Source organism: Sphingobium estronivorans (assembly GCF_008692605.1).
Taxonomy (GTDB): domain Bacteria; phylum Pseudomonadota; class Alphaproteobacteria; order Sphingomonadales; family Sphingomonadaceae; genus Sphingobium; species Sphingobium estronivorans.
This window is the reverse complement of the sequence record NZ_LFCT01000003.1, coordinates 112,366-167,157: the sequence shown is the minus strand read 5'-3', so window position 1 is coordinate 167,157 and position 54,792 is coordinate 112,366. Positions and strand designations below refer to the sequence as shown.

Genomic DNA, 54,792 nt, shown 5'->3' with positions numbered 1-54,792 from the left:
GAAACTCGGCATTTTCCTCGATCCCATCGCCGACAAGATCATGGTCGGCGCGGTGATCCTGATGCTGGCGGCGACGCGGGACATTTCGGGCCTGCACATCGTCGCGGCGATGATCATCCTGCTGCGTGAGATCGCCGTATCGGGCCTGCGCGAATTTCTTGCCGGGTTGCAGGTGTCGGTGCCGGTATCGCGCCTCGCGAAATGGAAGACGACGTTCCAGCTTATCGCGCTTGGCGCGCTGATTCTGGCCGGCGCGGTGCCGCAATTCCCCTTCGTGCAGCTTGTCGGCATCGTCACGCTTTGGGCGGCGGCGATCCTGACGCTGATTACCGGCTGGGATTATCTGCGCGTCGGCATCAAGCATATGGATTGAGCGATGGCCGACCTCAAACTCGTCTATTTCGCCTGGGTTCGGGAAGCCATCGGCCGGGACGAGGAGCAGGTCGAACGGCCCGCTCCGGACGTTACCATCCGTGCCCTGATCGCCGTGCTGGCGGAGCAGGGCGGCGGCCATGCCGAAGCCTTTGCCCAGCCCGAAAAGCTGCGGGCGGCGCTGGACCAGCGCTTCGTGCCGCTCGACAGTCCCATAGGAGACGCCACGGAATTGGCGATCTTCCCGCCGGTGACGGGCGGATGACTCGCATTTCCATCCAGGCGGAGGATTTCGATCCCGCGGCCGAACTTATGGCGCTGGAAGCCTCTGGCGGTGGTGGCGTTGCGAGCTTTACCGGGATCGTCCGGGGAGAGGGCGGGTTGGTCGCGCTCGAACTGGAACATTATCCGGCGATGACGAGCGCGCAGGTCGAGCGCATTGTCGAGGAAGCGCTGGAGCGCTGGCCGCTGCTGGGCGTACGGGTGATCCATCGCTATGGACGGCTGGAGCCGGGCGAGCGGATCGTCTTCGTGGGCACGGCCTCCCGCCATCGCGCGGCGGCGCTGGAGGCCTGCGCCTTCCTCATCGACTGGCTGAAATCGCACGCGCCCTTCTGGAAGAGGGAGCATTTCGCGGATCGCACCGCCTGGGTCGAAGCCCGTGCGGAGGACGACGCGAAGGCTGAAGGCTGGCTCAAGCCGCCGCGCTGACCTCGGGCTGCTCCGCTGCCTCCCGCAACAGTTCCGCCAGCAGCCGGAATTCCTTCTCGCGCGGGCTGTTCTTGCGCCACACCAGCGCAATGTCGCGATGCGACCGGTCGGACCGCAATGGCCGGGCCGTGATCTGGGTATGGTTCAATATGCCGCCCGCAATCGCCATTTCCGGCATGATCGTCATGCCCAGCCCATTATCCACCATCTGCACCAGCGTGTGGAGCGAGGTGCCCATCATCATCGCGCTCGCCCGGATTTCCGGCCGATTGCAGGCCGCCAGCGCATGATCCTTCAGGCAATGCCCGTCCTCCAGCAGCAGCAGCTTGGTCTCGTCGATCATTTCCGGCGCGATCCATTCGGGCGGATCGCGCGGATCGTCGCGCGGGAAGGCGACATAGAGCCGATCCTGGAACAGAAATTCGCTGTCCAGTTCTCCGGTGGGGAAGGGCAGCGCCAGCAGCACGCAATCGACGCTGCCATGCCGCAGCGATTCAATCGCCGCCTGCGTGGTCTCCTCCCGCAGATAGAGCTTCAGTTCCGGCCGCTCGGCCCGCAATTTGGGCAGCAGACGGGGCAGCAGGAAGGGCGCGATGGTGGGGATCACGCTCATCCGAAGTTCGCCGGTCAGCGGCTTGCCCGATGCTTCGGCAATGGCGGCCAGTTCCTCCGCCTCGCGCAATACCCGGTGCGCCTTCTCGACGATGCGGTCGCCCAGCGCCGTGAAGCGCACCACCCGGCGCGTCCGCTCGACCAGGGTGATGCCGATCAGCGACTCCAGTTCGCGAATGCCCGCCGACAAGGTCGACTGGGTGACGAAACAGCTATCCGCCGCCTTGCCGAAATGGCCGTGTTCCTTCAGCGCCACCAGATATTGGAGTTGCTTGAGGGTGGGCATGTAACTCGACATTGATCGCCTTCCTCGATTGGAAAGCTCAATATAAGTGTCCTAGCCGATATATCCAAGCCATTTGGCGATGCCGAACAGGGATGTCAGCGTCAGGATCGTCCCCACCGCGATGAACAGGGCGCGCGGCGCCACATGGCGGGCCAGCATCGCGCCGAAGGGGGCGGCGACCACGCCGCCGATCAGCAGGCCGACCGTGTAGACGGTGAAGGTTTCCCAGCCCAGATGCAGCAGGAAGGTGATGCTGATCGACAGCGTCAGGATGAATTCGACGCTGTTGACGGTGCCGATGGTATGGCGCGGGCTGGACCCCTGGATCAGCAGGTTCGACGTCACCACCGGCCCCCAGCCGCCGCCGCCCGTCGCGTCCATGAAACCGCCGACCAGCCCCAGCGGGGCAACCCATTTGGGATCGCGCGCCTGCGGCGGGAAATGAAAGCCGCGCCAGACCAGATAGACGCCGATGCCCGTCAGATAGAATTGCACGAACGGCTTGATGATCGCGCCATCGACATGGGACAGCAGATAGGCGCCGGTGACCCCGCCGATCACGCCGGGAATGATGAGCCGCGCAAACAGCCGCCAGTCGACATTGCGATGCGCGATATGGCTGATCGCGGACACGCCGGTGGTGAAGGTTTCCGCTGCGTGGACGCTGGCCGAAGCCTTGCTGGGCGGCAGGCCGAGCGCCAGCAGCAACGTGCTGGAGATCACGCCATAGGCCATGCCCAGCGCGCCATCGATCATCTGCGCCCCGAAGCCCACGAGGATGAATGGCAGTATTTCAGCGAAATATGCGATAAAACTGTCCGACATCCACAAGCCCCTGTCCTGATTTGTCTACCGCATTGATAGGTATATCATCAAGCACCAAGAAACTTTCTATTTTATCGGACGAAGCCGAAATAGCCGACCATCTGGAAAATTCATCCTTTTGCGCTTATGTACCGATTGGTCGGTTTCCAAAGGGGCGCTGAATGGTGCGCAATCTTGTTGCTTATCTGGACTCGGTCAAATCGCGCGACCCCGCGCCGCGCTCGCGTGCCGAGATTCTGCTATATCCCGGCGTCTGGTCGCTGGCCTTTCATCGCGTGGCCCATCGGCTTTACGGCGCGCGGCTGTTTTTCCTCGCCCGGGCGGTGAATCATTTCTCGCGATTCCTGACCGGCAATGATATTCATCCCGGCGCCCGCATCGGGAAGCGTTTCTTCATCGACCATGGCTTCACCGTGATCGGAGAGACGGCGGAGATCGGGGATGACGTCACCCTCTATCAGAATGTGACGCTGGGCGGCACCGATCCGGCGAACGGCATCGCGGGCAAGCGCCACCCCACGCTGGAAAACGGCGTGATCGTCGGATCGGGCGCGCAGGTGCTGGGGCCGGTGCGCGTCGGTGCCCGTGCCCGCGTCGGCGCCAATGCCGTCGTCACCAAGGATGTGAAGGAAGGCGCCACCATGGTCGGCATTCCGGCGCGTCCCATGCTGGTCGACGTCACTGCCTATCAGCGCGATTTCCTCCCCTATGGCACGCCCTGTTCGGACTGCTTCGACCCGGAAAAGCAGAAGCTGGAATTGCTCCAGTGCGAAGTCGAGCAATTGCAGAAGCGCCTTGCCGAACTGCTGGTGGAACGGAGTCGCACGCCGGATGACGATGCGCCGCCGTTCAAGGAGCGTGGCCGCGCCTGATGAGCAATGTGACGCCGTTTCCGTCGCACACGGCCCAGGATGCAAGGGCTGCGGCCGTCCAGACCGGTTTCGAGCGCCTCGAACTCCAACGGATCATGGATTTGTACGGCCGCATGGTCGCGGCCGGGCACTGGCGGGATTATGCCATCGACATGGGGCGCGAAGCCGCGATCTTCTCTGCCTTCCGCCGCGCCGCCGAACGTCCCGAGTTCCGCATTGAAAAGCGGCCCGCGCTGCGCCATCGGCAGGGCATGTGGGCGCTGATCGGCGAGGCGGGTAATGTGTTGAAGCGGGGCGCCGAGCTTCAGGGCGTGCTCGCCCCGGTCGAGCGGCGGCTGCTCAAGATCGTCGGCGAATAATTTTCCACGGCTCGCGCCGCTACGGCACTGGGCAAATCTCCATCATCGCCATCCACCGGCATGAATTTCGTCTTTTGCTGCGATTGCGCTGATGATAGCGCCTTTCCGAAGACCATTAAGGAGAGGCCTGTTCATGAGCTTGCCGAAATTGCTGGAAGGCCGTTTGTCCCTGCCGCTGATCGGTTCGCCGATGTTCATCGTGTCGCAGCCGGCGCTGGTGATCGCCCAGTGTCGCGCGGGAATCGTGGGTTCCTTCCCCTCGCTCAACGCCCGCCCGTCGGGCATGTTCGAACAATGGCTCCAGCATCTGCACGAAGCCCTGACCGACAGGGACGCGCCCTTCGCCGTCAACCTGATCGTGCACAAGACCAACGATCGGCTGGAGGAGGACCTTGACCTCTGCGTCAAATATCGGGTGCCGATCGTCATCACCTCGCTGGGCGCGCGGGAGGATGTGAATCGGGCCGTGCACAGCTATGGCGGGATCGTCCTGCATGACGTCATCAACAACGTCTTCGCGCGCAAGGCCGTCGAAAAGGGCGCCGACGGCCTGATCGCCGTCGCGGCGGGCGCGGGCGGCCATGCCGGTACCCTGTCGCCCTTTGCGCTGGTGGAGGAAATCCGCGCCTGGTTCGACGGGCCGCTGGTGCTTTCGGGAGCCATTGCCACGGGCCGTTCGATCGCGGCGGCGCGGATGATGGGCGCCGACTTCGCCTATATGGGCTCCTCCTTCATCGCGACGGAGGAAGCCAATGCCGAAGCCGGTTACAAGCAGATGATCGTCGACAGTGGCGCTGGCGACATCGTTTATTCCGATTTCTTCACCGGCGTTCTTGGCAATTATCTGCGGCCCAGCATCACGGCTGCGGGCCTCGATCCCGACAGGCTGCCCCAGGCGTCCGATATGGACTTCGCCAAAATGGCGGGCGGCGAGAAAAAGGCCTGGCGCGATGTTTGGGGCGCGGGGCAGGGAATCGGCGCGATCCGTCAGGTTCAGTCCGCCACCGCCTTCATCGCGCAGCTCAAACGGGAATATGAGACCGCCGTCGCGGCCTTCAATTCATAGAAAATCCCGCAATTCCGCCATGAAGCGGTCGAACTGGTCATGGTGCAGCCAGTGGCCGGCCTCCGCGAATTCCACCAGCCGGGCGTCCTGAAAATGCGCTGCGCGTCCGTCCTTCACCGGATTGGACGCCCAGCTATCCAGCCCCAGGCAGAGCAGCGTGGGACAGGCGATGCGGCTCCAGAACTGGGGCAGTTCGGTATCGTCCCCCACCTGCGACGACAGGTCGTTCAGATAGGGATCGAATTTCCAGCGATAGCTGCCATCTTCATTGCGGTTGACGCCATGAATGGTGAGGTGCATCGCCTGCTCGACCGACAGATGGTCGTTACGCTCCCGCATCCGGGCGACCGCCGCCTCGATGGTCGGATAATGCCGCCTTGTCTGGCGCGCACGCTTGCGCCGCTTCCCGATCCAGTCCAGCCATTGGTCGGTCGCGGGTTTGTGGGCTTTTTCCGCGATGCTGTTGGGCGACAGGCCCAGGCCTTCGACCGCGACGATCTTCGCGACCTTCTCGGGGAACAGCCCGGCATAGCGCAGCGCGATCGATCCCCCCAGCGAATGGCCGACCAGAATCACCGGTTCCCGCCCGAGTTGCTCGATCAGTTGAGCCAGATCATAAACGAAATTGATCATCGGATAGGACCCCTCGGCCGACCAGGCGCTGTCGCCATGGCCGCGCAGGTCTGGCGCGATGACATGATAATCCTTCGCCAGCGCCCGCGCCGTCCAGTCCCAGCTCCGCGCATGATCGCATCCGCCATGCACCAGAATCAGCGTGGGCGCCGCGCTATTGCCCCAATCCAGATAGTGCAGGCGCATCCGCAGCGATGTGTAGAAATGCGACGTCGGCGCTGGCGTGCTCATGCGATCCTGTGGGGAGGGAGGAAAGGGGCGGGCGATGTTCATGTCTCTTTGGCGAACTTCCCGTAGGTTGCAAGGGGCGGCAAGGCGAAAGCCCAGCAGTACGCCATGTTTTTCAAACTTCGGTTAAGATCGCGAAGGGTCAGAGATCGTCCGAATGCGCGGCCAGCCGAACGATGCGCTGGCTGTCTTGTGCGACGCTAGCGACCATCCGCGCCAGTTCCGCCTGCTTGAACGGCTTGTTCAGCCTCGGCCGGTGCGTCATGTCCGGCGGGAGTTCGGCATAGCCTGTGATGATGATCACGGGCAGGCCCGGCAGCCTTTCCTCAATGGCTTCGGCCAGTTGCGCGCCGGTCATGGCCGGCATCGCATAATCGGTGATGACCATGTCGACATTGCCTTCCTCCAGCATCCGCAGCGCGTCCGCGCCGGACGCCGCCTGGAAGACCGTATGGCCCAACTCCTCCAGCATTCCCGCCGTGTTGGTCAGCACCAGATCGTCGTCGTCCACCGCCAATATGACCAGCGGCTCTCCCATATCGAAGGCCGGGTTGTCGAGCGGTCCGGTGCCCTCCTGCGCCGGGGCTTCGACAGACGCGACCGGAAGCCACAGGGACACCGTGGTTCCCCGTCCGACCTCACTGCTGATGGTCAGCGATCCGCCGCACTGCTCGGCAAAGCCATGGACCATCGACAGGCCCAGCCCCGTCCCCTTGCCAATCCCCTTGGTGGTGAAGAAAGGCTCGCGCGCCCGCTCCAGCGTCGCTTCGTCCATGCCTTCGCCTTCGTCGATGATCGACAGCCGGATATAGCGGCGGCTTTCCAGGTCGGACGGCTGGTTCTGGAGGCGCGCCGTCTCGCTGCCTTCGATGATGATGCGTCCGCCCTGCGGCATGGCGTCGCGCGCGTTGACCGCGAGGTTGAGCAGCGCCAGTTCCAGTTGCGCCGGATCGGCATAGGCCGGGGGCAAATGAAGGGGAAAGCGCGTTTCGATCAAGGCCCCGCTGCCCAGCGTGGTCTTGAGCAGGTCGGCCATATCACGCACTAGCGCCATGCAGTCGACATTTTGCAGCTTCAGTTCCTGCTTGCGTGCGAAGGCCAGCATCCGCTGCGTCAGGGTCGCGCCGCGTTCGGCCGCCGTCATGGCATTGTCGATATAGCGCGACACGTCCGCGCCCGCCGCCAAGCGGTGGCGGGCCAGGTCCAGGCTGCCGACGATCACCGCCAGCAGATTGTTGAAATCATGGGCGACGCCGCCTGTCAGCTTGCCGATTGCGTCCATTTTCTGGGACTGGAAAACCGTCTCGCGCGCTTCCTCCAGCGCCAATTGCGTCTCCCGCCTTTCGGTGAGGTCGCGGGTGACCTTGGCGAAGCCGATCAACTCGCCGTTACCGTCACGGATCGCCTCGATGGTGACATGCGCCCAGAATTGCGATCCATCCTTGCGGATTCGCCATCCCTCGGCCTCGAACCGCCCCTCCCGCGCCGCCGTTTCCAGCGCCCGGGAAGGGATGCCCGCCATCCGATCCTCTTCCGAATAGAAGCGGGAAAAATTCTGGCCCAGAATCTCGTCCGCAGTATAGCCTTTGAACCGCTCCGCTCCCGGATTCCAGCTCGTGATCGTTCCCACCGGATCGAGCATGTAGATGGCATAATCCTTGACCCCCTGCACCAGCAGGCGGAAGCGTTCCTCACTGCGGCGCAGTTCTTCCTGCGCGGCGCGACGCTCGGTCAGGTCCCGCGTCACTTTCGCAAAGCCGATCAGCGTGCCGTTCGGATCGTGGATAGGATCGATGACGACGTTCGCCCAGAAACGCGTGCCGTCCTTGCGCAGGCGCCAGCCTTCCGCCTCGAACCGGCCTTCATCCCTGGCGGTGGCCAGCGCCAGGGCGGGGATGCCCGCGGCCTGATCCTCCGGCGTGTAGAAGATCGAAAAGTGCCGGCCGATGACCTCCTCAGCCTCATAGCCCTTGAAACGGCGCGCGCCGGCATTCCAGCTGGCGACAATGCCGTCGGTCGACAGCATGAAGATCGCATAATCGGTGACGCTCTGGACCAGCAATTCAAAGCGGTTTCCAGACCATTCCGGTTCCACCGCGCTCATGGGACGGTCCCTGTCGGATTTTTGTGGCATGCCCTCTGACAACGCAGGCCCTTCGTGAACGTTCCGCTTCCGAAAGCGATAGTTGTTCGTTCAGCGCTACTGTCGACATTGACGCCGCAATGCCTGAAAGCTAATGGCGGCTCAGCGACGTAGAGGGAAAGGTTGGAATTCCACTATTCCCCATGTTGGAACAAATCGCCGGAAACGCGATAAAACCCAGCAAATACAGCGCATTGCGGGTGTAGCTCAATGGTAGAGCAGAAGCTTCCCAAGCTTACGACGAGGGTTCGATTCCCTTCACCCGCTCCATTTTCCTGAAATCTCCGCTCACCCCACCTGTCTTTTGGCGAGCTTTCTCGCCAATGTCCGCCGGTGCATGCCCAGTCGGCGGGCCGCTTCGGAAATGTTGAAGTCGCTGTCCTTGAGCACTTCATGGATATGCTCCCATTCCAGCGTCTTGATGGAGGTCGGGCGCGGCGCCAGCGGGGTCGAGGGGTCGCCCGACGATCGCGAAAAGGCCGCTTCGATATCGTCGGTATTGGACGGCTTGGCGAGATAGTTGGAAGCGCCGAGCTTGATTGCCTCCACTGCCGTCGCAATGCTGGCAAAGCCGGTCAGCACCACGATCAGCATCCCCGGATCATGGGCATGCAGCGTTTGCACGCACACCAGTCCGGATTCCGCGCCCAGCTTCAGGTCCACTACCGCATGGGTCGGCCTGTGATCCGCCAGCAGCGTCACCAGCGAGGCATGATTGTCCGCCGTCAGCACGGTATAGCCGCGCCGCTCGAACGACCGCTTCAGCGTCCTGGCGAAGGCCTCGTCATCCTCGACCAGCATCAAAAGGCGTTCAGGGCTCACCCAATGTCTCCTCTTCCAGCCCGACCGTGCCCAGCGGCAGGCGCAGCAGGATCAGCGCCCCGCCGTCCGCGCCATTGCTCGCGCTCACGCTGCCGCCCAGCTTGCGCACCACATTGACGACAAGGAAAAGGCCAAGGCCATGGCCTTCCTTGCCCTTGCTCGACCGATAGGGCTTGCCGAAATCTTCCAGCATCTCGCCGGTGAAGCCGCTGCCATTGTCGCGCACCGCGATGTTGAGCGACGTGCTGTCGCGCCCGACGAGCAGGTCGATATAGCTCGCCCCGGCCTCCCGCGCATTGTCCAGCAGATTGCCGATGGCCTGCCGGATCACCGGATCGGCGATGATGCGCGGATAGTCGTGCGGGCCGAAGTCGCAGCGCAGCGGCATCCCCGGATTCGCCTTGCGCCAGTCGCTGGCGATGCCGTCGATGAATTCCCGCACATTGGTGATTGCGGGCGCCTCGCCCCGCGCTTCGCCGGATGAGAGGAGGATGCCCGTCACGATGGCCTTGCAGCGCCCGACCGCCGCCTGCATCTCCTGCACTTCCTCGACCAGGGCGGGGTGGTCCGTGATCTCTGTCATGTGTCGCCAGTCGCCCAGCACCACCGCGAGTTGGGACAGGGGGGTGCCCAGTTCATGCGCGGCGCCCGAAGCCAGCAGGCCCATGCGCACGATATGCTCCTCTTCCGCCGCCTGTTGCCGCAGCTTCGCCAGATAGGCGTCCCGCACCTGGAGATTGCGCGTCACCGGCAGCACGAACAGCACCAGCAGCACCGCGATCATGGTGAGGCAGATCCAGGTGCCGACGATATGCAGGTCGAACAAATGCCCTTGCAGCGCGCCGCTCAGGTCCAGCGGCCGGTAGTGCAGCGCCAGCAACCCCGCGCAGAGCGCCGAAACGAACACGATCCCCCAGATGCTCCAGCGGTCGAGCAGCACCGCGCCCAGCGCGACCTGCACCAGATAGAGCGAGATGAAGGGATTGGTCGCGCCGCCGGACAGGTAAAGCTGTGCCGTCAGCAGCAGCACGTCGAACAGCAACGACAGGAACAATTCGGCATGGGACACGTCGATCCGCTTGCGCAGCGCGCCGAAGCTGAGGCCGTTCATCAGGATCGCCATGCCCGCCACCAGCAGCATCGGTGCGATCGGCAGGCGGATGCCCATGCCGAAATGCACCGCCAATATGGTGACCAGTTGTCCCGCGATCGCCAGCCAGCGCAATTGTACCAACAGCGCCAGATTCTTGCGACCCGCGGCATCGGCCGGCCACTGGCTGGGTTGCCAGAGGGTACTGATAGGGAGGTTGCGGCTCATCCCCGGCGCTCTTTCCACTCCTGACGCATGACATAGATGTAAGCGCCCGCGACCATCGCGGCCAGAACGAACCATGTGAGCGCATATTGCAGATGGTGGTTGGGAAAGGTGACGACGGTCAGGCCGCCGACGGGCAGGCTGTCGGGACCGCAGGCGGCGTCGGCATCGATGAAATAGCCGGCGAGCGGTCCCTTGACCCCGCGCGCGGCGCCGATAGCCGTCACATCGCGGGAATACCAGCGGTCCGCCGCCGGATCGTTGGACCGCAGGAAGCCGCCGCCCGGCTCGTTCAGGCGCAGCAGGCCCGCCAGATGCACTTCGCCCGGTGGCCGGCCATAATCCTTGCGGCGTTCAGGCGGCACGAAGCCGCGATTGACGATCACGGTAAAGCCCCGGTCGGTGGCGAGCGGCGTCAGCACCCAGAAACCCGGGCCGCGCACGGTCACGGCCTGCACCAGCGCGGCCTTGTCATGCAGGAAATGGCCCGAAATGCGCACGCGGCGATATTCATCGGCCTTTAGGGCGATGCGGGGAGCGGAAACGGGAAGGGCATGAATCCGCGCATCGACGCGGGCGATCAGGTCGCGCTTCCAGCCCAGTCGCTGGATTTGCCAGGCGCCGAGCGCGCAAAATCCGGCGAAAAAGAAAAGGGCGATCAGCGTCAGGCCGATCGGGAAGGCCGGGGAACGCCGGCGGCGCTCCCCGGACTCGGGCGATGTCACGGCATCTCGCTCATCTGCTGCATCGCGGACATGTCCGCGTGCGGCATCATGTTGTTGTTGAGGTGGTACATGACCCACAGCGATCCCGACAGCACGATGACGACCAGAACGATGGTCAGCATCAGCGCCATGAAGGACCAGCCGCCCTCCAGACGGGTGTTCATGTGCAGGAAGTAGATCATGTGGACGACCATCTGCACCGCGGCAAAGCCCATGATGACCACGCCGGTCAGTTGCGGGTCGTTCAGCACGCCGGTCATGACCAGCCAGAAGGGAATGGCCGTCAGGATGACCGACAGGCCGAAACCGATCATGTAGCTGCCGAAGCTGCCGTGCGAATGGTCATCATGATGATCGTCGTGGTGACCGTGGCTATGGACTGCATCGCTCACCGCAGCACTCCCAACAGATAGACAAAGGTGAAGACGCCGATCCAGATGACGTCCAGGAAGTGCCAGAACATCGACAGGCACATCAGGCGGCGCTTGTTGGCGGGGATCAGGCCCTTCCTGGCGACCTGCACCATCAGCGTGATCAGCCAGATCGAACCGAAGGTGACGTGCAGGCCGTGCGTGCCGACCAGCGTGAAGAAGGACGACAGGAAGGCCGAACGCTGCGGACCCGCGCCCTCATGGATGAGGTGCGAGAATTCGTAGAGTTCGATGAACAGGAACGCGCCGCCGAACAGCAGCGTGACGAACAGCCAGCCCTGGGTGGCGCTGATCCGGTTCTTCTCCATCGCCAGCATGGCGAAGCCGTAGGTGATCGACGAGAACAGCAGCATCGCGGTGTTGAGCGCGATCAGCGGCAGGTCGAACAGGTCCTTCGGTCCCGGCCCGCCGGCATAGCTGCCGCCGAGCACGGCATAGGTGGCGAAGAGGATGGCGAAGATGAGACAGTCGCTCATCAGGTACATCCAGAAGCCCAGATTGGTGCTGTGGCCTTCGTGGAGGTGCGGCTCCTCGGGCAAATGATATGCCCGAGGTTCCATCGTTGCAGTTGCGCTGCTCATGAGTGTCACACTCCCGCCGCGAGGATGCGCGTGCGCTCTTCCTCGGTGCGCGTCACCACATCCGCGGGGATGTAGAAGTCGCGCTTGTAGTTGAAGGTATGGCCGATGGCGACCGCGATCATCCCGACGAAGCTGAGGCCGGCAAGCCACCAGATGTACCAGATGAGCGAGAAGCCGCAGAGCGTCGCCAGAGCGGCGAGGATGACGCCCGCGCCCGTGCTGCTCGGCATGTGGATCGCCTGATAACCCGACAGCGGACGCTGGTAGTTGTTCCGCTTCATGTCGGCCCAGGTGTCGGTGTCATAGACCACCGGCGTGAAGGCGAAATTATACTCCGGCGGGGGCGAGCTGGTCGCCCATTCCAGGGTACGGCCATCCCAGGGATCGCCTTCCACCTTCAGTTCGTCGCGCTTCCAGATGGAAACGGCGAACTGCACCAGCATCGCACCGATGCCCGCCGCGATGATGGCGGCGCCGACGGCGGCGATGATGAACCAGATGTGCAGCGACGGATCGTCGAACACCCGCATGCGGCGGGTCACGCCCATGAAGCCCAATATGTAGAGCGGGGTGAAAGCCAGCCAGAACCCGACCTGCCAGCACCAGAAGCTCACCTTGCCCCAGAACTGGTTCAGCCGGAAGCCGAACGCCTTGGGCCACCAGTAGTTGATCGCCGCGAAGATGCCGAACAGCACGCCGCCGATGATCACGTTATGGAAGTGCGCGATCAGGAACAGCGAGTTGTGCAGCACGAAGTCCGCGGGCGGAACGGCGAGCATGACGCCGGTCATGCCGCCGATGGTGAAGGTCAGCATGAACGCGACGGCCCACATCATCGGCAGTTCGAAACGGATCTTGCCGCGATACATGGTGAAGAGCCAGTTGAAGAGCTTCGCACCCGTCGGGATCGAGATGATCATCGTCGTGATGCCGAAGAAGCTGTTGACGCTGGCGCCCGAACCCATGGTGAAGAAGTGGTGCAGCCACACCAGGTAGGACAGCACCATGATGCAGCAGGTCGCATAGACCATCGACGTGTAGCCGAACAGCCGCTTGCCCGAGAAGGTCGAGACGACTTCGGAAAAGACGCCGAACAGCGGCAGGATGAGGATGTAGACTTCCGGGTGGCCCCAGATCCAGATGAGGTTGACGTACATCATCGGGTTGCCGCCGAAATCATTGGTGAAGAAGGCGGTGCCCGCATAGCGGTCGAGCGACAGCAGCACGAGCGTCGCGGTCAGGATGGGGAAGGAAGCGACGATCAGGATGTTCGCGCAGAGCGAGGTCCAGGTGAACACTGGCATCTTCATGAGCGACATGCCCGGCGCGCGCATCTTCACGATGGTCGCGATCAGGTTGATGCCCGACAGGGTCGTGCCGACGCCGGCCACCTGGAGCGCCCAGATATAATAATCCACACCCGTGGCCGGGCTGTAGGCCAGTCCCGACAGCGGCGGGTAGGCGAGCCAGCCGGTCTGGGCGAACTCGCCCAGGAACAGCGAGATCATCACCAGCACCGCGCCGCCCGTGGTCATCCAGAACGAGAAATTGTTCAGGAAGGGGAAGGACACGTCGCGCGCGCCGATCTGGAGCGGAACGATATAGTTCATGAGGCCGGTGATGAACGGCATCGCCACGAAGAAGATCATGATGACGCCGTGGGCGGTGAACACCTGATCATAATGGTGGGCGTTCAGATAGCCTTCCGACCCGTTGAAGGCGAGCGCCTGCTGCAACCGCATCATGATCGCGTCGGCAAAGCCGCGCAGGAACATGATCAGGCCCAGCACCATGTACATGATGCCGATCTTCTTGTGGTCGACGCTGGTGAACCATTCCTTCCAGAGATAGCCCCAGAGCTTGAAATAGGTGAGCGCCGCGACCATCGCCGCGCCGCCCAGCACCACCGCGACGAATGTCGCCACGACGATGGGTTCATGCCATGGGAATGCATCCCATGTCAGACGACCGAAGATCATCTGCGTTGTTGTGAGTGTGCCAGACATGGACCTTACCGATTCTGCGCGTGCGCGTCAGCGCCGCTGTGAGAAGAGTGATCGGCCGCAGGCGTTGCGGTTGCGCCGGGAGCGTCGGGGGCGGTTTCCTGCCCCCTGTTCACGTCGGCCTGATCGATCACATGGCCATTGGGATAGTCATATTTCAGACCCTGGGTGTCCCTGGCCGATTCCTTGCCAGCTCCGCCCATCATGTTGACGTGCATCAGCTCGCCCATGCAGCGTTGGCCGGCCTTGGGACAGAGGTTGACGATCGCGTCGAACAGCTTGGGATCGGCGGCGGCATAATAGGCGACCGGCGCCTTTTCGCTGGGCTTGGCAAGCGTCAGATAGGCGTTGCGGTCGAGACGCGCGCTGCTGGCCTTCGCCTTGGCGACCCAGGCGTCGAAACCGGCCCGGTCCAGCGCCTTGTAGGCAAAGCGCATATGGCTGAAGCCCGCGCCCGAATAGTTGGCGGAGAAGCCGACGCTGCCGACCGGCTTGTTGGCGACGGCGTGCAATTGCGTCTTCATCCCCGGCATGGCGTAGATCTGCCCGGCCAGTTCGGGAATGTAGAAGCTGTTCATCACCGTCGACGCGGTGATGTCGAACCGCACCGGCACATTGGTCGGCAACGCCAGTTCGTTGACGGTGGCGATGCCCAGTTCCGGATAGATGAACAGCCATTTCCAGTCGAGCGCGACGACTTCGACCGTCAGCGGCTTCACCTTGGGATCGATGGCGGTCTTCGCGTCGATCCGGTCCAGCGGCCGATAGGGATCGAGCTTGTGCGTGCTCACCCAGGTGAGGGCGCCCAGCGCGATGATGATCAGCAGCGGCGCGGACCAGATCAGCAGTTCCAGCTTGGTGGAATGATCCCAATCCGGATCGTAATCCTTTGCAACCGCCTCGTTCGCCGCGCGATAGCGCCATGCGAACCAGACGATCAACGCCATGACGGGGACGACGATGAGGAGCATCAGCGCGACCGAAATCAGGATCAGGTCGCGTTGTTGCACCGCAATATCGCCCGACGGGTTCATCACGACCCAGTTGCAGCCCGCCAGCGGCGCCGCAAGGATCGGAGCGGACCAACGGAAAAGCCGGGTCCAGTTGGGTGAAAGAGGGTGTGACATGGCGCGCGCCTACCCCTTCTGCACAGAGTCGGATAGTGGGCAATTTGTCCCATTGTACGCAGATGCAAAAAATGCTTGAGGCATGGGATACTGCTTAGACTCTGCGGGTTTTCTGTTATGTTGCCTTTTCGTGGCCGCCGGCAGAGCATAAAATCGTTCCGGTGGCTTAGCCAAGGAGCGGATGCCTATGAGTTCACAGGCCATGACCTTCACCTCGCGATCGCTGGAGGATGATGCACGCCTGATCAATGCGCGGGATCACAGGATCGCGCCGGGTGATATTTCCATCGGAGTCATCATCGGTCGAACCTCCGAATTTTTTGACTTCTTCGTCTATGCCATCGCGTCGGTTATCGTTTTTCCGAGCCTGGTCTTCCCTTATGTCGATGCGCTGACGGGAACCCTCTATTCCTTCGCGATCTTCTCCGTGGCCTTCATCACGCGCCCCATCGGGTCGCTGATCTTCATGGCGATCGACCGGCATTATGGCCGGGGCACGAAGCTGACCATCGCCCTGTTCCTGCTGGGCGGCTCCACCGCGTCGATCGCCTTTATGCCCGGATATGCGACGATCGGCAATTACGCGGCGGTCGTTTTGATCATTTTGCGCGCCGCACAAGGCATTGCGCTGGGCGGAACATGGGATGGCCTCGCTTCGCTGCTGTCGCTTAATGCGCCGCAGCATCAGCGCGGATGGTATGCCATGGTGCCGCAACTCGGCGCGCCGCTGGCGTTGCTGGTGGCGAGCGGGCTGTTCGCCTTCTTCCTGCTGTCGCTCTCCCGCGCCGATTTCCTCGACTGGGGCTGGCGCTATCCCTTCTTCGTTGCCTTTGCGATCAACGTCGTGGCGCTGTTCGCCCGGCTGCGAATCGTGGTGACGCATGAATTCGAGCGCTTGTTCGAACAGCGTGACCTCCAGCCGTCCGAAGTGTTGCCGACCGTCCGCGCGGAGGGGCGCAACATCGTCATCGGCGCTTTTGCCCCGCTGGCCAGCTTCGCGTTGTTCCATATGGTGACGGTGTTCCCGCTGAGCTGGGTTGCGCTTTTCACGCAGCAGCCACTCGAACGCTTCCTCATCATCGAGATGATCGGGGCCTCGGTCGGCTTGCTCGCCATCGTCGTGTCGGGCTTTGTCGCGGATCAGATCGGCCGCCGCTCGCTGCTCGCATGGTCGGCGCTTGGCATCGCGATTTTCAGCGTGCTCGCGCCTGTCCTGCTGAACGGCGGGGATCTGGGCGAAGTTGCCTTCATGATCCTGGGCTTCATGCTGCTGGGACTGGCATTCGGCCAATCCTCCGGCGTGGTGGCGTCGAACTTCGCGACCGAGGCGCGCTATACCGGATCGGCCCTGACGTCCGACCTTGCATGGCTGGTCGGCGCGGGCTTCGCGCCGCTCGTCGCGCTGCTGCTGTCGGTGAAATTCGGCCTTGCCGCATCGGGCGCCTATCTGCTCTCCGGCGCGCTGGCGACGATGGTGGCGCTCTACGTCAACAAGGAACTGGCGGCGCGCGACCGCTGAACGGGAAAGGGGGGAGCGTTATCGCTTCCCCCGCATCCGTGCCAGCGCCTTGCGGTCGAACCATCCGGTCGGCAGCGGGCGTGGCGCAAAACGCGGCAACCATGCATCATAGAGGCCGGCCATGCACACCGGCAGGCCCGATACGCCGTCCCGGCGCATGATGTCGGAAATGATGCGGTTCTGGAAAAAGCGGATGGAATAATTGGTCATGCGCCGATACTGCATCGCCAGCGTCGCGGGGCGCAGCAGGCTCACCGTCTCGCAGCGAAAACCGGCTTCCTCGCAGGCGATGATCCGCTCCAGATCCCAATCCGCATCGCGCCCCAGATCGGTATGCGCCCAGGCAGCCACCAGCCCGTCGTCGCCGACCAGATCTTCGGGAAGCCGCAACCCCCGCGCTCGAATGGCCGCGACGAAGCGCCCGGACAGGGCGTAGAGATCGCCGAACAGCCCCCGCTCGTCGCGCAGGCTCTGGCGATACCGTTCCATGGACCGTCCATTGACCGGCATCCCCGCCGCCGCATTGGCATCCGCCCGCGCCGCAAGGCCCGCCGCCAGGGCATCGATCGACCCGGCGACGATCTCCGCATCGCCGTCCATGAAGACGACCGCATCCTCCTCGCCGCTCAGCAGGTCGTGGACGAAATGGTTCCACGTCCGCGATTTTCCCCCTTCGGCAATGTCGTGAACGAGGACATTGCCTCGCCCCCGCGCCAATTCCCGCGCCCGGGCGGCGGTCCCGTCCGTCGATCCGTTCACCAGCACATGAAAAACCATGTCCGCCCGATCCAGCGGCAGCGACGCCAGGCAAAGCCCGATCCGCCGCTCCTCCTGATGCGCGAAGATGCCGACCGCGATACCCACCTTCAGCGGAAGTCCCAGCTTTGCTGCCCATGCTGCATCAGGTCGAGTCCTTCGGCCTCCTCCCGCGCACTGATCCGTGGCGGCATCGCCACCGACAGGATCAGCGCGATGATCGCCGACCCCATCATCGCCCAGAGCGCAACCGCTGCGATGCCGGCGATCTGCGCGACGAAGGCGCCGCCCAGGCTGACCCCCGCGGCAAAGCCGACCCCGCCCAGGGCCGGCAGGGCAAAGGGCATCAGCAACAGCATGCCGGTCAGCCCGCCCAGCCCATGGATCAGGAATATGTCCGCCGCATCGTCGATTCGCGTGCCCAGCAACGCCTTGCCGATGCGGCAGAGCATCGCCGCGACCAGCCCGATGACCATCGCGCCGCCGGGTCCCACCACCGCCGCCGAGGCGGAGATCGCCACCAGTCCCGCCAGCGCACCCGATGCGGGACCTGCGGCCGTCACCCGGCCTCCATCGATCCGCTCCACCGCCATCCAGCCGCACGCGCCCGCGCAAGCCGCGAAATGGGCATTGAGAATGGCAGTCGCGGCCTCATCGGTCGCGCCCAGCGCCCAGCCGCCGACGATTCCCATCCAGCCGATCCACAGCAGCGCGCCGCCCGCCAATCCCAGCAGTGGCGCATGTCCGCTGGCAGCCGCCCGCCGCTTGCCCACGACCAGCGTCAGGGCCAATGCCGAAAAGCCGGCGCAGAGATGAACGACCAACGCGCCCGCGAAATCCAGCACGCCCATATGCGCAAGCCATCCGCCACCCCAGACCCAGTGGACCACGGGCGCATAGACCAGCAGCAGCCAGAGGAGGGCGAAGGCGGTCATCCATCCCATCTTCACCCGCCCGGCGACCGCGCCCGGCAGCAGGCAGGCGGCAAATATGGCCAGCGTCATCTGAAACAGGACAAAGGCGGACTCCGGTATGGTCAGCCCGTCCCGCAACGCCCCGAGGTCCGCCAGCAGAATATTTGCCCCGCCGCCCAGCCAACTGCTCCCCGGCGCATAGGCGAGACTGTAGCCGATCGTCGCCCAGAGCAGCGAAATCCCGGCGGCCACCACAAATCCCTGCACGATCACCGACAGGCCGCTACGCGCATGGGTCAGCCCGGCATGGCGCAGCATCAATCCGGGCAGGGCGGCCAGAAGCACCAACAGGCCGCACAGGATCATCCAGGCGGTATCGCCGCTATCGGCCACGGCGACCTGGGCCATGGCCGGCCGGGGTAGCAGCAGCAGCGCGGAAAAAAGGGGGAGGGCAAGCAAATGACGCATCGGGCAATCCGGCAATCCAGAAGTCGGATTGTCCTAACGCATTCGAAGTAAAGACTTGCCTAACCTTATCCCCTGTCCAGCAGCTCCGCTACGGGGCGGCTATGAACGCGCCGAAGCTGCGCGGTTGCCTCAATAGGCCTCCCCGCCGCAACTGATCCGCCCCGTCCCGCGATTGTCGACGCTGCAAGCCGCCTTGCCGATCACCGTGACATCGCCGGAGCCCGAGGCCGTTACCTTGGCGGTCACATCGGCGGTCAGCGTGGTGGTTCCCGGTCCGTCATTCGCGACCGCCGCCTGCCGCGCCTTCAGGCCCTCCGCCGCGACCGCGCCCGGCCCGTTCACACGCAGGTTGGCGATCCCGGCGCGCCCGGCCAGGGTTGCCCGCCCGGCACCGGCAACGAACAGATTGAGCTGGTCCAGATCGACCGCCGCCACGCTGATGTCGCCATTGCCGCCCAGCACGATATCGCCGCGCAGCCCCTTCATGCGGCTCACCGACACCGATCCGCCACCCGTCAGCACGATCCGCCCCAGATCGCCGGTCGACAGCCGCACTATGGCCCGTCCGCCGCTCTTTTCACCCGGCCGCGCCTTGGCCATGGTGACGGCAAGCGAGCGCCCGGACACGTCCAGTTTCAGCCGGTCCAGCGCCGCCTGATCCCCCTCGGCCCGCGCCGAAGCGCCTGCGCCGGTGGTGACGATGACCTCCACCGGCGCATCGACCCGGATCGCGTCGAAGCTGGCGATGGTGAAGCCCCGCGTCGCCGCTCCGGCCGGTGTCGTCAGCGCGATGGCGCCGATCGCGATCAGGGTGCGCAATGCGCTTCGCCCGTTCCCATGCGTTTGGTTGTACATTGGGCCTTGCCTTTCACCGTCACGTCGCCGGTTCCCATGATGCTGATAGCGACCGGCCCGTCGGAGGCAAGGTCGACATCGCCCGTCCCCTGCACGCTGATGTCCGCCTTGCCGGCCTTCAGCCGCTCCGCGTCCACGCTGCCGGTTCCGGTGGTCGAGACGTTCGCGTCGGCCACGGTTCCGGCCAGTTCCACATCGCCCGATCCCGTCAACTCCACCCGCAACGCGTCGAGTTTCACCGCGGCGATCTTCAATTCGCCCGTCCCGGTCAGCGACAGGTCGAGCGCCTTGCCCTCCGCACGGTCGAGCGTCATCTCGCCCGTTCCGGTGAGGCTCAACGCCTGCACGGCGGGCATGGTGACGCGGACGGTCGCACCCTTGTCGCTTTCCAGAAGGCCGGACATGCCCGGTTTGCGCCCGATCTTCAGCTCGCCATTCTCGATCCGGATGTCGAGCTTGCCGATGGCCTTGGGATCGCCTTCGGGCTTTACGGAAAAGCCATTGCCGACGGTGATGGCGACATTGTCCGGCCCGGTCGCATCGACGGCCGTGAAGTCCTTGAGCGTGGACCAGTCGCTGACCGTCTGCGCCTGATCGGCGGTCGATTCCGGGCTGCGGCCGCACGCGCTCGTCACCATCGCAATCCCGGCGATCAGCATCAGGGAACGGGGCAGGGGCATCAATCATCTCCCAACTGTATTGCCATAATAGTACACAGGGGGCTTGACGGTTCAAGCCCCCTTGTTCGCCGAGGGGCGATGCGAACCAGCCGGTGATGCCGCCGCCGTCGCCCTGCGTGTCGCCAATGCGCCGATGCGTCCGGCTTGGAACAGGGACAGCCTCTTCCGGCGCTTCGCCAAATAGCGGGGGACGCTTGATCCCATGGGGGCAGGGGCCTAAACCCCCGGCCATGACCCATGCTTCCTATCCGGCGCTTCGCCTGCGCCGCACCCGCGCTTCGGCCTGGAGCCGGGCGATGTACGCCGAAAACCGCCTCACCCCCAGCGACTTCATCTGGCCGCTCTTCGTCACCGAAGGGCAGGGGGTCGAGGAACCGATCAAGTCGCTGCCTGGCGTATCGCGCTGGTCGGTGGACCTGATGGTAGAGCGCGCGAAGGAAGCGCAGGCTGCGGGTATTCCCTGCCTCGCCCTCTTCCCCAATACCCAGCCTGAGCGTCGTAGCGATGACGGGGAAGAGGCGCTTAATCCCGACAATCTGATGTGCCGCGCCATCCGCGCCATCAAGGATGCGGTGCCCGACATCGGTATCCTGACCGACGTGGCGCTTGACCCCTATACCGCCCATGGCCAGGACGGGCTGCTGGACGAGGCGGGCTATGTCGTCAATGATGCCACCATCGACGTTCTCATCGGCCAGTCGCTCAATCAGGCGGCGGCGGGCGCGGACATCATCGCGCCCAGCGACATGATGGACGGCCGCGTCGGCGCCATCCGCGAGGCGCTGGAGGAGGAAGGCCATGCCAATGTGCAGATCATGGCCTATGCCGCCAAATATGCGAGCGCCTTTTACGGTCCATTCCGCGATGCGGTCGGCTCCAGCGGCCTGCTGAAAGGCAATAAGAAAACCTATCAGATGGACCCCGCCAACAGCGAGGAAGCGTTGCGCGAAGTCGCGCTCGACCTGGCGGAAGGCGCCGACAGCGTCATGGTGAAGCCGGGCCTGCCCTATCTCGACATCATCGCGCGGGTGAAGGACGCCTTCGCCGTACCCGTCTTCGCTTATCAGGTGTCGGGCGAATATGCGATGCTGGAGGCCGCCGCCGCCGTGGGGGCGGGGGATCGGGACGCGCTGGTGCTGGAAACGCTGATGGCGTTCAAGCGTGCGGGCTGTTCGGGCGTGCTCACCTATCATGCGCTCCACGCCGCGCGCCTGTTGGGAGCCTGAGCATGACCGATCATCCCGAAGTCACCATCCTGCCCATCAACGGCAAGACGCCGGTCATCCACCCCAGCGCCTTCATCGCGCCGGGATGCCGGATCATCGGGGATGTGGAGATCGGTCCCGATGTCAGCATCTGGTATAATTGCGTGATCCGGGCGGACGTGAACTCCATCCATATCGGCGCGCGCACCAATATCCAGGACGGCACGGTGGTCCATTGCGACAGCCCCGGCGACCATATTGACGGCCGCCCGTCCGAAGGCTGGCCGACGATCATCGGTGAGGATGTGCTGATCGGCCATATGGCGATGGTTCATGGCTGCGTATTGAAGGATCGCGCCTTCGTCGGCCTGGGCGCCATCGTCATGAGCGGTTGTACGGTGGAAAGCGACGCCATGCTGGCTGCGGGCGCCTTGCTCTCACCGGGCAAGACCGTGCCGCATCGCCAGCTATGGGCGGGCCGCCCCGCCAAATATATGCGCGATCTGTCGGACGAGGTGGTGGTCGACATGCGCGAGGGTGTCGAACATTATGTCCACAATGGAAAGGCGCATAAGGGAGCGGTGAAGGCCGCCTTTTCGCGCGATTGATCCGACGCCTTCATTCCAGGGCCCGATGCGCTTGACCCATCGGGCTTCGGTTGGGCCCGTGCGACGCGTGAGCATGTGCAAGCGTGATGCGTCAGCATCTCAGCGCCTCGGCATGAGATGGACAATGCGCTCTAGGGCTGTGCCAGGCGTCCCCTGAGCGCATCGAGTCGGTCATTCTGCCCGTCGACGATCCGCAGCGCCGAAGCCCGCGCTGTGTCGATTGCGTCGATCCCGCCATGGACCTTGCCCTCGGATACCGCGTTGCTGCGCTCGACATAGAGCACGTCCAGGCTCGCGAGCGCGGAAACGCTGTCGTTGCGCGCGGATTCCAGTGCACTCAGCGTTGTCTGCGCTGCGACCCAAGCCTCGCTCGATACCGCCGATCCCGAAGCTGCGCGCGTCGCCTTGTCCGCCGCTGGCCATGCCTTGTCGAACGCCGCGCGGCCCGCCTGCACCTGTGCCGTCAGCCGGTCGACATTCTGGACCAGTTCGGGTTCCGGCACGACCGGTGAGGGCGGGGGCGCCGCCTCGGCAATGGGCGCGCTCTCGATCGCCCGTTTGGCGAGCGAGGGATAACCCTGGAAGCTGCTGGCGCAACCGGACAGGAACAGGATCAAGGACGGAAGGAGCCGACGCGGGTTCATGAATCGCATCTAGGATGTGCCGCGCTGCGAGGCAAGCTTAGCGGGACAGCGCCGCCGCTTCGCGTGCCAAGGCTTCGATCTTCGCCGGATCGACCGGCCCCTTGGGCACGACCCAGCTCCCGCCGACGCATTTGATGAAGGGTTCGGCCAGCCATTTGGGCGCGCTTTCCGCCGTGATTCCGCCGGTCGGGCAGAAACGCGCGGTGTGCAGCGGCGCGGCCAGGGCCTTGAGCGCGGGCAATCCGCCGGATGTTTCCGCCGGGAAGAATTTGAAGTGCGACAGCCCCATGTCCATCCCGCGCATGATGTCGGCCGCCGTCGCGGTGCCGGGCAGGAACGGAATTTTCGCCGCGATCGCTGCTTTGCCCAGTGGTTCGGTCAGGCCGGGGCTGACGATGAAACGCGCGCCGGCCTCCATCGCGGCGTCCAGCTGCGCGGGATTGAGGACTGTGCCTGCGCCCACGACCGCACCCTCCACCTTCGCCATTTCGCGGATCACATCCAGAGCCGCGGGCGTACGCAGCGTCACTTCCAGCGCGGGCAGCCCGCCCTTCACCAGCGCCTGCGCGATCGGCAGGGCGTCCTCGACCCGATCGACCACCAGCACCGGGATCACCGGAGCCAGTTCCATCACCTGTTCCACGCTCCAGATCATTATTTCTTCTCCCGAAAGGCTGCGGCCGCGCCGTAAAGCCCGATTTCATCATGCAGGGCAAGCCTGATCGGCACGGATTTCATCAGGCTTTCGAACCGCCCCTTGGCGGTGAAGCGCTGATGGAAACCGCTCTGCGGCAGCAATTCGCGCATCCGTTGCGTCAGGCCACCCGCCAGCACGACGCTATGGGGGCCTTGCGCCAGCGCCAGATCGCCCGCGACCGAGCCATAGGACATGCAGAAACGGTCAAAAGCCGCCCGTGCAAATTCGTCGGTGCCGTCGATGGCCGCCTGCCAAAGCTCGGCATCCTCCATCAGCACGACCCGGTCATGGCCGATGGTCGCCATCGCCTTGTAGATATTGTTGAGGCCCGGACCCGACACGATCCGCTCAGTCGACACGCGCAGGAATTTGTCGCGCAGATAGGCGAGGATCTTCTCCTCCAGCGGATCGAGCGGCGCAAAGTCCAGATGCCCGCCCTCGGTCGCGATGACATGCGGTTCGCCATCGTCAAAGGCGATCATGGCGACGCCCAGGCCGGTGCCGGGTCCCAGGATGGTCACCCCGCCATCGCGGGGGAAAGGCTTCTCCTCCCCGAACAGCAGCGGCAGATTCTCCTGCGGCAGGCGGGCGACGGCATGGGCCACCGCCTCGAAATCATTGACCAGCCGCAGGTGCTTGAGGCCCAAATCCTCGTCCAGCGTATCGGGCCGGATCACCCAAGCGCTGTTGGTCAGCTTGATGACCTCCCGCCCGATCGCGGTCGCGAAGGCGATGGAGGCCGAGGTCGGCAGATCGCCACCCTCATCCTCGACAAAGGCGGCCCAGCAGGCCTGAAGGCTGGGATAATCCGCGACCTTATATTTGCGCACCTTGCCCAATGTGGGGACATTGCGGGCGTTCAGCCGGGCGCGGGCGAAACGGGCATTGGTTCCGCCGATGTCTGCTGCAATGATCTCGGTCATATTTTCTCTCCGGCGGCCCGCCAAGGCGCCGCCACCCCTTACCGGGACAACGGATGATTTTAAACTTCGGTTTCCATCGCGGCGAGGATCGGAGAAGCGCCCATCTCCGCCAGATCGCTATGCTGCCGGAACAGCGCGAACAGTTCGCGCCCGGTATCATAGGGGGCAGGGGGCGGAGGCGGAATGTCTCGCGCATCCCATTCCGCCGCCTCCACCAGCGCCTCGACCTGTCCCGTTTGCGCACAGACCCGCACCCGATCGCCGTCGCGCAGCCGGCCGATGGGACCACCGCCCAAGGCCTCGGGCGAGAGATGGATGGCCGCGGGCACCTTGCCCGAAGCCCCGGACATGCGGCCGTCCGTCAACAGCGCCACGCGGAAGCCGCGATCCTGCAACACGCCCAGCGCCGGGGTCAGCTTGTGCAGTTCGGGCATGCCGTTGGCGCGCGGCCCCTGGAAGCGGACGACCACCACGACATCGCGTTCCAGTTCGCCCGCCTTGAAGGCGCGCAGCACATCGTCCTGATCGTGGAAGATCGCCGCCGGCGCCTCTATCGTCCAGCGTTCCGGATCGACTGCGCTCACCTTCATGACGCAGCGACCCAGATTGCCGGACAGCAATTTCATGCCGCCATCCGCGCTGAACGGGTTGGCGACTGGCCGCAGGATGGTTTCGTCCCGCGATTGCGGCACATCCTTCCAGACCAGCGCCTCATTCTCCAGCACCGGCTCCTGCCCGTAATCGGCCAGTCCCTGACGGGCCACGGTCGGAATATCGCCATGCAGCAGGCCGTTGCCCAGCAATTCGCGGATCACATAGGACATGCCGCCGGCTGCGTGGAAATTGTTTACATCGCCCGAGCCATTGGGATAGATTCGCGCCAGCAGCGGCACGACTTCCGAAATCTCGGCAAAATCGGTCCAGTCGATATGGATGCCCGCCGCCCGCGCGATAGCGGGCAGGTGGATCGCATGATTGGTCGACCCGCCGGTCGCCATCAGCCCGATGACCGCGTTGACGATCGCCTTCTCGTTCACGCAATGGCCAAGCGGGCGATAATCATCGCCGTCCCAGCCGATGCGCGAAAGCTGATGCACCGCCGCCCGCGTCAATTCCTGCCGCAGCTTGGTGCCCGGATGCACGAAGGAGGCGGCGGGCATGTGCAACCCCATCATCTCCATCATCATCTGGTTGCTGTTCGCCGTGCCGTAGAAGGTGCAGGTGCCCGCGCCATGATAGCTGGCGCTTTCGGACTCCAGCAGTTCCTCCTTGCCGACCTTGCCCTCGGCATAGAGCTGACGAATGCGCACCTTCTCCTTGTTGGCAAGGCCCGAAGGCATTGGCCCGGCGGGGATCAGGATGGTCGGCAGATGCCCGAAGCGCAGCGCGCCGATCAGCAACCCCGGCACGATCTTGTCGCAAATGCCGAGCAGCAACGCGCCTTCGAACATGGCGTGGCTCAACGACACCGCCGTCGACAGGGCGATGGTGTCGCGGGAAAAAAGCGACAGGTCCATGCCTGCCTGCCCCTGAGTCACGCCGTCGCACATGGCGGGAACCCCGCCCGCGACCTGCGCGGTGCAGCCGACCTCGCGGGCCGCGAGCTTGATCTGCTCGGGATAGCGGCCATAGGGCTGATGCGCCGACAGCATGTCATTATAGGCGGTGACGATACCGAAGTTCATCGCAGCGCCGGTGCGGATGACAGGCTTGTCTTCCCCGCTCGCGGCAAAGCCGTGGGCGAGATTTCCGCACGAAAGCTGGGCGCGGTTGGTGCCCGCGTTCCGTCCCCGTTCGATCAGGCTGAGATATTTGAGGCGCGAAGCGGCGCTCCGCTTCGTGATGCGTTCGGTGACCTTGACGATCACCGGATGAAGATCAGTCATTCCAGCTTGCTCCGTCCCGTTCGATAAGGGCAATCGCTGAAGACGGTCCCCAGTTCCCGGAAGAATAGGGCGAGGGCTTCATCCCCGCATCCTTCCACCCGTCGATGATCGAATCGATCCAGATCCATTGCGCCTCGACCTCATCGCGGCGCACGAACAGCGTCTGGTCGCCGGCCAGCAGATCCAGGATCAACCGCTCATAGGCGATGCGGCGGCGTTGTCCGGCAAAGGCCGCGGTCAGCGACACGTCCAGCGTCACTTCCTTCAAATGGGTTTCGCGCTCCAGCCCCGGCCTTTTGCTCATGATGAGCAGGCGGATATATTCTTCCGGCTGCAAGCGGATAATCATCGTATTGGGTTCCAGCCCCGACCCATGGCCATTGCGGCCGAAGATCGAATGACGCACGGGCTTGAACTGGATGATGATTTCCGACTGGCGCGCGGGCATGCGCTTGCCGGTGCGGAGGTAGAAGGGCACGCCCTGCCAACGCCAATTGTCGATAAAGGCTTTCAGCGCCACGAACGTTTCGGTCTCGGATGGCTTGCCCAATTCGTCGGCATAGCCGGTGACGATCTGTCCGCCGACCGCGCCCGGCGTATATTGGCCGCGCACGCTATGCGTCTTGACGGTCTCGGCCGTCATCGGGCGCAGGGAACGCAGCGCCTTAACCTTCTCATCGCGCACTGCCGTCGGGTCCATCCGCGCGGGCGGTTCCATGGCGATGATCGACAGGATCTGGAGGACGTGGTTCTGCACCATATCGCGCAACGCGCCGACCCCGTCATAATAGGAAACGCGGCCCTCCAGCCCCACCGTCTCGCCCACGGTGATCTGTACATGGCCGATGGCCGTGGCGTTCCACAGCGGTTCGAACATCACATTGCCGAAGCGCAGGGCGAGCAGGTTCTGGACGGTTTCCTTGCCCAGATAATGGTCGACGCGGAAAATCTGGTCCTCGGCGAACAGCGCGCCGATGCCGTCATTGACCTCCTTCGATGACGCCAGATCCTTGCCGATCGGCTTTTCCATGGCGATTCGCGTCTTGGGCGTGATGATGCCCGCATCGGCCAGACCCTGGGCGGTCGGTGCGAAGAGGGAAGGAGGTGTCGAAAGATAGACGGCAACGCCCTTGTCGGTCCGGCCGTCCAGCCGCTGCGCCAGCGCCTTGAACTGATCGGCCTTACCCGCCTCGACGGCCTGGTAGACGATCATGTCGCGAAGCTTGTTCGCCGTTTCCGCTTCATAGCGGTCGGCGGCGAGGAATTTCCTGAGCGCCTTGTCGATGTCGCTGCGGAACTGTTCGTCCGTAAACTCGGTGCGGCCCGACGCAACGATGAGAAAATCGTGCGGCAGCAGCCCATCGGCCAGCAGATTATAGAGCGAGGGGAAGATCATCCTATGGGCCAGATCGCCGGTGGCGCCGAACAACAGGAACGTAGCAGACGGTTCGGTCAAAGGATGTCCCTTTTCCGTTAGTGTTTTCAGGTCTGCACGATGCCGCCCTTATACCCTGCGGCGCTCGTCACGCAAGCAGGCTATCGCCGCGAAGTTCATCTCGCAACCGCGAGAAGATGAAGTCGTTGGATTTTTGGCTGGACGCGGGACTTTGATTTTGCCATTTGCGCACCACCATGACGCGGGCGTGGTGAAACTGGTAGACGCGCCGGACTCAAAATCCGGTTCCGAAAGGAGTGTCGGTTCGATTCCGACCGCCCGCACCATCCTCTGAAATCGGGATCGGACGCATTTGCTTGCGTTGCATGCGCGCTTCACCTTGCGCGCGAAAAAAAAGCCCGGCAACCGTGGCTGCCGGGCTAGGAAAAGCTTTCACGATGTAAAAGCTTCGGGTCGCGGCGCCGCGATTAACCACAAATCGTTGCGATACCAGAAGAATTTGCAGTTCCATCCAGAATGGATCAATTCCCTGCCGCTTCGGCCTGCGCCTTGAACCAGGGGATCATGCGCGCAATCGCATCCTCCACCCTGTCGGTGGATACCGCAAAGCTGAAACGGATATGCCGATGCCCGTCCACCGGATCGAAATCGATCCCCGGCGCCGTCGCCACCCCGGTTTCGCGCAGCAGCTTCTGGCAGAAGGACAGGCTATCCTGCGTCAGATGCCCTACATCCGCATAGATGTAGAAGGCGCCATCGGGCGGTGCGATCTCCTTCAGGCCAAGCGCGGGCAGGGCGGCCAGCAACAATTCGCGGTTCCGCCGATAGGTCGCGACATGCCCCTCCAGTTCATCGATGCAATCGAACGCCTTCACCCCTGCATGCTGCGCCAGAGAAGGTGGCGTCAGGAACAGGTTCCCCATCCGCGCCCGCGCCGTGTCGATCAGGTCAGGCGGAAACACCACCCAGCCCAGCCGCCATCCGGCCATGGAAAAATATTTGGAGAAGCTGTTCACGATCACTGCGTCCGGTGCGAATTCCAGCATCGACCGCGCCGGTTCGCCATAGCTCAGGCCATGATAGATTTCGTCCGACACGATCCTGATGCCGCGCGCCCGGCAGATGGTGGCGATTCGCGCCATTTCCTCCGCCGGGATGATCGTGCCTGTGGGGTTGGCCGGGCTGGCGATGATCGCCCCATCCGGCGCGGGTTCCAGGGCTTCCAGCGCCGCCGCGCCGATCTGATAGCGTTCCGCCGGGCCGCAATCGACCTCCAGCGGCTCCAGATACAGCGCCTTCAATGTGTTGCGATAGGCGACATAGCCCGGCCGCGCCGTCGCCACCCGCGCGCCCGGCGCGAACAGGCTGGTCAGCGCGAGCACCAGTCCCGGCGAAGCCCCGCAGGTCAGCAGGATCTGCTCCGCCTCCACCGTCACGCCATGGCGTTCCCGATAATGCAGCGCGATCCGCTCCTTCAGTGCCGGGCTTTCCCAATAACCCATGGGGTCGCGGTCCAGCACCTCATGCGCTTCGGCAATGGCGGCCAAGGGCGCTCCGGTCGAAGGCTGGCCGAATTCCATATGCAGGATGGATCGCCCCTCGGCCTCAAGCTGATGCGCTTCCCGGCTGATGGCGATGGCGTGGAAGGGGTCTATCTGAGCAATCATGGGTGCCTCTTACTCGGCCCGAAACCTTGTCACAATTGCCGCGTTGGACAGGCGTGAACGAAACCCTCCTCAACATCCTGCAATATTATGGTGCGGGTGCCGCGACCTTCGCCGCCCTGGTCGTATCGCTGAACCTTGGACGCCGCATCACCGGATGGGCGTTCCTGTTGTTCGTGACCTCTTCGGTGGCGCTGATCCTTTGGGGCTTCTTCGCGGAGGACAGCAAGGGCATCGGTTTCCAGAATGTCGCGTTGCTGGTGATCAACGCCATCGGCGTCTGGCGCTACCTCTTCTCGAACCATAGGGCCTCAAAGCAGGGGTCGCACGACGACGGTCACTCCGATATCCAGACCTCCACGGACACGGCATGCTGGCAAAGCGCGACCCGGATCGGCAGTTCCTCGACCGCTCCACCTGCCAAGGCCCGGTCATAAACCGCCTTCTTCGCCGCCCCGCCGATTTGCAGGAACACATGCCGGCTCTTGAGGATCGCCCCGGCGCTCATCGACATGCGCTGATGCGGCGCGGCCGGCGGCGTCACCGCCAGCGTCAGCGCCTCGGTCGAAAGCCCCTCGGCGAGCTCCTTCGCCTCCGGGAAGAGGGAAGCCGTGTGCCCGTCCTCTCCCATGCCCAAAAGGACGATGTCGAGCGGCCAGGGCAGGGCCGCGAAAGCCGCCTCGCATGCGGCCTGCCCGGCATAGGCATCAGCCGCATCATTTTTCATCGGTACGAACCGGGCCTTCGCTGCCTTCCCCTGAAGCAGCGTCTCGCGCATCAGCCGCTCATTGCTGTCGGCGTGATCCGGCGCCACCCAGCGTTCATCGACCAGCGTGACGATCACCTTGTCCCAGTCGAGCGCCGTGCCTGACAATGCCTCCAGCACGGCTTTGGGCGAGCGCCCGCCCGAAAGCGCGATCGTCGCCACGCCACGCGCCGCAATGGCATCGCCCAGAATGACGCCGATCCGCCGCGCCATGTCTGTCGCCGCGAGAGCGCCGTCGATGAAAAGATGTTCGATAGACATGGGATCAATTCTCTTCCGGCAGGGTGCAGATGTCGATCCATTGCGCGGAGGTCAGTTCGGCCAGCCGCGCAGGTGTCAATTCCACTGACGTGGTTCGCGATCCAGCGGCAGGAAATACCGTCTCGAAAGCCTGCAAGGACACATCGCAATAAACGGGCAGGGGCGCTGCCAGTCCGAAGGGGCAAACGCCCCCCACGGGATGCCCGGTCAATCCCTCGACCTCCTCAAGTCCCAGCATCCGGGGTTTCGCCCCCAACGCCGCCTTCGCCTTGCCATTATGCAGCCGCGCATCGCCCCGCGCCACCACCAGCGCGACCGCATCCCCGACCCGCAGTGACAGGGTCTTGGCGATCCGCGCCGGCACCACGCCCAGAGCCTCGGCGGCTTCATTGACCGTGGCGGTGCTCACCCCCTGGTCGATGATCGCGACGTCGGGCGCATGGGTGGAGAAAAAGGCGCGAACCGAGTCCGCGCTCATTGTCCCTGAATCTCGGTCAGCTTACGCTCCCAGGCGAGGGCGTGGGTCACGATCTGGTCGAGATCCGCATAGCGGGGCGTCCATGGGAACGCATCCATGATCGCCCGGTTATCGGAGATCAACGCGTCCGGGTCGCCCGCGCGCCGTCCCTCCATGCGTCGGTCGATCTTCAGGTTCGTCACCCGGTCCACCGCATCCAGCACCTCCAGCACCGAAAAGCCGCGCCCATAGCCGCAATTGAGCAGATAATTCTGCTCCGGCCGGGCCATCAGCGCCTCCAGTGCCAGCACATGCGCCGCCGCCAGATCGCTGACATGGATATAGTCGCGCACGCCGGTGCCGTCGGGCGTGTCGAAGTCCGTCCCGAACACGCTCACATGACCGCGCTTGCCCAGGGCCGCCTCGACCGCGACCTTGATGAGATGCGTTGCGCCCGCCGTGGACTGCCCCGTGCGTCCGGCCGGATCGGCGCCCGCGACGTTGAAGTAGCGCAGCGCGCAGAAGTTCATCGGATGCGCCGCGCTGACGTCGCGCAGCATATATTCGGTCATCAGCTTCGACATGCCATAGGGATTGATCGGCCGCTGCGGCGTCGTTTCCCTGACCGGGCTTTCCTCCGGGATGCCATAGGTCGCGGCGGTCGAGGAAAAGATGAAATGCGGCACGCCGACTGTGACCACGCTCTCGATCAGGTCGCGGGTCTTGGCGCTGTTGTTGTGATAATATTTCAGCGGGTTCTCGACCGATTCCGGCACCACCACCGATCCGGCAAAGTGCATCACGGCCTTCACAGCATGATCGCGCAGCGTCTGCTGCACCAGCGGCTGGTCGGAAATATCGCCCTGTACGAAAGCGACATCGCCCGGCACGGCCCAACGGAAACCCGTCACCAGATTGTCGATCACCACGACGCCATAGCCCGCGTCGCGCAGCGCCAGCACCGCATGGCTGCCAATATAACCGGCCCCGCCTGTGACCAGAACCGTCGGCTTGTCGCTCATAAGAAGTAGGTCTCCCCGAAGAATATCGGGAAGACCTAAACCACTCACGTTACGATTTACACCCCATTCACGCCGCAGCGCGGGATGAAGCGGGGTGATAGAAGGTCGCGCCGCTCGCTGCCATGTCCTGCAACTGCACGGTTGGCGCGAAGCGGTTGCCATGGCTGGCCGCCAGCCGTTCCAGCACCGCGACGACATGGCCGATGCCGACCGTGTCCATATGGCTGAACGGCCCGCCGGTATAGGGCGCGAAGCCCCAGCCGAAGATCGCGCCGATATCGCCATCCTCCGGCGTTTCCAGCACACCCTCTTCGAAACAGCGCGCGCATTCGACGAGCTGGCGATAGAGCAGCCGCTCCTTCACTTCCTCGACATCGGGCTGCACGGCGGCGCGGGGGAACATCTCCTCCAAGCCGGTCCAGAGATGCTTTTTCCCACCCTCGGGATAGTCGTACCAGCCCTTGGCGCTCTTGCGGCCCAGACGGCCCATCTCGACCATCTTCGCCATCACCGCGTCGGATGGCTGGGCGACATAGGCATCGCCCAGTTCCTTCTGCGCGGCGACGACGATCTTGTGGCCCAGTTCGATGGAAACCTCGTCGCCCACCGCCAGCGGACCCACCGGCATGCCCAGCTGCCGCCCGGCATTTTCGATCAGCGCCGGGTTGATCCCCTCGGCGACCATCTCCACGCCCTCCTGCACATAGGTGCCGAAGCAGCGCGAGGTGTAGAAGCCGCGCGAGTCATTGACGACGATGGGCGTCTTCTTGATCTGGCTGACGAAATCCATTGCCTTGGCGATGGCCGCCGGTCCGGTTTCCTTGCCCAGGATGATCTCCACCAGCGGCATCTTCTCGACCGGCGAGAAGAAGTGGATGCCGATGAAATTCTCCGGCTTGCTCCATGCCTTGGCCAGCCGGGTAATCGGCAGGGTGGAGGTGTTGGACCCGAAGATCGTGTCCGCGCCCAGCACTTCCTCGACTTTCTTCGTCACCTCGGCCTTGATGCCGACATCCTCGAACACCGCCTCGATCACGAAGTCTGCTCCGGCGAGTGCGGCATAGTCGGTGGTGGGCGTCACGCGGGCCAGCACTTCCGCCATCTTCTCGGGCGTCATGCCGCGACCCAGCCGCTTCTTCAGCACGTCCTCGACATGTACCTTGCCCTTTTCGGCATAAGCCTGATCGCGGTCGAACAGCACCACTTCCATGCCCGCCTGCGCGGCAACGGTGGCGATGCCCGCGCCCATCATGCCCGCGCCCAGCATGGCGAGCTTCTTCGTGGGGGCCTTGGGCTGGTCCTTGGGTCGGCGCGCGCCGCGCTCCGCCGCCTGCTTGTTGACGAACAGACTGCGGATCATGTTTGCGGCCTGCGGATCGGTCACGATCCTGGCGAAATATTTGCTCTCGATCCGGATCGCGCGGTCCATGGGCAGCAACGCGCCCTCATAGACCGCCGACAGCAGTGCAACCGGTCCGTTGAGGTTCCGCTGTGTCTGCTTGAGCGTCATAGGCAGAGCGCCCACCATGGTCTGCACGAAGGCCGGGTTGAACGCGCCGGCGCCGCCGGGGAACTTGAAACCCTTCTGATCCCAGGGCTGCACCGAGGCGGACGGATTGGCCTTCACCCATTCCCTGGCCTTTTCGACGGCGGCGCCCTGCGGGACAAGCTCATCGACGACCTTCATCATCGCCGCTTCGGCGGGGCGGAACAGCTTGCCCTGCAACATGTACATCAGCGCCGCCTGGACGCCCATCAGGCGCGGCAGGCGCTGCGACCCGCCGCCGCCGGGGAACAGGCCGATCAGGATTTCGGGCAGGCCAAGCTGCGTCTTCGGGCTGTCACCCACGACGCGGCGGTGGCAGGCCAACGCCAGTTCGAACCCGCCGCCGACGCAGGTGCCCTCAATGGCGCAGGCCACCGGCTTGCCGCAGGTTTCCAGCCGCCGGAACAGTTGGTTCAGCGCGAAAACCTGGTCGAAGATCTCCGCCGGGGTAGGGCGTCTGCCGGTGTCGTTTGCCAACATGGAGCCGAAATGTTTGAGGTCCATGCCCGCCATGAAGCCGCTGTCCTTGCCCGAGGCAATGACCGCGCCCTTGATGGCCTCCTCGGACGAAATGCGCGTGATCGCGGCATCCAGATCGGCCAGGAAATCCGGGCCGATGACGTTCATCGACTGGTCGGGAACGTCGATCGTCAGCGTGGCGATGCCGTCGGCGTCGATGTCGAAGCGGATCGTGTTCATGTTCGTCTCTCCCAATTCCGCTCAAACGCGCTCGATGATGATGCCGGTGCCCATGCCCGCGCCGACGCACAGGTTGATGAGCGCGGTGCCCTTGCCGGTCCGTTCCAGCTCATCCAGCGCGGTCCCCAGTACCATCGCCCCGGTCGCGCCCAGCGGATGGCCCATCGCGATCGCGCCGCCATTGACGTTGATCTGGCTGTGGTCGAGGTCCATGGCCTGCATGTAGCGCAGCACGACACTGGAAAAGGCTTCGTTCAGTTCCCAAAGGTCGATGTCGGCCTTATTCATGCCCGCGCGGCTGAGCAGTTTGCCCGCGACGAATTCCGGCCCGGTCAGCATGATGAGCGGCTCCGACCCGATGGAGGCCATGGCCTTGATACGGGCGCGGGGCGTCAGCCCATATTTCTCGCCCATTTCCTTGTTGCCGACCAGCACCGCGGCGGCGCCGTCGACAATGCCGGAGCTGTTACCGGCATGATGGACATGGTTCACCCGCTCCAGTTCGGGATAGCGCAGCAGGGCAATCGCATCGAAGCCCGGCATGTCCTCGCCCAGCGCCGCGAAGCTGGGCTTCAGCGCAGCCAGCGACTGCATCGTTGCATCGGGGCGCATATGTTCGTCATGATCGAGCACGACCGCGCTCATCACGTCCTTCACCGGCACGATGGATTTCGCGAAACGCTTCTCATCCCACGCGGCCTTGGCCCGGCGCTGGCTTTCCACGGCATAGGCATCGACATCGTCGCGGCTGATGCCGAACTTGGTCGCGATCACGTCGGCGCCAATGCCCTGCGGCGCGAAATATATCTTGTAGGCGGCCGACGGGTCCATCGCAAAGCCGCCGCCGTCCGAACCCATGGGCACCCGGCTCATCGATTCGACGCCGCCGCCGATGGCAAGGCCCGCCTCGCCCGAAAAGACCTTCGCCGCGGCCATGTTCACCGCCTCCAGGCCAGAGGCGCAGAACCGGTTGACCTGAACGCCCGGCACGGTCTGGGCATAGTCGGCGTTCAGCGCCGCCGCACGGGCTATATCGGCGCCCTGTTCGCCCACGGGGCTGACGCAGCCCAGAACCACATCGTCGACATCGGCGGTGTCGATCCGGGTCCGGTCGCGCACGGCTTCCAGAACCTGCGTCGCCAACTGGATGGGCGTGATTTCATGCAGCGATCCATCCGCCTTGCCCCGTCCGCGGGGTGTTCTGACGGCATCGTAAATAAAGGCTTCCATGGCTTTCCATTCCTCTCCGGAGGGCGTCGGATACGCCGGCGAATGTATTTACGTTTACGTAAAGTGCAAGTCCTATCGTCAAGCCGCGACGACCGTAACGTCAACCCTTAAATCGCGCTCGTTTCGCGATTTCATTCCTGCTTCCAACGCATTTCGCGATTCGGCGGTTTGACCGTCTCGCCCAATTCCGCTTCATGGATTGCGTGGCAGACTCAGACCCCCCTCAGGCGCCATCGCCCTTTTCGATTCCGATCTTCCGCGCGATCTGGTGGGCCAGCCTTGCCTCCAATTTCGGCGGGTTGATCCAGTCGGTCGGCGCCCAGTGGATGATGACCTCGCTGTCGGCATCGCCGCAGATGATCGCGCTGGTGCCGGCGGCAACGACCCTGCCGATCATGTTGCTGTCGCTCTGGGCAGGCGCGCTGGCGGATAATCGCGACCGGCGGCTGGTGATGCTGTGCTGCCAGTTGTTCATGCTGATCGTTTCCGCCCTGCTGGCGCTGTTCGCCTGGATGGGGTGGGTGTCGCCCTGGGCCTTGCTCGGCTTCACCTTCCTGGTCGGCTGCGCGACCGCGATCAACGGCCCGGCGTGGCAGGCGTCGGTGGGCGACATGGTGCCGCGCGCTGCCTTGCCCAATGCCGTCTCGCTCAATTCCATGGGCTTCAACATGGCGCGCAGCACAGGCCCGGCGCTGGGCGGCGTCATCGTCGCCGTGGCGGGGGCGGCGAGCGCCTTCCTGATCAACGCGGTCAGCTATATCGGGCTGGTTGTTGTTCTCGTCCGTTGGCGCCCCGAACGGCCGCCGCAACTCTTGCCGCGCGAGCGTATGGGCGTCGCGATGGCGGCTGGGGTCCGCTATGTCGCGATGTCGCCCAAAATTCAGCACGTGCTGCTGCGCGCCGCAGCCTTCGGCATCGGGGCCAGCGCGGTGTCCGCGATGATGCCGTTGGTCGCGCGGGACATATTGGGCGGCAGCGCGCTGACGTTCGGTGCGCTCAGTGCGGCCTTCGGCATCGGCGCGGTGTTGGGCGCTTTGTCCACGGCTAAGCTGCGTCAGCGTTTTTCGGTCGAAACCATTGTGCGCTGTTCCGCTCTGGCGCTGGCTGCGGGCACGGCGTTGATGGCGGCCAGCCCCTGGCTGGTCCTCGCCTTGCTTGGTCTGTTGCTGGCGGGGGCGGGATGGGTGATCGCCCTGTCCAGCTTCAACGTTTCTGTCCAGATGTCCGCCCCGCGCTGGGTCGTGGCGCGGGCGGTCGCCCTCTACCAGATGGTCGCCTTTGGCGGCATGGCGGGCGGGGCCTGGCTGTTCGGCACCTTGGCGGAGGATCATGGCGTCGTCGTCGCGCTCTATGTCGCGGCTGCCGTCCAGTTCGTTTCTGCCCTGATCGGCTATCTCCGGCCTTTGCTGCAGGCGGGCGACGAGAATCTCGACCTCCAGAATCTCTGGCGGGAGCCGGAGACGGCGGTGCCCATCGCGCCGCGCAGCGGACCTGTGGTCGTCACCATCGAATATCGCATTCCGGCGGGATCGGTCGTCCCGTTCCTGGCGGCGATGAGCGAACGCCGCCGCATCCGCCGTCGCGACGGCGCGCATGGCTGGTCGCTGCTGCGCGATCTGGCCGACCCGGAATTGTGGATGGAGCGCTATCATGTCTCGACCTGGCTCGACTATGTGCGCCACAACAGCCGCCGGACGGTGGCGGACATGGCGAATAGCAAAGCGATCCAGGCCCTGCACAAGGGTCCCCATCCGCCGGTCGTCCACCGCATGCTGGAACGGCAGACCGGGTCCCTGCCGCTCGCCCGCTCCGCCGATCCGCGTGAGATGGGCGATCCGATGACCGACCCGACCCGCTCGAGTTAGTCGTCGCTCCGCATCAGCAGGTCCTCGGGCGTGTCGATGTCGCGCAGGCAGGCGCCCATCGTCTCGATCTGCACGCCATGGCTGAGCAGCGCCCGCGCGCCCTGATCCCCGCGCAGGGCCAGTAATTCCGGAAAATGCTTGCGCCCGATAAAGGCGGGGGGAGAGGAGGAAAAGCCGTCCGTGCTGGCGACCACCGACCGGATGTCCTCCGCAGCGAGGCAGATGCGATTATAATGGGTCTGCGGCACATCGGGCATGTCGGCCAGACAGATCAGGATTCCCCGACATTTGCGGAGCGGCATCACATGCTCGACCGCTCTGACGATGCTGCTGGAAATGCCTTCCTCCGACCGGTCATTGACCAGGATCGTATAGCCGCGCCGCTCCAGCCTGCGGTGGAGGACGGGGGCCTGCGCGATGGGCCGGGCGACGGCCACCAGTTCGGCAAAGGCCATGGACGCGACGGTTTCCAGCGCATGGACGGCCACGGGCTTGCCGCGCCATTCGGCCATCAGCTTGTCTTCCTCCCCGAAACGGGAGGATGTGCCTGCCGCAAGCAGGACAGCGGCGATCTGTTCGGTCCGCATGGTTCCATTATGGTTGATTGGCGCGACCCGGTTTATCCGGTTTTACCTGCATGTGCCATCCGGGCGTTCTTCTGTCCAGCGCGGCGAAGGGGCTGGCGTTCCTGCGAATCAGTCGCCATATGCCTCTGAAGCAACAGGAGGAGTGGTGTCGTCCATGGAATATGATCCCGATGCGGAGGCCGCGGGTGAGTCGGTCAAGATTCCCGTTCCGAAGGATGTTTCGGAAGCGATTCGGACACTGATCCGCTGGTCGGGCGATACGCCCGAGCGGGAAGGGTTGCTCGAAACGCCCGAACGCGTGGCGCGGGCGTGGAAGGAATATTGCCGCGGATATGGGGACGATCCGGCCTATCACCTTTCCCGCATCTTCCATGAAGTAGGCGGCTATGACGACATCGTGCTGCTGAAGGACATTCCGTTCCAGTCGCATTGCGAACATCATATGGCGCCGATCGTCGGCGTCGCGCATATCGCCTATCTTCCCGGCCAGTATGTCGTCGGCATATCGAAGCTGGCGCGTGTGCTGCACGCCTTTGCCCACCGCCTTCAGGTGCAGGAGCGGCTGACGTCGGAAGTCGCCAACTGCATCTGGGAAAATCTGAAGCCGCAGGGCGTGGCCGTGGTGGTCGAAGCGACCCATGGCTGCATGACCGGGCGCGGCGTGCGTACGCCCAATGTCGTCATGAAGACCAGCCGCATGCTCGGCGTCTTCCGCGACGATGAGAAGAGCCGCGAAGAAGTGCTGAAGCTGATCGGCGCGTGAGCGGAGAGGAAGCGCCCGGTTATCGGCCTCTGGGTGGCGCTCGGAAGCAGCCGGAGTCCGGCGCCTTGCCGCTGGCGCAGAAGCGTCTGGCGCTGGTCACGGGCGGGCACCGGCGGCTGGGCGGTATCATATCGGCCGCCTTTGCGCGGGCGGGCTATTCGCTGGCCATCCATGGCAGCCATGACACCCGGCTCGATTCCCACCTCGCGCTGACGCTGGAGGAGCATGGGACCGAATGGGACGGTTTCACCGTCGATTTCGCCGATCCCGAAGGGGCGGAGGAACTGGTTGCGCTGGTTGCGGAACGGTTCGGCCGTCCCCCAGATGTGCTGGTCAACAGCGCGGCGATCTTCGGGCAGGATCGGCTCGGCAATGTGGGTGCCGATGACCTGATGCGCCATTATGCGGTCAATTGCGCCGCGCCGACCTTGCTGACGAAGGCGTTTGCGACTGTCCCGGCGGGGGCGGGCGATCGATGCATCGTCAACATATTGGACCAGCGGATCGACCATCCCCATGGCGATCAACTGGCTTATACGCTGTCGAAAATGGCGCTGGCTGGCCTGACGAAACTGTCTGCTGCGACGCTGGCGCCGCAGATTCGGGTCAACGCCGTGGCACCGGGCCTGACCATAGCCACGCCCGATTATGATGAGGGCCAGATGGAGCGGCTGGCGAAGCTGATGCCGCTGGAGCGGTTGCCGCAGGCGGATCAGATTGCCGAAGCGGTGTTGTACCTTGCGGGCGCGGGTGCGGTGACGGGGCAGACGCTTTATATCGACGGCGGCGCGCATCAGCGCAGCTATGACCGGGACTTCATGCATCTGTGCCGATAGCGGTTGCGAAGATGCGGTTTGCGAAGGGCTGGTCAAGCATCGCCACCCTGCATAGAGCGGCGCAAATGATCGAATGAACGGAGATGGCAATGGCTTATGAAACGATCCTGGTGGAACAGCGCGACGCGGTGACGCTGGTCACGCTCAACCGTCCGCAGGCGCTGAATGCGTTGAACGGCCAGGTGCTCAAGGATCTGGGCGCGGCCTTCGCGGCCTATGATGCCGATCCGTCGCAACGCTGCCTTGTCCTCACCGGCAGCGAGAAGGCCTTTGCCGCTGGCGCCGACATCAAGGAAATGGTGGAGAAGGAGGCGGCGGATTTCTTCCTTCAGGATTTCTTCGCCGGCTGGCAGAGCGATGTGGTGGCGACCCGCAAGCCGTGGATCGCGGCGGTCGCCGGTTTCGCGCTGGGTGGCGGGTGCGAACTGGCGATGATGGCGGACTTCATCCTGGCGGCCGACACGGCGAAATTCGGTCAGCCTGAAATCAAGCTGGGCGTGGCGCCGGGCATGGGCGGATCGCAGCGCCTGACCCGCGCGGTGGGCAAGGCGAAGGCGATGGAAATGTGCCTGACCGGCCGGATGATGGGGGCTGAGGAAGCGGAAAGCGCCGGGCTGGTCGCGCGGATCGTTCCGGCGGCCGAGTTGCTGGACGACGCGCTCAAGACGGCCGCCGCGATCGCCGGGATGCCGCCCATGGCGGCGATGGTGAACAAGGAAATGGTCAATCTGGCGTTCGAAACCGGATTGGCGCAGGGCATATTGACCGAACGCCGCCTGTTCCAGATTCTGACCGCGACCGAGGACAAGAAAGAGGGCATGGAAGCCTTCGTCGCCAAGCGGCCCGGCGTCTGGAAGGGGCGCTGATCCCCTGAACGAAGGGCGGGGATTGCCCGCCCTGTCGCCCGAAAATCTGGAGGGGTTATTTCCCCTCCAGCATCTCGATCATCAGCGAAAAGTCGCGCGCCGCTTCGCCGCGATTGGCAAGGAGCTGATAGAGGGCTTCCGCCGCATGGCCCATCGGCACGCTCGCGCCGACCGAGGCCGCGGCTTCGCTCGCCAGTTTCAGGTCCTTTAGCATCAGGCCCACGGCGAATCCCCCCTGATAGCCATTGTCCGAAGGGCTTTGCGGGCCGACGCCGGGGACCGGGCAATAGCTGGTCATCGACCAGCTTTGTCCCGACGACACGCTGGAAATATCGTAGAAGGTCTGCGGGTCGAGGCCGAGCTTCTTCGCCATGGCGAAACTTTCGCAAGTCGCCACCATCGTCGCGCCGAGCAGCATGTTGTTGCAGATTTTCGCCGCCTGCCCATTGCCCGCGCCGCCGGCATGGATCACCGCCTTGCCCATAGCGGAGAGGATCGGCTTGGCCCGGCCGAAGGCCTGATCCGTGCCGCCGACCATGAAGGTCAGCGTGCCGCCATTGGCCGCCGCGATCCCGCCCGAGACCGGCGCATCGACCATCTCGAAGCCCTTGGCGGCGGCGGCATCCTCAACCCGCCGGGCGGTCGCGACATCGATGGTCGAGCAGTCGAGGAACAGAGCGCCCGCCTTGGCTGCATCGAACACATCGCCGGAATAGACGCCTTCGACATGCTTGCCCGCAGGCAGCATGGTGACGACCGCATCGGCGTTCGTCACCGCTTCCGCCACGCTCGCGCAACGGACGGCGCCGGCCTCAACAGCCTTGGCCAGCGCTTCCTCCGCCAGATCGAAGGCGCGCACGGCAAAGCCGTTCTTCAGCAGATTGGCGGCCATGCCACCGCCCATATTGCCCAGGCCGATAAAGGCGATGGTCTGGCTCATCTCAGGCTCTCCTATTTTCAGCCACGCAGTTCGGGCAGCGGCGTCCATTCCTGTTCCGGTGGCAAAGGCGCGAACAGGCTGTCGATCAGTTCGTCCGTCACATCCTCCGGCCGCGCCGGGGTCCAGCGGGGCGCATTGTCCTTGTCGAAGATCACCGCGCGCACGCCCTCGACGAAATCGGGGCGGCGGATGACATGATGGCCGATGCGATATTCGTTGCGCATATTGTCGGCGAAGTCGGTGAAGGCGGCGCCTTCCGCCATCTGGCGTAGCGCGACCTTGATCGTCTGCGGCGATTTGGTGGCAAGGGTGTCAAGCTGCGCCTGCGCCCAATCCGATCCGTCCGCCTCCAGCGCGGCGAGAATGTCCTCATAACGGTCCGACGCGAACAGCCGGTCGATCCGCTCCCGATGCGCTTCCCAGTCGGAGGGCGGCGGGACGTCCGCCATCTCGTCCAGGATTTCGGCCAGGCCGTAGGGATCGGCGATGATCCGCGCCTTCACCGCTTCCAGCCTGTCCGACGCCATATAATGGGTGGCAATGCCGATGGCGGCGCAATCGGCGCCCTTGATCCGCGCGCCGGTGGTGGCAAGCCACGTCCCGGTCCGTCCCGGCATGCGCGGCAGGAACCAGCCGCCGCCGACATCGGGGAAAAGGCCGATGCCCGTTTCCGGCATGGCATAGGTGGTCCGCTCCGTCGCGACGCGATAGCGGGCCGGATCGGAAATACCGACGCCGCCGCCCATGACGATGCCGTCGATGAAGGCGACGATCGGCTTTTCATAGACGAACAGCAGATGGTTCATCCGATATTCCGTTTGGAAGAATTGCTCGGCCTCGGAGCAATCGCCCTTCGCGCTGTTGGCGATCATCGCAATGTCGCCACCCGCGCAAAATCCCCGACCCTCCGCATGGTCGAGCATCACCGCGACGACATCCTCATCCGTCCGCCACGCCAGCAGAGCGTCGATGATGGCGCTGCAAATCTCCGTGGTCAGCGCGTGGATCGCCCTGGGCCGGTTCAGCCGGATGCGCCCCACGCCATTGTCGATGGAAATCAGCAACTGATCGGTCATATCGTCTCCCGCGCAGTCTCTCTCGGGTTTAGGGCCGCAGCAGGTCGCGGGCGATGATCATGCGCATCACCTGATTGGTGCCTTCCAATATGGAATGCACGCGCAAATCGCGCCAGAAGCGCTCGACCGGATAGTCCATCAGATAGCCATAGCCGCCATGCAGTTGCAGCGCGCGGTCGACCACGGATGAGCCGGTGTCGGTCGCCAGCCGCTTGGCCATGGCGGCAAAGCGCGTCTTGTCGGGCGCATTTTGGGTCACCTTGACCGCCGCCGCGTAGAGCAGGGTGCGCGCGGCCTGAAGTTCCGTCTCCATGTCCGCCAGCATGAACTGGGTATTCTGAAAATCGGCGATGCTCTGGCCGAACTGCTTGCGGTCCTTGGTATAGTTGACCGCCTCATCAATACAGCGTTGCGCCCCGCCCAGCGAGCAGGCGCCGATATTCAGCCGTCCGCCGTCCAGCCCCATCATCGCGATGCGGAAACCTTCGCCCTCCGCGCCGACCAGATTTTCGGTCGGCACCCGAACGCCGTCGAAATTGACCTGCGCCGTGGGTTGCGAATGCCAGCCGAGCTTGCGTTCGGGCGCGCCGAAGCTGACGTCGGGCATATCCTTCTCGATGACGAGACAGGATATGCCCTTGGGGCCTTCTTCGCCGGTGCGGACCATGACGACATAGATTTCATTCTCGCCGCCGCCGGAGATGAATTGCTTGGAGCCGGTGACGACATAATGATCGCCGTCCTTCACCGCCCGGGTTTTCAGCGCCGCCGCGTCGGAGCCGGACCCCGCTTCGGTCAGGCAATAGCTGCCGATCCGGTCCATCGGCACCATGGAGGGGAGATATTTGTCTTTGACGGCCTGGCTGCCGAAGCGGTCGATCATCCAGGCGGCCATGTTGTGGATGGAAATGAAGGCGCTGGTCGACGGGCAGCCATAGGCCATCGCCTCCATGATCAGCGCCGCTTCCAGCCGTCCCAGGCCGATGCCGCCCGCTTCCTGCGACACATAGATGCTGCCGAACCCCAGTTCCGCCGCGGCGCGGATCGTATCGCGGGGGAAGATATTCTTTTCGTCCCATTCCGCCGCAAAAGGGGTGATCGCATCGGCGGTGAAGCGGCGCGCCATGTCCTGAATGGCCAACTGGTCTTCGGTGAGATCGAACTGGCTCACAAGCTCTCCCTGACATGCGCTTAAAGATCGTCCTTAGATAAGATGCACAATTGCATGCAACAACGCAGTTCTGCATAGGGTGGCCGCGATTTTGCAGATTTATGCGGGCGGCGGATGTTCGATTGGGATGATCTCAGGGTCTTTCTGGCGGTGGCGCGCACGCGCAAGATCGCCCCGGCGGCGCGCGCGCTCGGCATCGACGCGACGACCATCGCGCGGCGAATCGCGCGGCTGGAACGGAGCCTGGGTCCCGAACTGTTCGAAGTCGGGACGGGGGAGCGGACCCTGACGGTTCGCGGCCAGGCGCTGCTGCGTCATGCGGAGAGTATCGAGAGCGCGGCGCTCGCCGCGATGGAGGAGGCGACCGGGCGCGAGCATCATCTGAACGGACAGGTACGGCTGTCGGTGGCCGAAGGTTTTGGAACTTGGGTGCTGGCGCCGGGCCTTGCCGAATTCAGCCGCCGCCATCCCGGCATCCGGCTCGATCTCATCACCGCCTCGGGCTTCCTCAACCCGTCCAAGCGCGAGGCGGATATGGCGGTCATGCTGGCGCGGCCCCAGCGCGGGCGGCTTTCGGTCCGGCGGATGGGGGATTACCGGCTGCATCTCTATGCCTCGCCTGCCTATCTGGCGCGGGCGGGGACGCCGCGAAATGCCGGCGAACTGCGCGGCCATATGCTGGTCGGCTATGTGCCGGAGTTCATCTTTTCCCCCGAACTGGACTATCTGGACGAGGTGGAAGCGGGGTTGGAGGCCAATCTGCGCGCGACCAGCATCAATATGCAGCATCGCATGATCGCGGAAGGGGCGGGGATCGGCGTCCTGCCGGACTTCATCGCCCGGCGCGACGCCGCGCTGGCGCCGGTCATGGCCGACACTGTGGAGATCATGCGCAGCTTCTGGCTGGTGACGCATGGCGATCTGAAAAAATTGCCCCGGATCGAGGCCGTGGCTTCATGGTTGCAGGAGCGTATCGAAACCTTGAAGGCGTGATCGGCGTCGGCCAGAAGACGGGAAAACCTTCCTAAACCCAATCGACGTTGCTCTTCCGGCTCGCTAAGGGAGTCGTCATGATAAGGATATGGTCGCAGTTGGCCCATGCAGCATAAGTCCAAGCGCAGCCGGGCGCTCGCCCTGCCTCATGGCGAGCTTCGCGCCCGGGCGACCGAATATCTCGATTTCCTGGCCGCCTGGGTGAAGAAACCGCGCCAGACCGCGTCGGTGGTCCCCAGCAGCCGCTATCTCGCGCGGCTGATGGTGGAGCAGATCGATCCCCAGGGCGGCCGGGTGATGGAGCTGGGCGGCGGCACCGGAGTCTTTACCCGCGCCATTTTGGGCACGGGCCTGCCGCCCGAAAGATTGGAGGTGGTGGAGATCAATCCCGCTTTCGCCCGCGGGCTGCGGCGCCATTTTCCGCAGGTGTCGGTGCTGGAAACGCCCGCCCAGACCGTGTCGGCCTCCGCCGCCGGGGAAGTGGGCGATTATCAGGCGGTGATCAGCGGCCTGCCCCTGCTCGCCATGGACCGGCAGATGCACGCGGAGATATTGTCGGAAAGCTTCCGGATGCTTCGGCCCGGCGGCTGTTTCATCCAGTTCACCTATTCGCTGCGGCCGCCGGTCAGCCGGGACATTCTCGACGCGCTGGACCTGGAGGTGGCGCGCGTTGGCCAGACGGTTCGCAACTTTCCGCCCGCCACCGTTTTCCGCTTTTTCCGGAAGGGCGAATAGCCGCCCGGTTGCGTCCCGGCGGCGGCGTCCTATCTTTGCCGCTCAGTCAAAGGGGGGATAGCCGCGCATGGCGTCCATCATCAGCATTACCGGCCTGACCAAAAGCTATGCTTCGGGTTTTCAGGCGCTTAAAGGCGTCGATCTGGACATTGAGGAGGGGGAGATTTTCGCCCTGCTGGGGCCGAACGGCGCCGGCAAGACGACGATGATCTCCATCGTCTGCGGCAATGTCCGCCCCAGCGGGGGCCGCGTGACGGTCGCGGGACATGACATCATCACCGACTATAGGGGATCGCGTTCCGCCATCGGCCTTGTGCCGCAGGAATTGTCGACCGACCAGTTCGAGCGGGTGATCGATACCGTCACCTTCTCCCGCGGTCTGTTCGGCAAGCCGCGCAACGACGCCTATATCGAGAAGGTGCTGCGCGACCTGTCGCTCTGGGACAAACGCAACAACAAGATATTGGAGCTGTCGGGCGGCATGAAGCGCCGCGTGATGATCGCCAAGGCGCTGTCGCATGAGCCGCGCGTCCTGTTCCTTGACGAGCCCACGGCGGGCGTCGACGTGGAGCTTCGCCGCGATATGTGGAAGCTGATCGGCGAACTGCGTCTGACCGGCGTCACCATCATCCTCACCACCCATTATATCGAGGAGGCCGAGGAAATGGCCGACCGGGTGGGCGTCATCAACAAGGGCGAATTGGTGCTGGTCGAGGAAAAGGCCACGCTCATGAAGAAGCTGGGCAAGAAGACGCTGACCGTGACGCTCAGCGAACCGCTTTCCGCCGTGCCGCCGGAGCTTGGCGAGTGGCATGTGACGCTGAAGAGTGACGGCCATGAGATCGAATATGTGTTCGATACCCGGGCAGAGCGCACCGGCGTGTCCACGCTGCTGCGCAAGCTGGGCGACCTTGGCATTGGATATAAGGACCTCAACACGCAGCAGAGCAGCCTGGAGGATATTTTCGTCAGTCTGGTCCACCGGGAGAAGGCGGCATGAGCGGCTTCAATCATCGCGCGATCTGGTCGATCTACAAGTTCGAACTGCATCGTTTCCGCCGTACCTGGCTGACCGGACTGCTGGTGCCGGTGATCACCACCTCGCTCTATTTCGTGGTGTTCGGCGGGGCCATCGGATCGCGCATGACGCAGATTGACGGCATTCCCTATGCCGCCTTCATCGTGCCGGGCCTCATCATGATGTCGATGTTCACGGAGAGCATCTTCAACGCGAGTTTCGGCATCTACATGCCCAAATTCACCGGCACCATCTACGAACTGCTGTCGGCGCCCGTCTCGGCGGTGGAGACGGTCATCGCCTATGTCGGCGCGGCGGCGACCAAATCGCTGATCGTGGGTTCCATCATCTTCCTGACCGCGCATCTGTTCGTGGACCTGCCCGTCGCCCATCCGCTGGCGATGGCGGGGTTCATGATCCTGATCGCGGTCAGTTTCTGCCTCTTCGGCTTCATCCTCGGCATCTGGGCGCAGAGCTTCGAACAGTTGCAGGTGATCCCGCTGCTGATCGTCATGCCGATGACCTTTCTGGGTGGGGCTTTCTATTCGATCCATATGCTGGCCGAACCATGGCGCACGATCACCCTGTTCAACCCGATCGTCTATCTGATCTCCGGCTTCCGCTGGACCTTCTTCGGGCGCGGTGATGTAGGGATCGAGTTCAGCCTGCTGTTCATCGCCGGGATGCTGGCGCTGTGCCTGGGGATTATCGGCTGGATGTTCCGGACGGGATATCGATTGAAAAAATAGATTGTGGATAGGGTCGCGGTGAGGGGTGGCTTGCGAACGCCCGACCCTCCGTCACGCCAAGACCCCCCATCGTCACCCCAGCGCAGGCTGGGGTCTCAGGCCATGTCGCGCGCTATCTCCCGAGATCCCAGCCTGCGCTGGGATGACGACAAGGGGACGGTGGTGCCGGATGATCTGGATGTCCGCAAATGGTCGAAACCCGCTGCAAGCTTGCCTCAAAAAATGGAAAAAGCGGCCCCTCAGGCCGCCCTTTGCCATTCCTCAACCGTCGAGCCAGCCTCTTAAGCCGCAGCGCTCTCCGGCTCGATGGCGAACAGGGTCACACCCTTATATTTGGCGTCGCTCTGGTCATAGAGTCCGTGCATCGGCTCGAACTGTTCATCGATCAGGCTGACGTCGTTCAAACCCGCCAGCTTGAAGGTGCCGAGCTTCAACTCGCGCGGGGGGCGGCCGTCGCGTTCGATCGTCACCGCGTCGATGAACATTTCGTCGTGGCGGGTGTAGAGGATGTGCGGCGCCAGCTTCACGACCATCTTGTTATAGGTCGCCATCAGGCATTTCTGGAGCGCGATCGCTTCGAAGAAGGTGGTCGGAGGGGTCATAACCCGCTTTTCATTACTGATTCGGCGCGCCGGTTCAATTGCTTTGTGCGACGCACCATCGCCTCTTCGTGCAACTTGGCCTGTTTTCGGGACGAAAGACTTTATAGCAAGGCGCAGAAATGACGACGCATCAATTCTGCGCCCGCCGCAAAAGATGCAGCCTGTCCCGCAAGGCCCAGCGAAGGATCAGCATCAACGCAACCGTCCCAAGTCCGCTCGCCAGTCCCAGCCAGATGCCGAGGCCTTGTAATTTCAGCGGAAAAGCGAGGATGACGCCGACCCCGATGCCGATCACCCAATAGCCGACAAGGGCAAAGATCATGGGCACGCGGGTATCCTGAATGCCGCGAAGGACGCCCGCGCCCACGGCCTGCGCGGCGTCTACCAACTGGAACAGCGCCGCAACGCCCAGGAAGCTGACCGCCAATGCCGCCGTGCGCGCATTGGCCGGATCGTGCAGGTCCAGAAATGCGGAAATCAGCATTTTCGGCATTGCGATCAGAACAGCCGCCGCCGCCAGCGCAAAACCGGTGCCGATGGCGAGCGCCAACCATCCCGCGCGCCCTGCGCCCGCATCGTCCTTCTTGCCATAGGCCAGGCCGACGCGCACCGTTGCGGCCTGGCCGATGCCCATCGGCACCATGAACACCAGAGCTGCGATCTGGATCGCCACGGCATGGGCGGCCAGCGAGTCGCGGTCGATCAATCCCATCAGAAAGGCGGAGGCGTTGAATACGGTCGTTTCCAGCCCCAGCGTGATGGCAATCGGCAGGCCCAGCGCCCAGACCGCGCGATGCCGCTCGCCGTCCCGCGTCCAGAAGCGTCCGAGCAGCCGGTAACGCCGGAACCGCCGGTCGATCAGGACGACGCCGAGCAATCCCAGGAACAGGAAGGAAGAGGAGAGGGTGCTCGCAATACCCGCGCCGAGCAGGCCTAATGCCGGAAAACCGAAATGCCCGAAGATCAGCGTCCAGCCTGCCAGCACGTTGAAAGGGATGGCGCAGACCATGACGACCAGGCCCCAGACCGGCCGTTCCAGCGCGGAAATGAAATTGCGCAGGGTCGTGAAGCCCAGAAAGGGCAGTAGCGCCCATTGGAGCCCGCGCATCAATTGGCCCGCTTGCGCCGCAAGGTCGGCTTCCTGCCCCATCGCCAGCAGGATCGACTCGCTCTTCCACAACAGCGCCCAGGCGGGCAGGACGAACAGCGCCGCCGCGCGCAGCGTCTGGTGCACGGTCCGGCGCACGTCGCGCACCGAATGCCGCCGCCGCCCGCGTTCCGTGGCGATCAAGGGCGCGGCCGCCGTCACCAGTCCCATGCCGAATATCAGCAGCGCGTTGAACAGGTTGATCGCCAGCGCACCCGAAGCCACCGCATCCGCCCCCAGCCGTCCGAGCAGCAGCAGGTCGGTCGCGGCGATCCCGGCCCAGGCGATATTGCCCGCGATCATCGGCAGGGCGAGCGCGGTCAGCGCTCCCGCTTCAAGGCGCCAGGGGGAGGCCATCAATGTCTCTTGAAGAGGTGCAGGACCGCCACGACGATGCCGCCCACCACCAGTCCCACCAGCGCGCCGCCGATGGCATTCACCAGCCAGTCGACAAAGGGAGCGACGATGGGGAGGGCATGGGCGGCACGTTCCGCGACATGGTGGATCGCGCCGGGGATCGCGTCCCAGTGAAATTCATGCAGGCCGTGGACGATGAGGCCGCCGCCGACCCACAGCATCGCCGCCGTCCCGACCGCGCCCAATATGCCCATCAGTACGGGCATCGCCTTCACCATGGTGCGACCCAACGCCTGCGCGCCGGCAGAGCGGCGTTCGGCGAGGTGCAGGCCGATATCGTCCATCTTCACGATGAAGCCGACGACGCCATAGACGCCCGCTGTGATGAGGATGGCGACGACCACCAGGATGAGCGCCTGTTCCCAGATCGGTTCGCTGGCCACCGTGCCGAGCGCGATCGCCATGATCTCCCCCGACAGGATGAAGTCGGTGCGGATCGCGCCGGATACTTTCTGCTCCTCCAGTTCCCGGGAACTGTGCGTGGTCAGCGCGTCTTCCGCCACGTCATGGCCGCCCTGTGCCGCCTCCAGCAGCTTTTCGACCGCCTCGAAACAGAGAAAGGCGCCGCCCAGCATCAGCAGCGGCGGCAGCAGCCAGGGGGCGAAGGCGCTCAGAACGAGCGCTGCGGGCAGCAGGAACAACAGCTTGTTGCGGAGCGATCCCTTGGCGATCTTCCAGATGATCGGCAGTTCCCGGTCAGGCGTCAGGCCCATGACATAACGCGGCGTGACGGCGGCGTCGTCAATCACCACGCCCGCCGCCTTCGACCCCGCCTTGCCCGCGGCGGCGGCGACATCGTCCAGCGAACTGGCAGCAAGCTTGGCAATCCCCGCTACGTCATCGAGCAGCGCGATCAGACCCGAAGGCATTGAATTGGTTCCCCTGTAGATACCGGCACATGGCCGGAAGCCGTCTCATAGAGATGGGGCAGGGGGCGGGCAATGCTTCTCGACCATTACGGGGAGAATGGCTCAATGAAGGCCGCGATAATTGCCCGGCGGGTCGCTGGCGGGGAAACTCTCGTCAAGCTGTTCGTCCACCATGTCCCAGTCCCTGGCGTCGATATGCTGCTCGGCCGGCCCTGCGTCGCGCACCCGGCCAGAGGAGAAGCCGGGCGTCCAACCCTCCGCTTCCCGACGGGCTTGCCATTCCTTCCATCCCTTCCATGCCGCCGTGCCCAGCCCGGTCAGGAAAGCGAGTTTCAACAACCCCTTCATTTCGATTTCTCCTCTGGATCGTGCAGATGCACCCAATCGGCGTGATTGCCGCCGACATGGCCGGGCGGCAGGGCGATTTCGCCTTCCTCATCGGTTCCGGCGAGCGGCTCATTGGCCTGTGATGCCGGCGCAAGGGTCCAGCGCTCCCGCAGTGCCGCGTCGATCATGGCTTCCCATATGCGTCCGTCGCCGGCCTTGCTCATGGCATCGTCTGGACTCTTCAACAGGGCGAGCAGGCTGGCGGCGTCCTCGACATGGTCCTGCCAGCGGTCAGGATCAGGGGTGGCGAGATGACGGGCCAGCCGTTCGATGAGAGAGCGCTGCTCCATGGTTCGATGAACGCTGCTCCAGCCCCTCTGTTCCGAGAAATTCATAACGCTTGCGGAGCGGTGTGAACGCGGCTGCTTCCTGCTCGTTGAAGGAGGCGGATGGAATGGAGAGCCGATCATGCCCCAAGGTGACAAGAGCAGCTATACCGACAAGCAGAAGCGCAAGGCCGAACATATCGAGGAAGGCTATGAAGATCGCGGCGTTTCCCATCGGGAAGCGGAACGACGCGCCTGGGCGACGGTCAACAAGGAATCGGGTGGCGGCAACAAATCCGGTTCCGGGCGCGGCAAGCCCGACACCCATGTCTCCTCCCGCAAGGGCGGCAGGAAGGGCGGCGCCGCTTCGGCCCAGCGTTCGGCTGCGGATCGATCGGCGGCCGCCAAAAAGGGGTGGGAAACCCGGCGCAAACGGGCGCATGGGTGAAGCGGAGCGTTATTTTTCCACCCTGATCTCGAACAGTTTCGCCCAATTCTTGCCGGTCACGAAAAGGCGGTCGCCTTTGGCGTCATAGGCGATGCCATTGGCCACCGCCTCACTGTCTCTGGCGCCGCTGGCCTTCAGGAGAGGGGCGATGTCGAGCCAGTCGATGACAGCGCCGGTGCGCGGATCGATCCGGGCGATATGGCTGTCGTACCAGATATTGGCCCAGATCTCGCCGTTCACATATTCCAGTTCATTGAGGCGATCGACCGGGCGGCCGTTCCATGTAACGGTGATCCGCCGGGCCTCGACCAGCTTTTCGGGATCGAGGAAACGCAGTTGTGCGCTCCCGTCGCTCATGATGAGGCTGCGGCCGTCCTGCGTCAGTCCCCAACCTTCGCCCTCATAGCGAAAGGTGGAAATGGGTGAAAAATCATTGAGTTTCCAGACAAACCCCTGCCGGTGCCGCCAGGTGAGGCTGATCAGCCGGTCCTTCCAGTTGACGATGCCCTCGCCGAAATAGGGGCGGGGAACGATATGGCGGCGGAGCGTCTTGCCGGTCTTGAGGTCCACCTTGCGGATGTCCGACTGTCCTTCAAGACCGGTACTCTCGTAGAGTGCGCCGTCATGGAAGAAGAGGCCCTCGGTAAAGGCCTCCGGGTCGTGGGGATAGGTTTTGACCAGCTTCCACTGCGTCTCGGCCTGCGCCGGAGCGGCCAGCAGCAACGCGCCCAGCAGCGCGACGGACAATGGCTTCATTCGGCCGCCTGCGCCGCCATTGCGCTGGCGAGCCAGTCGGGAAGGGTGGCGGAGTCAAGATCCTCCACCCGGCGCAACTCGATGGAGAGGCTGAGATCGGGCACTATGGCCTTCTGGCGCTTCTCATCGGCCTGCGCCAACGGCACCGCCACCAGTCGCCGGTTCACCTTGTTGCGATAATGCATGCGGGCGGTGTTTTCCTGTCCGACATAACAGCCCTTGTCATAATCGACGCCGCGCAATTCCCCGGCATTGGTTTCCAGCCACAATAGCTGGTCCTGCCCCAGTTCCCCGACCCCTTCGAACACGCCGAGCGCCAGCCGGTGCGCGCGGAAAGCCGCCGCCGCGTCGCCACCATCGGCGGGCGCGATCCAGCGATGGCCCAGGGCATCGAGGCGCGGATCGCAAGGCTTGCCGTCCGCCTTCGGCGCCCAGTGCACCGCCAGCCCTTCCTCCTTCGCGATCACGACCTTCCGCCGCAGTCGATACAGCGTCAGCCGCTTCGCCAGCGCGTCGGCCTGCGCTGCTTCGCAATCGATCAATATATCCTCGCCCTCGGCCCAGAGGATGAAGTCGAACAGCGCCTTGCCCTGCGGCGTCAACAGCCCGGTCCAGCGCGGTTCATCCGGTTTCAGCGTCAACACGTCGCGGGTCAGCAGGCCCTGTAGAAAGACTTTTGCTTCTTCGCCGGAAATTCTGAGGATTGCGCGGTCGCTGAGGGTGGTGCCAGTCATCGGCTTTAGGTAGGACACTCGGTAATCATATCCAAGCGGTGAGCTGTGCCATGTCCGAAACTTTCGACCTTATCCTCAAGAACGGCACCGTCCACACTCCCGGCGGCGCGGAAAGCGTGGACGTGGGCGTGCGCGGCGGCCGGATCGTCGCCATCGGCACTGCTCTGGGCGATGCGGGCGAGACGATCGACTGCACCGGGCTCGACGTGCTGCCGGGCTGCATGGACAGCCAGGTCCATTTCCGCGAACCGGGGCTGGAGCATAAGGAAGACCTCGAATCGGGCAGCCGGGCGGCGGTGCTGGGCGGTGTGACGGCGGTGTTCGAAATGCCCAACACCAACCCCAATACCGACACGGCCGAGCGCGTCCACGACAAGCTCGGCCGCGCCCATCACCGCATGTGGTGCGACCATGCCTTCTATGTCGGCGCCACCGCCGACAATGCCGAGCAGTTGAAGGAACTGGAGCGCATCCCCGGGACATCGGGCGTCAAGATTTTCATGGGGGCATCCACCGGTAGCCTGTTGGTGGACGATGATGCCGCGCTGTCCCGCGTCCTGGCCAGCGGCACGCGCCGCGTCGCCATCCACGCCGAGGACGAGGCGCGGATGAACGCCCGCAAGGATTTGCGGGTGGAGGGCGATCCATCCTCCCATCCCGTCTGGCGCGACGATGAAAGCGCGATGATCGCGACGAAGCGCATCATCGATCTGGCCCGCAAGGCCCGCCGCCGCATCCATATCCTGCATGTCACGACGCCCGCCGAGCTGGAATATATCGCGAAGCACAAGGACATTGCGACCTGCGAGGTGACGCCTCAGCATCTGACCCTCGCGGCGGAGGACGCCTATCCGCGCCTGGGCAGCTATGCCCAGATGAATCCGCCGATCCGTTCGCAGGCGCATCGCGATGGCCTCTGGCACTGGCTCAACCAGGGCGTGCCCGATGTGCTGGGCAGCGACCATGCGCCCCATACGATCGAGGAAAAAGCGAAGGTCTATCCTGCTTCGCCCAGCGGCATGCCCGGCGTCCAGACACTGGTGCCGCTGTTGCTCAACCATGTGGCGGAAGGACGCCTGTCGCTGCGCCGTTTCATCGAACTGACCTCCTCGGGTCCGCAGCGGGTGTTCGGGCTGGTCGGCAAGGGACGCATCGCGCTGGGCTATGACGCCGATTTCACCATCGTCGATCTCAAAAAGCGCTGGACGGTCGGCAGCGAATGGCTCGCCTCGCGCTGCAACTGGTCGCCGTTCGAGGGGATGGACCTTACCGGCAAGGCGGTCGGCACCATCATTCGCGGCCATCGCGTCATGTGGGAAGACACGCTGGCCAATGAAGCGGTCGGCGAGCCTGTCCGCTTCGAAGCGACCGAATTCGCCTAAACGGTAGCCATCCGATTGCGGCGGGCGGCGCCCAGGCTGTCCGTCGCAAACAGGATGAGACCAAGCCAGATCAGCGCAAAGCTCATCAGCTGTCCTCGGGACAGCGTCTCCCCGAACAGCAGGATGCCGCTTAGAAACTGAAGCGTGGGCGCGACATATTGCATCAGGCCCAGCATCGCCATCGGGAGCCGCTGGGCCGCCATGGCGAACAGGACCAGCGGCACGGTCGTGACTGCGCCGCTGACGATCAGCAGCGCCGTCGTCCCGCCGTCGCTGCCGAACGCCAGGCCGCCATGGTGCGACAGCCACAGCAGATAGACGAGCGCCAGCGGCGTCAGCAGCATCGTTTCCGCGCCCAGGCCCAGCATCGGCAACACCGGGGTCAGCTTCCGCACCAGCCCATAAAGCGCGAAGCTCAGGGCCAGCGCCACGCTGATCCACAAGGTCGTGAGCGCCGAGGCCGCCATGATCGCCACGCCCGTCGCTGCGATGACGATGGCCGCGATCTGCCAGCGCCGCAGCTTTTCCTTGAGGACGACCACGCCCAGGCCGACGCTGACCAGGGGATTGAGGAAATAGCCTAGGCTCGACGCGATCACATGCCCGCTGTTGACGGCCCAGACATAGGTCAGCCAGTTCGCCCCGATCAGCAGGCCCGATGCGCCGAGCGGCAGAATCAGGCGGGGATTGCGCAGGACGGTCAGCAGCGCGGGCAGGCTCCGCCTGGCACCCAGCACGCTCAATATCAGGATCAATGACCAAAGGACGCGCTGCGCGACGATCTCGACCGGCGCGACATGGTGAAGCAGGCGGAAGAAGATCGGCAACAGGCCCCACATGCCATAGGCGCCAAGGGCGGCGAAAAGGCTTGCGCGAGT

The 54,792-nt window shown here is 64.1% G+C and carries 57 protein-coding genes, 2 tRNA genes and 1 pseudogene (2 of these 60 cut by a window edge); 22 read left to right on the top strand and 38 right to left on the bottom strand.

Annotation, left to right across the window (positions count from 1 at the left end; translation table 11 throughout):
• The 3 genes in view from pgsA to F7P65_RS03555 are tightly spaced (at most 3 nt apart) and all read left to right on the top strand, a layout consistent with a single transcriptional unit that may run on beyond the window.
• On the top strand, window positions 1–373 hold the 3' portion of the coding sequence (gene pgsA, locus F7P65_RS03565) for a CDP-diacylglycerol--glycerol-3-phosphate 3-phosphatidyltransferase (RefSeq protein WP_150290382.1). Its footprint begins 191 nt before the window's first position; only the last 373 of its 564 coding nucleotides appear in the window; its start codon lies beyond the left edge, outside the window; the stop codon is at window positions 371–373.
• Window positions 374–376: 3 nt separating this feature from the next.
• Entirely contained in the window at window positions 377–637 is a 261-nt protein-coding gene (locus tag F7P65_RS03560) for a MoaD/ThiS family protein (RefSeq protein WP_150290381.1), read from the top strand.
• Window positions 634–1,083 carry a molybdenum cofactor biosynthesis protein MoaE gene (locus tag F7P65_RS03555; RefSeq protein ID WP_150290380.1) on the top strand — a complete coding sequence of 150 codons (450 nt, stop codon included), beginning with the start codon at window positions 634–636 and terminating at the stop codon, window positions 1,081–1,083. The genes F7P65_RS03560 and F7P65_RS03555 overlap by 4 nt, the downstream gene beginning before the upstream one ends.
• Here the strand turns inward: F7P65_RS03555 and F7P65_RS03550 are convergent.
• Both F7P65_RS03550 and F7P65_RS03545 read right to left on the bottom strand, forming a co-directional pair.
• Window positions 1,067–1,993, bottom strand: coding sequence for a hydrogen peroxide-inducible genes activator (locus F7P65_RS03550; protein WP_150290379.1), 927 nt, complete (start codon window positions 1,991–1,993; stop codon window positions 1,067–1,069). The genes F7P65_RS03555 and F7P65_RS03550 overlap by 17 nt on opposite strands.
• Before the next feature lie 39 nt (window positions 1,994–2,032).
• Window positions 2,033–2,806, bottom strand: coding sequence for a sulfite exporter TauE/SafE family protein (locus tag F7P65_RS03545; protein WP_150290378.1), 774 nt, complete (start codon window positions 2,804–2,806; stop codon window positions 2,033–2,035).
• Between the two features lie 161 nt (window positions 2,807–2,967).
• On the opposite strand from F7P65_RS03545, the gene epsC reads away from it, so the two are divergent.
• From epsC to F7P65_RS03530, 3 genes are all read left to right on the top strand, one after another.
• Window positions 2,968–3,678, top strand: a complete 711-nt coding sequence (epsC, locus tag F7P65_RS03540) for a serine O-acetyltransferase EpsC (protein ID WP_150290377.1) — start codon at window positions 2,968–2,970, stop codon at window positions 3,676–3,678.
• On the top strand, window positions 3,678–4,037 hold the full coding sequence (locus tag F7P65_RS03535) for a DUF2794 domain-containing protein (RefSeq protein WP_150290376.1): 360 nt from the start codon (window positions 3,678–3,680) through the stop codon (window positions 4,035–4,037). The genes epsC and F7P65_RS03535 overlap by 1 nt, the downstream gene beginning before the upstream one ends.
• A gap of 133 nt (window positions 4,038–4,170) precedes the next feature.
• A complete protein-coding gene (locus F7P65_RS03530; RefSeq protein WP_150290375.1) occupies window positions 4,171–5,103 on the top strand; it encodes an NAD(P)H-dependent flavin oxidoreductase in 933 nt (310 codons plus the stop codon).
• On the opposite strand, the gene F7P65_RS03525 is transcribed toward F7P65_RS03530, so the two are convergent.
• Together F7P65_RS03525 and F7P65_RS03520 are read right to left on the bottom strand one after the other, a co-directional pair.
• Window positions 5,098–5,967, bottom strand: a complete 870-nt coding sequence (locus F7P65_RS03525; protein WP_150290374.1) for an alpha/beta fold hydrolase — start codon at window positions 5,965–5,967, stop codon at window positions 5,098–5,100. The two genes, F7P65_RS03530 and F7P65_RS03525, sit on opposite strands and share 6 nt — an antisense overlap.
• Before the next feature lie 139 nt (window positions 5,968–6,106).
• Window positions 6,107–8,068, bottom strand: coding sequence for a hybrid sensor histidine kinase/response regulator (locus tag F7P65_RS03520; protein WP_150290373.1), 1,962 nt, complete (start codon window positions 8,066–8,068; stop codon window positions 6,107–6,109).
• Between the two features lie 235 nt (window positions 8,069–8,303).
• Here F7P65_RS03520 and F7P65_RS03515 point away from each other — a divergent pair.
• Window positions 8,304–8,377 (top strand) — tRNA-Gly (locus F7P65_RS03515).
• Between the two features lie 18 nt (window positions 8,378–8,395).
• On the opposite strand, the gene F7P65_RS03510 is transcribed toward F7P65_RS03515, so the two are convergent.
• From F7P65_RS03510 to cyoA, 7 genes are read right to left on the bottom strand one after another with little or no spacing between them, the layout of a single operon-like run.
• The gene (locus tag F7P65_RS03510) at window positions 8,396–8,929 is read right to left on the bottom strand and encodes a response regulator transcription factor (protein ID WP_150290372.1); all 534 of its coding nucleotides are present in this window, start codon (window positions 8,927–8,929) and stop codon (window positions 8,396–8,398) included.
• Window positions 8,919–10,247 carry an ATP-binding protein gene (locus tag F7P65_RS03505; RefSeq protein ID WP_150290371.1) on the bottom strand — a complete coding sequence of 443 codons (1,329 nt, stop codon included), beginning with the start codon at window positions 10,245–10,247 and terminating at the stop codon, window positions 8,919–8,921. The genes F7P65_RS03510 and F7P65_RS03505 overlap by 11 nt, the downstream gene beginning before the upstream one ends.
• Window positions 10,244–10,969: an SURF1 family protein gene (locus F7P65_RS03500; protein ID WP_150290370.1), complete on the bottom strand. Its 726-nt coding sequence runs from the start codon at window positions 10,967–10,969 to the stop codon at window positions 10,244–10,246. Before F7P65_RS03500 ends, F7P65_RS03505 begins: the two co-directional genes overlap by 4 nt.
• Window positions 10,966–11,361: a cytochrome o ubiquinol oxidase subunit IV gene (gene cyoD / locus F7P65_RS03495; protein ID WP_150290369.1), complete on the bottom strand. Its 396-nt coding sequence runs from the start codon at window positions 11,359–11,361 to the stop codon at window positions 10,966–10,968. Before cyoD ends, F7P65_RS03500 begins: the two co-directional genes overlap by 4 nt.
• Window positions 11,358–11,960, bottom strand: a complete 603-nt coding sequence (gene cyoC, locus F7P65_RS03490; protein WP_240334179.1) for a cytochrome o ubiquinol oxidase subunit III — start codon at window positions 11,958–11,960, stop codon at window positions 11,358–11,360. The genes cyoD and cyoC overlap by 4 nt, the downstream gene beginning before the upstream one ends.
• Window positions 11,961–11,986: 26 nt before the next feature.
• Window positions 11,987–13,987 (bottom strand): cytochrome o ubiquinol oxidase subunit I, encoded by a 2,001-nt coding sequence (gene cyoB / locus F7P65_RS03485; RefSeq protein WP_150290367.1) that lies wholly within the window; start codon window positions 13,985–13,987, stop codon window positions 11,987–11,989.
• A 5-nt stretch (window positions 13,988–13,992) separates the two neighbouring features.
• Window positions 13,993–15,111, bottom strand: coding sequence for a ubiquinol oxidase subunit II (cyoA, locus tag F7P65_RS03480; RefSeq protein ID WP_150290366.1), 1,119 nt, complete (start codon window positions 15,109–15,111; stop codon window positions 13,993–13,995).
• A gap of 187 nt (window positions 15,112–15,298) precedes the next feature.
• On the opposite strand from cyoA, the gene F7P65_RS03475 reads away from it, so the two are divergent.
• Window positions 15,299–16,630, top strand: coding sequence for an MFS transporter (locus tag F7P65_RS03475; RefSeq protein ID WP_150290365.1), 1,332 nt, complete (start codon window positions 15,299–15,301; stop codon window positions 16,628–16,630).
• An 18-nt stretch (window positions 16,631–16,648) separates the two neighbouring features.
• Here F7P65_RS03475 and F7P65_RS03470 read toward each other — a convergent pair whose 3' ends face one another.
• The 4 genes from F7P65_RS03470 to F7P65_RS03455 all read right to left on the bottom strand — a co-directional run bounded on the left by F7P65_RS03470 (window position 16,649) and on the right by F7P65_RS03455 (window position 20,303).
• Complete coding sequence (locus tag F7P65_RS03470) at window positions 16,649–17,494, bottom strand: glycosyltransferase family 2 protein (protein ID WP_150290364.1); 846 nt, start codon at window positions 17,492–17,494, stop codon at window positions 16,649–16,651.
• 2 nt (window positions 17,495–17,496) lie between these two features.
• Window positions 17,497–18,768, bottom strand: coding sequence for an ammonium transporter (locus F7P65_RS03465; RefSeq protein ID WP_150290363.1), 1,272 nt, complete (start codon window positions 18,766–18,768; stop codon window positions 17,497–17,499).
• Window positions 18,769–18,897: 129 nt separating this feature from the next.
• Window positions 18,898–19,623, bottom strand: a complete 726-nt coding sequence (locus F7P65_RS03460) for a GIN domain-containing protein (protein ID WP_150290362.1) — start codon at window positions 19,621–19,623, stop codon at window positions 18,898–18,900.
• A complete protein-coding gene (locus F7P65_RS03455) occupies window positions 19,575–20,303 on the bottom strand; it encodes a head GIN domain-containing protein (RefSeq protein ID WP_150290361.1) in 729 nt (242 codons plus the stop codon). Before F7P65_RS03455 ends, F7P65_RS03460 begins: the two co-directional genes overlap by 49 nt.
• Window positions 20,304–20,533: 230 nt before the next feature.
• Here F7P65_RS03455 and hemB point away from each other — a divergent pair, with 230 nt between their 5' ends.
• Both hemB and F7P65_RS03445 read left to right on the top strand, forming a co-directional pair.
• The gene (hemB, locus tag F7P65_RS03450) at window positions 20,534–21,529 is read left to right on the top strand and encodes a porphobilinogen synthase (protein WP_150290360.1); all 996 of its coding nucleotides are present in this window, start codon (window positions 20,534–20,536) and stop codon (window positions 21,527–21,529) included.
• A 2-nt stretch (window positions 21,530–21,531) separates the two neighbouring features.
• Window positions 21,532–22,116, top strand: a complete 585-nt coding sequence (locus tag F7P65_RS03445; RefSeq protein WP_150290359.1) for a gamma carbonic anhydrase family protein — start codon at window positions 21,532–21,534, stop codon at window positions 22,114–22,116.
• A 131-nt stretch (window positions 22,117–22,247) separates the two neighbouring features.
• Here F7P65_RS03445 and F7P65_RS03440 read toward each other — a convergent pair whose 3' ends face one another.
• The 5 genes from F7P65_RS03440 to zwf are packed head-to-tail and all read right to left on the bottom strand — an operon-like array spanning window position 22,248 to window position 27,722.
• A complete protein-coding gene (locus tag F7P65_RS03440) occupies window positions 22,248–22,760 on the bottom strand; it encodes a hypothetical protein (RefSeq protein ID WP_150290358.1) in 513 nt (170 codons plus the stop codon).
• Between the two features lie 37 nt (window positions 22,761–22,797).
• Complete coding sequence (eda, locus tag F7P65_RS03435) at window positions 22,798–23,415, bottom strand: bifunctional 4-hydroxy-2-oxoglutarate aldolase/2-dehydro-3-deoxy-phosphogluconate aldolase (protein WP_150290357.1); 618 nt, start codon at window positions 23,413–23,415, stop codon at window positions 22,798–22,800.
• Window positions 23,415–24,380, bottom strand: coding sequence for a glucokinase (glk, locus tag F7P65_RS03430; RefSeq protein WP_150290356.1), 966 nt, complete (start codon window positions 24,378–24,380; stop codon window positions 23,415–23,417). The genes eda and glk overlap by 1 nt, the downstream gene beginning before the upstream one ends.
• Before the next feature lie 59 nt (window positions 24,381–24,439).
• Entirely contained in the window at window positions 24,440–26,266 is a 1,827-nt protein-coding gene (edd, locus tag F7P65_RS03425; protein ID WP_150290355.1) for a phosphogluconate dehydratase, read from the bottom strand.
• Window positions 26,259–27,722, bottom strand: a complete 1,464-nt coding sequence (gene zwf / locus F7P65_RS03420; protein ID WP_150290354.1) for a glucose-6-phosphate dehydrogenase — start codon at window positions 27,720–27,722, stop codon at window positions 26,259–26,261. Before zwf ends, edd begins: the two co-directional genes overlap by 8 nt.
• Before the next feature lie 181 nt (window positions 27,723–27,903).
• On the opposite strand from zwf, the gene F7P65_RS03415 reads away from it, so the two are divergent.
• Window positions 27,904–27,988, top strand: a tRNA-Leu gene (locus tag F7P65_RS03415).
• Between the two features lie 195 nt (window positions 27,989–28,183).
• Here F7P65_RS03415 and F7P65_RS03410 read toward each other — a convergent pair.
• Window positions 28,184–29,329 carry an aminotransferase class I/II-fold pyridoxal phosphate-dependent enzyme gene (locus F7P65_RS03410; RefSeq protein ID WP_150290353.1) on the bottom strand — a complete coding sequence of 382 codons (1,146 nt, stop codon included), beginning with the start codon at window positions 29,327–29,329 and terminating at the stop codon, window positions 28,184–28,186.
• Between the two features lie 53 nt (window positions 29,330–29,382).
• Here F7P65_RS03410 and F7P65_RS03405 point away from each other — a divergent pair.
• Window positions 29,383–29,634: pseudogene (locus F7P65_RS03405) on the top strand (hypothetical protein); the annotation flags it as partial.
• 29 nt (window positions 29,635–29,663) lie between these two features.
• Here the strand turns inward: F7P65_RS03405 and pgl are convergent.
• From pgl to F7P65_RS03380, 5 genes are all read right to left on the bottom strand, one after another.
• Complete coding sequence (gene pgl / locus F7P65_RS03400) at window positions 29,664–30,353, bottom strand: 6-phosphogluconolactonase (RefSeq protein ID WP_150290352.1); 690 nt, start codon at window positions 30,351–30,353, stop codon at window positions 29,664–29,666.
• Window positions 30,354–30,357: 4 nt separating this feature from the next.
• Window positions 30,358–30,831: a YbaK/EbsC family protein gene (locus F7P65_RS03395; RefSeq protein ID WP_150290351.1), complete on the bottom strand. Its 474-nt coding sequence runs from the start codon at window positions 30,829–30,831 to the stop codon at window positions 30,358–30,360.
• Complete coding sequence (galE, locus tag F7P65_RS03390) at window positions 30,828–31,832, bottom strand: UDP-glucose 4-epimerase GalE (RefSeq protein WP_150290350.1); 1,005 nt, start codon at window positions 31,830–31,832, stop codon at window positions 30,828–30,830. The genes F7P65_RS03395 and galE overlap by 4 nt, the downstream gene beginning before the upstream one ends.
• Window positions 31,833–31,899: 67 nt before the next feature.
• Window positions 31,900–34,077, bottom strand: a complete 2,178-nt coding sequence (locus F7P65_RS03385; RefSeq protein ID WP_150290349.1) for a 3-hydroxyacyl-CoA dehydrogenase NAD-binding domain-containing protein — start codon at window positions 34,075–34,077, stop codon at window positions 31,900–31,902.
• Window positions 34,078–34,098: 21 nt separating this feature from the next.
• Window positions 34,099–35,307 carry an acetyl-CoA C-acetyltransferase gene (locus tag F7P65_RS03380; protein WP_150290348.1) on the bottom strand — a complete coding sequence of 403 codons (1,209 nt, stop codon included), beginning with the start codon at window positions 35,305–35,307 and terminating at the stop codon, window positions 34,099–34,101.
• Between the two features lie 194 nt (window positions 35,308–35,501).
• Between F7P65_RS03380 and F7P65_RS03375 the strand changes: the two genes are divergently transcribed.
• The gene (locus F7P65_RS03375) at window positions 35,502–37,172 is read left to right on the top strand and encodes an MFS transporter (RefSeq protein ID WP_150290347.1); all 1,671 of its coding nucleotides are present in this window, start codon (window positions 35,502–35,504) and stop codon (window positions 37,170–37,172) included.
• On the opposite strand, the gene F7P65_RS03370 is transcribed toward F7P65_RS03375, so the two are convergent.
• Window positions 37,169–37,759: a nucleotidyltransferase family protein gene (locus F7P65_RS03370; RefSeq protein ID WP_150290346.1), complete on the bottom strand. Its 591-nt coding sequence runs from the start codon at window positions 37,757–37,759 to the stop codon at window positions 37,169–37,171. The genes F7P65_RS03375 and F7P65_RS03370 overlap by 4 nt on opposite strands.
• A gap of 154 nt (window positions 37,760–37,913) precedes the next feature.
• Between F7P65_RS03370 and folE the strand changes: the two genes are divergently transcribed.
• The 3 genes from folE to F7P65_RS03355 all read left to right on the top strand — a co-directional run bounded on the left by folE (window position 37,914) and on the right by F7P65_RS03355 (window position 40,224).
• Window positions 37,914–38,522: a GTP cyclohydrolase I FolE gene (gene folE, locus F7P65_RS03365; protein WP_150290345.1), complete on the top strand. Its 609-nt coding sequence runs from the start codon at window positions 37,914–37,916 to the stop codon at window positions 38,520–38,522.
• Complete coding sequence (locus tag F7P65_RS03360; protein WP_150290344.1) at window positions 38,519–39,358, top strand: SDR family oxidoreductase; 840 nt, start codon at window positions 38,519–38,521, stop codon at window positions 39,356–39,358. The genes folE and F7P65_RS03360 overlap by 4 nt, the downstream gene beginning before the upstream one ends.
• A gap of 89 nt (window positions 39,359–39,447) precedes the next feature.
• Window positions 39,448–40,224, top strand: a complete 777-nt coding sequence (locus tag F7P65_RS03355) for an enoyl-CoA hydratase-related protein (protein ID WP_150290343.1) — start codon at window positions 39,448–39,450, stop codon at window positions 40,222–40,224.
• Window positions 40,225–40,279: 55 nt separating this feature from the next.
• On the opposite strand, the gene mmsB is transcribed toward F7P65_RS03355, so the two are convergent.
• From mmsB to F7P65_RS03340, 3 genes are read right to left on the bottom strand one after another with little or no spacing between them, the layout of a single operon-like run.
• The gene (mmsB, locus tag F7P65_RS03350; RefSeq protein ID WP_150290342.1) at window positions 40,280–41,164 is read right to left on the bottom strand and encodes a 3-hydroxyisobutyrate dehydrogenase; all 885 of its coding nucleotides are present in this window, start codon (window positions 41,162–41,164) and stop codon (window positions 40,280–40,282) included.
• 17 nt (window positions 41,165–41,181) lie between these two features.
• Entirely contained in the window at window positions 41,182–42,240 is a 1,059-nt protein-coding gene (locus F7P65_RS03345; protein WP_150290341.1) for an enoyl-CoA hydratase/isomerase family protein, read from the bottom strand.
• Window positions 42,241–42,268: 28 nt separating this feature from the next.
• Window positions 42,269–43,411 (bottom strand): acyl-CoA dehydrogenase family protein, encoded by a 1,143-nt coding sequence (locus F7P65_RS03340; RefSeq protein ID WP_150290340.1) that lies wholly within the window; start codon window positions 43,409–43,411, stop codon window positions 42,269–42,271.
• Between the two features lie 114 nt (window positions 43,412–43,525).
• Between F7P65_RS03340 and F7P65_RS03335 the strand changes: the two genes are divergently transcribed.
• From F7P65_RS03335 to F7P65_RS03320, 4 genes are all read left to right on the top strand, one after another.
• Entirely contained in the window at window positions 43,526–44,404 is an 879-nt protein-coding gene (locus tag F7P65_RS03335) for a LysR family transcriptional regulator (protein ID WP_150290339.1), read from the top strand.
• A 105-nt stretch (window positions 44,405–44,509) separates the two neighbouring features.
• Window positions 44,510–45,139: a class I SAM-dependent methyltransferase gene (locus tag F7P65_RS03330; RefSeq protein WP_150290338.1), complete on the top strand. Its 630-nt coding sequence runs from the start codon at window positions 44,510–44,512 to the stop codon at window positions 45,137–45,139.
• A gap of 67 nt (window positions 45,140–45,206) precedes the next feature.
• Window positions 45,207–46,139, top strand: coding sequence for an ABC transporter ATP-binding protein (locus F7P65_RS03325; RefSeq protein WP_150290337.1), 933 nt, complete (start codon window positions 45,207–45,209; stop codon window positions 46,137–46,139).
• Window positions 46,136–46,906 (top strand): ABC transporter permease, encoded by a 771-nt coding sequence (locus F7P65_RS03320; protein WP_150290336.1) that lies wholly within the window; start codon window positions 46,136–46,138, stop codon window positions 46,904–46,906. Before F7P65_RS03325 ends, F7P65_RS03320 begins: the two co-directional genes overlap by 4 nt.
• A 281-nt stretch (window positions 46,907–47,187) precedes the next feature.
• Here F7P65_RS03320 and F7P65_RS03315 read toward each other — a convergent pair whose 3' ends face one another.
• From F7P65_RS03315 to F7P65_RS03295, 5 genes are all read right to left on the bottom strand, one after another.
• A complete protein-coding gene (locus F7P65_RS03315) occupies window positions 47,188–47,508 on the bottom strand; it encodes a hypothetical protein (RefSeq protein WP_150290335.1) in 321 nt (106 codons plus the stop codon).
• A 130-nt stretch (window positions 47,509–47,638) separates the two neighbouring features.
• Window positions 47,639–49,012 (bottom strand): MATE family efflux transporter, encoded by a 1,374-nt coding sequence (locus tag F7P65_RS03310; RefSeq protein ID WP_150290334.1) that lies wholly within the window; start codon window positions 49,010–49,012, stop codon window positions 47,639–47,641.
• Window positions 49,012–49,941, bottom strand: a complete 930-nt coding sequence (locus F7P65_RS03305) for a DUF808 domain-containing protein (RefSeq protein WP_150290333.1) — start codon at window positions 49,939–49,941, stop codon at window positions 49,012–49,014. The genes F7P65_RS03310 and F7P65_RS03305 overlap by 1 nt, the downstream gene beginning before the upstream one ends.
• Before the next feature lie 102 nt (window positions 49,942–50,043).
• Entirely contained in the window at window positions 50,044–50,289 is a 246-nt protein-coding gene (locus F7P65_RS03300; RefSeq protein WP_150290332.1) for a hypothetical protein, read from the bottom strand.
• Entirely contained in the window at window positions 50,286–50,618 is a 333-nt protein-coding gene (locus F7P65_RS03295; RefSeq protein WP_150290331.1) for a hypothetical protein, read from the bottom strand. Before F7P65_RS03295 ends, F7P65_RS03300 begins: the two co-directional genes overlap by 4 nt.
• Window positions 50,619–50,736: 118 nt before the next feature.
• On the opposite strand from F7P65_RS03295, the gene F7P65_RS03290 reads away from it, so the two are divergent.
• Window positions 50,737–51,042, top strand: a complete 306-nt coding sequence (locus F7P65_RS03290; protein ID WP_150290330.1) for a plasmid stabilization protein — start codon at window positions 50,737–50,739, stop codon at window positions 51,040–51,042.
• Between the two features lie 9 nt (window positions 51,043–51,051).
• Here F7P65_RS03290 and F7P65_RS03285 read toward each other — a convergent pair whose 3' ends face one another.
• Together F7P65_RS03285 and ygfZ are read right to left on the bottom strand one after the other, a co-directional pair.
• On the bottom strand, window positions 51,052–51,798 hold the full coding sequence (locus tag F7P65_RS03285) for a glutaminyl-peptide cyclotransferase (protein WP_150290329.1): 747 nt from the start codon (window positions 51,796–51,798) through the stop codon (window positions 51,052–51,054).
• Window positions 51,795–52,532: a CAF17-like 4Fe-4S cluster assembly/insertion protein YgfZ gene (gene ygfZ, locus F7P65_RS03280; RefSeq protein ID WP_150290328.1), complete on the bottom strand. Its 738-nt coding sequence runs from the start codon at window positions 52,530–52,532 to the stop codon at window positions 51,795–51,797. Before ygfZ ends, F7P65_RS03285 begins: the two co-directional genes overlap by 4 nt.
• A 50-nt stretch (window positions 52,533–52,582) precedes the next feature.
• Between ygfZ and F7P65_RS03275 the strand changes: the two genes are divergently transcribed.
• Window positions 52,583–53,914: a dihydroorotase gene (locus tag F7P65_RS03275; protein WP_150290327.1), complete on the top strand. Its 1,332-nt coding sequence runs from the start codon at window positions 52,583–52,585 to the stop codon at window positions 53,912–53,914.
• Here the strand turns inward: F7P65_RS03275 and rarD are convergent.
• A protein-coding gene (gene rarD / locus F7P65_RS03270) for an EamA family transporter RarD (RefSeq protein ID WP_275897544.1) crosses the window boundary here: on the bottom strand, window positions 53,911–54,792 show its 3' portion. The gene runs 21 nt beyond the window's last position; the window shows 882 of its 903 coding nt (coding positions 22–903); its start codon lies off the right edge, out of view; the stop codon is at window positions 53,911–53,913. The two genes, F7P65_RS03275 and rarD, sit on opposite strands and share 4 nt — an antisense overlap.

Bases quoted from the DNA above. Each gene is read 5' to 3' on its own strand.
- cyoB (WP_150290367.1), bottom strand. From the start codon at position 13,987: ATGTCTGGCACACTCACAACAACGCAGATGATCTTCGGTCGTCTGACA.
- F7P65_RS03345 (WP_150290341.1), bottom strand. From the start codon at position 42,240: ATGACCGATCAGTTGCTGATTTCCATCGACAATGGCGTGGGGCGCATC.
- F7P65_RS03520 (WP_150290373.1), bottom strand. From the start codon at position 8,068: ATGAGCGCGGTGGAACCGGAATGGTCTGGAAACCGCTTTGAATTGCTG.
- F7P65_RS03475 (WP_150290365.1), top strand. From the start codon at position 15,299: ATGAGTTCACAGGCCATGACCTTCACCTCGCGATCGCTGGAGGATGAT.
- hemB (WP_150290360.1), top strand. From the start codon at position 20,534: ATGACCCATGCTTCCTATCCGGCGCTTCGCCTGCGCCGCACCCGCGCT.
- ygfZ (WP_150290328.1), bottom strand. From the start codon at position 52,532: ATGACTGGCACCACCCTCAGCGACCGCGCAATCCTCAGAATTTCCGGC.
- F7P65_RS03560 (WP_150290381.1), top strand. From the start codon at position 377: ATGGCCGACCTCAAACTCGTCTATTTCGCCTGGGTTCGGGAAGCCATC.
- folE (WP_150290345.1), top strand. From the start codon at position 37,914: ATGGAATATGATCCCGATGCGGAGGCCGCGGGTGAGTCGGTCAAGATT.
- cyoA (WP_150290366.1), bottom strand. From the start codon at position 15,111: ATGTCACACCCTCTTTCACCCAACTGGACCCGGCTTTTCCGTTGGTCC.
- galE (WP_150290350.1), bottom strand. From the start codon at position 31,832: ATGAGCGACAAGCCGACGGTTCTGGTCACAGGCGGGGCCGGTTATATT.
- F7P65_RS03535 (WP_150290376.1), top strand. From the start codon at position 3,678: ATGAGCAATGTGACGCCGTTTCCGTCGCACACGGCCCAGGATGCAAGG.
- epsC (WP_150290377.1), top strand. From the start codon at position 2,968: ATGGTGCGCAATCTTGTTGCTTATCTGGACTCGGTCAAATCGCGCGAC.
- F7P65_RS03320 (WP_150290336.1), top strand. From the start codon at position 46,136: ATGAGCGGCTTCAATCATCGCGCGATCTGGTCGATCTACAAGTTCGAA.
- F7P65_RS03530 (WP_150290375.1), top strand. From the start codon at position 4,171: ATGAGCTTGCCGAAATTGCTGGAAGGCCGTTTGTCCCTGCCGCTGATC.
- pgl (WP_150290352.1), bottom strand. From the start codon at position 30,353: ATGTCTATCGAACATCTTTTCATCGACGGCGCTCTCGCGGCGACAGAC.
- F7P65_RS03550 (WP_150290379.1), bottom strand. From the start codon at position 1,993: ATGTCGAGTTACATGCCCACCCTCAAGCAACTCCAATATCTGGTGGCG.
- F7P65_RS03385 (WP_150290349.1), bottom strand. From the start codon at position 34,077: ATGAACACGATCCGCTTCGACATCGACGCCGACGGCATCGCCACGCTG.
- F7P65_RS03455 (WP_150290361.1), bottom strand. From the start codon at position 20,303: ATGCCCCTGCCCCGTTCCCTGATGCTGATCGCCGGGATTGCGATGGTG.
- F7P65_RS03295 (WP_150290331.1), bottom strand. From the start codon at position 50,618: ATGGAGCAGCGCTCTCTCATCGAACGGCTGGCCCGTCATCTCGCCACC.
- edd (WP_150290355.1), bottom strand. From the start codon at position 26,266: ATGACTGATCTTCATCCGGTGATCGTCAAGGTCACCGAACGCATCACG.
- F7P65_RS03460 (WP_150290362.1), bottom strand. From the start codon at position 19,623: ATGTACAACCAAACGCATGGGAACGGGCGAAGCGCATTGCGCACCCTG.
- F7P65_RS03300 (WP_150290332.1), bottom strand. From the start codon at position 50,289: ATGAAGGGGTTGTTGAAACTCGCTTTCCTGACCGGGCTGGGCACGGCG.
- F7P65_RS03395 (WP_150290351.1), bottom strand. From the start codon at position 30,831: ATGAGCGCGGACTCGGTTCGCGCCTTTTTCTCCACCCATGCGCCCGAC.
- F7P65_RS03440 (WP_150290358.1), bottom strand. From the start codon at position 22,760: ATGAACCCGCGTCGGCTCCTTCCGTCCTTGATCCTGTTCCTGTCCGGT.
- cyoC (WP_240334179.1), bottom strand. From the start codon at position 11,960: ATGGAACCTCGGGCATATCATTTGCCCGAGGAGCCGCACCTCCACGAA.
- mmsB (WP_150290342.1), bottom strand. From the start codon at position 41,164: ATGAGCCAGACCATCGCCTTTATCGGCCTGGGCAATATGGGCGGTGGC.
- F7P65_RS03335 (WP_150290339.1), top strand. From the start codon at position 43,526: ATGTTCGATTGGGATGATCTCAGGGTCTTTCTGGCGGTGGCGCGCACG.
- F7P65_RS03465 (WP_150290363.1), bottom strand. From the start codon at position 18,768: ATGCGTCATTTGCTTGCCCTCCCCCTTTTTTCCGCGCTGCTGCTGCTA.
- F7P65_RS03410 (WP_150290353.1), bottom strand. From the start codon at position 29,329: ATGATTGCTCAGATAGACCCCTTCCACGCCATCGCCATCAGCCGGGAA.
- F7P65_RS03525 (WP_150290374.1), bottom strand. From the start codon at position 5,967: ATGAGCACGCCAGCGCCGACGTCGCATTTCTACACATCGCTGCGGATG.
- F7P65_RS03505 (WP_150290371.1), bottom strand. From the start codon at position 10,247: ATGAGCCGCAACCTCCCTATCAGTACCCTCTGGCAACCCAGCCAGTGG.
- F7P65_RS03445 (WP_150290359.1), top strand. From the start codon at position 21,532: ATGACCGATCATCCCGAAGTCACCATCCTGCCCATCAACGGCAAGACG.
- glk (WP_150290356.1), bottom strand. From the start codon at position 24,380: ATGACCGAGATCATTGCAGCAGACATCGGCGGAACCAATGCCCGTTTC.
- F7P65_RS03285 (WP_150290329.1), bottom strand. From the start codon at position 51,798: ATGAAGCCATTGTCCGTCGCGCTGCTGGGCGCGTTGCTGCTGGCCGCT.
- F7P65_RS03275 (WP_150290327.1), top strand. From the start codon at position 52,583: ATGTCCGAAACTTTCGACCTTATCCTCAAGAACGGCACCGTCCACACT.
- F7P65_RS03310 (WP_150290334.1), bottom strand. From the start codon at position 49,012: ATGGCCTCCCCCTGGCGCCTTGAAGCGGGAGCGCTGACCGCGCTCGCC.
- F7P65_RS03290 (WP_150290330.1), top strand. From the start codon at position 50,737: ATGCCCCAAGGTGACAAGAGCAGCTATACCGACAAGCAGAAGCGCAAG.
- F7P65_RS03380 (WP_150290348.1), bottom strand. From the start codon at position 35,307: ATGGAAGCCTTTATTTACGATGCCGTCAGAACACCCCGCGGACGGGGC.
- eda (WP_150290357.1), bottom strand. From the start codon at position 23,415: ATGATCTGGAGCGTGGAACAGGTGATGGAACTGGCTCCGGTGATCCCG.
- F7P65_RS03545 (WP_150290378.1), bottom strand. From the start codon at position 2,806: ATGTCGGACAGTTTTATCGCATATTTCGCTGAAATACTGCCATTCATC.
- F7P65_RS03555 (WP_150290380.1), top strand. From the start codon at position 634: ATGACTCGCATTTCCATCCAGGCGGAGGATTTCGATCCCGCGGCCGAA.
- F7P65_RS03315 (WP_150290335.1), bottom strand. From the start codon at position 47,508: ATGACCCCTCCGACCACCTTCTTCGAAGCGATCGCGCTCCAGAAATGC.
- F7P65_RS03330 (WP_150290338.1), top strand. From the start codon at position 44,510: ATGCAGCATAAGTCCAAGCGCAGCCGGGCGCTCGCCCTGCCTCATGGC.
- F7P65_RS03355 (WP_150290343.1), top strand. From the start codon at position 39,448: ATGGCTTATGAAACGATCCTGGTGGAACAGCGCGACGCGGTGACGCTG.
- F7P65_RS03370 (WP_150290346.1), bottom strand. From the start codon at position 37,759: ATGCGGACCGAACAGATCGCCGCTGTCCTGCTTGCGGCAGGCACATCC.
- F7P65_RS03375 (WP_150290347.1), top strand. From the start codon at position 35,502: ATGGATTGCGTGGCAGACTCAGACCCCCCTCAGGCGCCATCGCCCTTT.
- F7P65_RS03325 (WP_150290337.1), top strand. From the start codon at position 45,207: ATGGCGTCCATCATCAGCATTACCGGCCTGACCAAAAGCTATGCTTCG.
- F7P65_RS03305 (WP_150290333.1), bottom strand. From the start codon at position 49,941: ATGCCTTCGGGTCTGATCGCGCTGCTCGATGACGTAGCGGGGATTGCC.